This is a genomic window from Arthrobacter sp. 05N429 (assembly GCF_056397045.1).
In genome coordinates, this window is record NZ_JBFTMQ010000001.1 from 560,768 (window position 1) to 618,282 (window position 57,515).

Annotated in this window: 45 protein-coding genes, 2 tRNA genes and 1 pseudogene (2 of these 48 running past the window's edge); 31 read left to right on the top strand and 17 right to left on the bottom strand. The window is 68.2% G+C overall.

What is annotated here, in order from left to right:
* The 4 genes in view from AC1DF4_RS02735 to hemL are tightly spaced (at most 18 nt apart) and all read left to right on the top strand, a layout consistent with a single transcriptional unit that may run on beyond the window.
* Positions 1–197, top strand: partial view of a uroporphyrinogen-III synthase gene (locus AC1DF4_RS02735; RefSeq protein ID WP_476911621.1) — the end only. 718 nt of this gene lie to the left of the window's left edge; only the last 197 of its 915 coding nucleotides appear in the window; the start codon falls outside the window, past its left edge; its stop codon occupies positions 195–197.
* The gene (gene hemB / locus AC1DF4_RS02740; RefSeq protein WP_476911427.1) at positions 194–1,174 is read left to right on the top strand and encodes a porphobilinogen synthase; all 981 of its coding nucleotides are present in this window, start codon (positions 194–196) and stop codon (positions 1,172–1,174) included. Before AC1DF4_RS02735 ends, hemB begins: the two co-directional genes overlap by 4 nt.
* Positions 1,174–2,280: an LLM class flavin-dependent oxidoreductase gene (locus AC1DF4_RS02745; RefSeq protein WP_476911428.1), complete on the top strand. Its 1,107-nt coding sequence runs from the start codon at positions 1,174–1,176 to the stop codon at positions 2,278–2,280. Before hemB ends, AC1DF4_RS02745 begins: the two co-directional genes overlap by 1 nt.
* A gap of 18 nt (positions 2,281–2,298) precedes the next feature.
* On the top strand, positions 2,299–3,630 hold the full coding sequence (hemL, locus tag AC1DF4_RS02750; protein WP_476911429.1) for a glutamate-1-semialdehyde 2,1-aminomutase: 1,332 nt from the start codon (positions 2,299–2,301) through the stop codon (positions 3,628–3,630).
* Between the two features lie 109 nt (positions 3,631–3,739).
* Here the strand turns inward: hemL and AC1DF4_RS02755 are convergent, their stop codons facing one another.
* The 4 genes from AC1DF4_RS02755 to AC1DF4_RS02770 all read right to left on the bottom strand — a co-directional run bounded on the left by AC1DF4_RS02755 (position 3,740) and on the right by AC1DF4_RS02770 (position 7,535).
* A complete protein-coding gene (locus tag AC1DF4_RS02755) occupies positions 3,740–4,582 on the bottom strand; it encodes a MetQ/NlpA family ABC transporter substrate-binding protein (protein WP_224047095.1) in 843 nt (280 codons plus the stop codon).
* 164 nt (positions 4,583–4,746) lie between these two features.
* The gene (locus tag AC1DF4_RS02760; protein WP_476911430.1) at positions 4,747–5,418 is read right to left on the bottom strand and encodes a methionine ABC transporter permease; all 672 of its coding nucleotides are present in this window, start codon (positions 5,416–5,418) and stop codon (positions 4,747–4,749) included.
* On the bottom strand, positions 5,415–6,491 hold the full coding sequence (locus tag AC1DF4_RS02765) for a methionine ABC transporter ATP-binding protein (RefSeq protein WP_476911431.1): 1,077 nt from the start codon (positions 6,489–6,491) through the stop codon (positions 5,415–5,417). Before AC1DF4_RS02765 ends, AC1DF4_RS02760 begins: the two co-directional genes overlap by 4 nt.
* Positions 6,492–6,824: 333 nt before the next feature.
* Positions 6,825–7,535, bottom strand: a complete 711-nt coding sequence (locus tag AC1DF4_RS02770) for an exonuclease domain-containing protein (protein WP_476911432.1) — start codon at positions 7,533–7,535, stop codon at positions 6,825–6,827.
* A 151-nt stretch (positions 7,536–7,686) separates the two neighbouring features.
* On the opposite strand from AC1DF4_RS02770, the gene AC1DF4_RS02775 reads away from it, so the two are divergent.
* From AC1DF4_RS02775 to AC1DF4_RS02785, 3 genes are all read left to right on the top strand, one after another.
* Positions 7,687–8,103, top strand: a complete 417-nt coding sequence (locus AC1DF4_RS02775; protein WP_476911433.1) for an MGMT family protein — start codon at positions 7,687–7,689, stop codon at positions 8,101–8,103.
* 134 nt (positions 8,104–8,237) lie between these two features.
* Positions 8,238–11,498: an ATP-dependent helicase gene (locus AC1DF4_RS02780; RefSeq protein ID WP_476911622.1), complete on the top strand. Its 3,261-nt coding sequence runs from the start codon at positions 8,238–8,240 to the stop codon at positions 11,496–11,498.
* Positions 11,495–15,040, top strand: coding sequence for an ATP-dependent helicase (locus AC1DF4_RS02785; protein ID WP_476911434.1), 3,546 nt, complete (start codon positions 11,495–11,497; stop codon positions 15,038–15,040). The genes AC1DF4_RS02780 and AC1DF4_RS02785 overlap by 4 nt, the downstream gene beginning before the upstream one ends.
* Positions 15,041–15,339: 299 nt before the next feature.
* On the opposite strand, the pseudogene AC1DF4_RS02790 reads toward AC1DF4_RS02785, so the two are convergent.
* A pseudogene (locus AC1DF4_RS02790) lies at positions 15,340–16,533 on the bottom strand (macrolide 2'-phosphotransferase); the annotation flags it as partial.
* Positions 16,534–16,723: 190 nt separating this feature from the next.
* Here AC1DF4_RS02790 and nudC point away from each other — a divergent pair.
* From nudC to AC1DF4_RS02805, 3 genes are all read left to right on the top strand, one after another.
* Positions 16,724–17,791: an NAD(+) diphosphatase gene (nudC, locus tag AC1DF4_RS02795; RefSeq protein ID WP_476911435.1), complete on the top strand. Its 1,068-nt coding sequence runs from the start codon at positions 16,724–16,726 to the stop codon at positions 17,789–17,791.
* Positions 17,792–17,932: 141 nt separating this feature from the next.
* The gene (locus AC1DF4_RS02800; protein WP_476911623.1) at positions 17,933–20,074 is read left to right on the top strand and encodes an ATP-dependent DNA helicase UvrD2; all 2,142 of its coding nucleotides are present in this window, start codon (positions 17,933–17,935) and stop codon (positions 20,072–20,074) included.
* Positions 20,074–20,754, top strand: a complete 681-nt coding sequence (locus AC1DF4_RS02805; protein WP_476911436.1) for a M48 metallopeptidase family protein — start codon at positions 20,074–20,076, stop codon at positions 20,752–20,754. Before AC1DF4_RS02800 ends, AC1DF4_RS02805 begins: the two co-directional genes overlap by 1 nt.
* A gap of 69 nt (positions 20,755–20,823) precedes the next feature.
* Here AC1DF4_RS02805 and AC1DF4_RS02810 read toward each other — a convergent pair whose 3' ends face one another.
* Positions 20,824–22,305, bottom strand: coding sequence for a zinc-dependent metalloprotease (locus tag AC1DF4_RS02810; RefSeq protein WP_476911437.1), 1,482 nt, complete (start codon positions 22,303–22,305; stop codon positions 20,824–20,826).
* 236 nt (positions 22,306–22,541) lie between these two features.
* On the opposite strand from AC1DF4_RS02810, the gene AC1DF4_RS02815 reads away from it, so the two are divergent.
* From AC1DF4_RS02815 to AC1DF4_RS02830, 4 genes are all read left to right on the top strand, one after another.
* Complete coding sequence (locus AC1DF4_RS02815; protein ID WP_476911438.1) at positions 22,542–23,690, top strand: YlbL family protein; 1,149 nt, start codon at positions 22,542–22,544, stop codon at positions 23,688–23,690.
* 171 nt (positions 23,691–23,861) lie between these two features.
* The gene (locus tag AC1DF4_RS02820) at positions 23,862–26,879 is read left to right on the top strand and encodes a UPF0182 family membrane protein (RefSeq protein ID WP_476911439.1); all 3,018 of its coding nucleotides are present in this window, start codon (positions 23,862–23,864) and stop codon (positions 26,877–26,879) included.
* Between the two features lie 184 nt (positions 26,880–27,063).
* Positions 27,064–27,137 (top strand) — tRNA-Met (locus AC1DF4_RS02825).
* A gap of 144 nt (positions 27,138–27,281) precedes the next feature.
* Positions 27,282–27,355 (top strand) — tRNA-Met (locus AC1DF4_RS02830).
* A 247-nt stretch (positions 27,356–27,602) separates the two neighbouring features.
* Here the strand turns inward: AC1DF4_RS02830 and AC1DF4_RS02835 are convergent.
* The 3 genes from AC1DF4_RS02835 to AC1DF4_RS02845 all read right to left on the bottom strand — a co-directional run bounded on the left by AC1DF4_RS02835 (position 27,603) and on the right by AC1DF4_RS02845 (position 32,158).
* Positions 27,603–29,042, bottom strand: coding sequence for a cryptochrome/photolyase family protein (locus tag AC1DF4_RS02835; RefSeq protein WP_476911440.1), 1,440 nt, complete (start codon positions 29,040–29,042; stop codon positions 27,603–27,605).
* 157 nt (positions 29,043–29,199) lie between these two features.
* Positions 29,200–29,985, bottom strand: a complete 786-nt coding sequence (locus AC1DF4_RS02840) for a PspA/IM30 family protein (protein ID WP_476911441.1) — start codon at positions 29,983–29,985, stop codon at positions 29,200–29,202.
* A gap of 136 nt (positions 29,986–30,121) precedes the next feature.
* Positions 30,122–32,158, bottom strand: a complete 2,037-nt coding sequence (locus AC1DF4_RS02845; RefSeq protein WP_476911442.1) for a TPM domain-containing protein — start codon at positions 32,156–32,158, stop codon at positions 30,122–30,124.
* Positions 32,159–32,466: 308 nt separating this feature from the next.
* Here AC1DF4_RS02845 and AC1DF4_RS02850 point away from each other — a divergent pair, with 308 nt between their 5' ends.
* The 5 genes from AC1DF4_RS02850 (at position 32,467) to AC1DF4_RS02870 (ending at position 37,532) form a co-directional block, all read left to right on the top strand.
* Positions 32,467–34,131 (top strand): S1C family serine protease, encoded by a 1,665-nt coding sequence (locus AC1DF4_RS02850; RefSeq protein WP_476911443.1) that lies wholly within the window; start codon positions 32,467–32,469, stop codon positions 34,129–34,131.
* Between the two features lie 249 nt (positions 34,132–34,380).
* Positions 34,381–35,181: an electron transfer flavoprotein subunit beta/FixA family protein gene (locus tag AC1DF4_RS02855; RefSeq protein ID WP_476911624.1), complete on the top strand. Its 801-nt coding sequence runs from the start codon at positions 34,381–34,383 to the stop codon at positions 35,179–35,181.
* Between the two features lie 14 nt (positions 35,182–35,195).
* The gene (locus AC1DF4_RS02860; RefSeq protein ID WP_476911444.1) at positions 35,196–36,149 is read left to right on the top strand and encodes an electron transfer flavoprotein subunit alpha/FixB family protein; all 954 of its coding nucleotides are present in this window, start codon (positions 35,196–35,198) and stop codon (positions 36,147–36,149) included.
* A 4-nt stretch (positions 36,150–36,153) separates the two neighbouring features.
* The gene (locus AC1DF4_RS02865) at positions 36,154–36,933 is read left to right on the top strand and encodes a PIG-L deacetylase family protein (RefSeq protein WP_476911445.1); all 780 of its coding nucleotides are present in this window, start codon (positions 36,154–36,156) and stop codon (positions 36,931–36,933) included.
* A 74-nt stretch (positions 36,934–37,007) separates the two neighbouring features.
* Positions 37,008–37,532, top strand: coding sequence for a gluconokinase (locus AC1DF4_RS02870; RefSeq protein ID WP_476911446.1), 525 nt, complete (start codon positions 37,008–37,010; stop codon positions 37,530–37,532).
* A gap of 119 nt (positions 37,533–37,651) precedes the next feature.
* Here AC1DF4_RS02870 and AC1DF4_RS02875 read toward each other — a convergent pair whose 3' ends face one another.
* The 4 genes from AC1DF4_RS02875 to AC1DF4_RS02890 all read right to left on the bottom strand — a co-directional run bounded on the left by AC1DF4_RS02875 (position 37,652) and on the right by AC1DF4_RS02890 (position 40,826).
* Positions 37,652–38,533 (bottom strand): anti-sigma factor, encoded by an 882-nt coding sequence (locus AC1DF4_RS02875; RefSeq protein ID WP_476911625.1) that lies wholly within the window; start codon positions 38,531–38,533, stop codon positions 37,652–37,654.
* 10 nt (positions 38,534–38,543) lie between these two features.
* Positions 38,544–39,149 carry an ECF RNA polymerase sigma factor SigK gene (gene sigK, locus AC1DF4_RS02880; RefSeq protein ID WP_441404539.1) on the bottom strand — a complete coding sequence of 202 codons (606 nt, stop codon included), beginning with the start codon at positions 39,147–39,149 and terminating at the stop codon, positions 38,544–38,546.
* Between the two features lie 231 nt (positions 39,150–39,380).
* On the bottom strand, positions 39,381–39,848 hold the full coding sequence (locus tag AC1DF4_RS02885; RefSeq protein WP_476911447.1) for a tRNA (cytidine(34)-2'-O)-methyltransferase: 468 nt from the start codon (positions 39,846–39,848) through the stop codon (positions 39,381–39,383).
* A 21-nt stretch (positions 39,849–39,869) separates the two neighbouring features.
* On the bottom strand, positions 39,870–40,826 hold the full coding sequence (locus tag AC1DF4_RS02890) for a J domain-containing protein (protein WP_476911448.1): 957 nt from the start codon (positions 40,824–40,826) through the stop codon (positions 39,870–39,872).
* 125 nt (positions 40,827–40,951) lie between these two features.
* On the opposite strand from AC1DF4_RS02890, the gene AC1DF4_RS02895 reads away from it, so the two are divergent.
* Entirely contained in the window at positions 40,952–41,854 is a 903-nt protein-coding gene (locus AC1DF4_RS02895; RefSeq protein ID WP_476911449.1) for a diacylglycerol/lipid kinase family protein, read from the top strand.
* A 108-nt stretch (positions 41,855–41,962) separates the two neighbouring features.
* Positions 41,963–42,694 (top strand): hypothetical protein, encoded by a 732-nt coding sequence (locus AC1DF4_RS02900; protein ID WP_476911450.1) that lies wholly within the window; start codon positions 41,963–41,965, stop codon positions 42,692–42,694.
* A 33-nt stretch (positions 42,695–42,727) separates the two neighbouring features.
* Here AC1DF4_RS02900 and AC1DF4_RS02905 read toward each other — a convergent pair whose 3' ends face one another.
* On the bottom strand, positions 42,728–43,141 hold the full coding sequence (locus AC1DF4_RS02905; RefSeq protein ID WP_476911626.1) for a hypothetical protein: 414 nt from the start codon (positions 43,139–43,141) through the stop codon (positions 42,728–42,730).
* 89 nt (positions 43,142–43,230) lie between these two features.
* Here AC1DF4_RS02905 and AC1DF4_RS02910 point away from each other — a divergent pair, with 89 nt between their 5' ends.
* Positions 43,231–43,965 (top strand): helix-turn-helix domain-containing protein, encoded by a 735-nt coding sequence (locus AC1DF4_RS02910; RefSeq protein ID WP_476911451.1) that lies wholly within the window; start codon positions 43,231–43,233, stop codon positions 43,963–43,965.
* On the opposite strand, the gene AC1DF4_RS02915 is transcribed toward AC1DF4_RS02910, so the two are convergent.
* Positions 43,955–44,884: a DMT family transporter gene (locus tag AC1DF4_RS02915; protein ID WP_476911452.1), complete on the bottom strand. Its 930-nt coding sequence runs from the start codon at positions 44,882–44,884 to the stop codon at positions 43,955–43,957. The two genes, AC1DF4_RS02910 and AC1DF4_RS02915, sit on opposite strands and share 11 nt — an antisense overlap.
* Before the next feature lie 50 nt (positions 44,885–44,934).
* Here AC1DF4_RS02915 and AC1DF4_RS02920 point away from each other — a divergent pair, with 50 nt between their 5' ends.
* Positions 44,935–46,164 (top strand): cysteine desulfurase family protein, encoded by a 1,230-nt coding sequence (locus AC1DF4_RS02920; protein ID WP_476911453.1) that lies wholly within the window; start codon positions 44,935–44,937, stop codon positions 46,162–46,164.
* On the opposite strand, the gene AC1DF4_RS02925 is transcribed toward AC1DF4_RS02920, so the two are convergent.
* Positions 46,161–47,405 carry an NAD(P)/FAD-dependent oxidoreductase gene (locus AC1DF4_RS02925; RefSeq protein WP_476911627.1) on the bottom strand — a complete coding sequence of 415 codons (1,245 nt, stop codon included), beginning with the start codon at positions 47,403–47,405 and terminating at the stop codon, positions 46,161–46,163. The two genes, AC1DF4_RS02920 and AC1DF4_RS02925, sit on opposite strands and share 4 nt — an antisense overlap.
* A 224-nt stretch (positions 47,406–47,629) precedes the next feature.
* Here AC1DF4_RS02925 and mnmA point away from each other — a divergent pair, with 224 nt between their 5' ends.
* The 7 genes from mnmA to AC1DF4_RS02960 all read left to right on the top strand — a co-directional run bounded on the left by mnmA (position 47,630) and on the right by AC1DF4_RS02960 (position 56,344).
* Positions 47,630–48,754 carry a tRNA 2-thiouridine(34) synthase MnmA gene (gene mnmA, locus AC1DF4_RS02930; protein WP_476911454.1) on the top strand — a complete coding sequence of 375 codons (1,125 nt, stop codon included), beginning with the start codon at positions 47,630–47,632 and terminating at the stop codon, positions 48,752–48,754.
* 312 nt (positions 48,755–49,066) lie between these two features.
* Positions 49,067–50,695 (top strand): ABC transporter substrate-binding protein, encoded by a 1,629-nt coding sequence (locus AC1DF4_RS02935; protein WP_476911455.1) that lies wholly within the window; start codon positions 49,067–49,069, stop codon positions 50,693–50,695.
* Positions 50,696–50,830: 135 nt separating this feature from the next.
* Positions 50,831–51,922: an ABC transporter permease gene (locus AC1DF4_RS02940; protein ID WP_476911456.1), complete on the top strand. Its 1,092-nt coding sequence runs from the start codon at positions 50,831–50,833 to the stop codon at positions 51,920–51,922.
* A gap of 2 nt (positions 51,923–51,924) precedes the next feature.
* A complete protein-coding gene (locus AC1DF4_RS02945; protein WP_476911457.1) occupies positions 51,925–52,944 on the top strand; it encodes an ABC transporter permease in 1,020 nt (339 codons plus the stop codon).
* Positions 52,941–54,644 carry an ABC transporter ATP-binding protein gene (locus AC1DF4_RS02950; RefSeq protein WP_476911458.1) on the top strand — a complete coding sequence of 568 codons (1,704 nt, stop codon included), beginning with the start codon at positions 52,941–52,943 and terminating at the stop codon, positions 54,642–54,644. The genes AC1DF4_RS02945 and AC1DF4_RS02950 overlap by 4 nt, the downstream gene beginning before the upstream one ends.
* A 171-nt stretch (positions 54,645–54,815) precedes the next feature.
* Positions 54,816–55,298 (top strand): chorismate mutase, encoded by a 483-nt coding sequence (locus AC1DF4_RS02955; protein ID WP_476911459.1) that lies wholly within the window; start codon positions 54,816–54,818, stop codon positions 55,296–55,298.
* Positions 55,299–55,300: 2 nt separating this feature from the next.
* Positions 55,301–56,344, top strand: a complete 1,044-nt coding sequence (locus tag AC1DF4_RS02960) for a uroporphyrinogen decarboxylase/cobalamine-independent methonine synthase family protein (RefSeq protein ID WP_476911460.1) — start codon at positions 55,301–55,303, stop codon at positions 56,342–56,344.
* Here the strand turns inward: AC1DF4_RS02960 and AC1DF4_RS02965 are convergent.
* The gene (locus AC1DF4_RS02965) at positions 56,341–57,054 is read right to left on the bottom strand and encodes a DUF4166 domain-containing protein (protein WP_476911461.1); all 714 of its coding nucleotides are present in this window, start codon (positions 57,052–57,054) and stop codon (positions 56,341–56,343) included. The two genes, AC1DF4_RS02960 and AC1DF4_RS02965, sit on opposite strands and share 4 nt — an antisense overlap.
* A 174-nt stretch (positions 57,055–57,228) precedes the next feature.
* On the opposite strand from AC1DF4_RS02965, the gene mtrA reads away from it, so the two are divergent.
* Positions 57,229–57,515 carry the 5' end (the start) of an MtrAB system response regulator MtrA gene (gene mtrA / locus AC1DF4_RS02970; protein ID WP_441404556.1) on the top strand. Its footprint extends 388 nt past the window's final position, so 287 of the gene's 675 nt are visible here — the first part of the coding sequence; the start codon lies at positions 57,229–57,231; the stop codon falls past the right edge of the window.

Genomic DNA, 57,515 nt, shown 5'->3' on the forward strand with positions numbered 1-57,515 from the left:
CGCTGGGCACCTGCCGCTTCGTGGCGATCGGACGTTCGACCGCCGCCGAGGCAGAGTCGCTTGGCCTCAGCGTCGCCTCCACCGCCGAGGAACCCACCGCCTCCGGCCTGGTTGCCGCCGTCATCCGGGCCCTGGCCAGTCAACCGTCCACACCTCATCAGCCCGTCGCCGAGCCCCCAGCAAAGGACACCATATGAGCTTCCCGACCCACCGCCCCCGCCGGCTGCGCACCACCCCCGCCATGCGCCGGCTGACCGCCGAACACCGCCTCTCGGCCTCGGAACTCATCCTGCCCGCCTTCATCCGTGAAGGCCTGAGCGAGCCAAACCCCATTGCGTCGATGCCCGGCGTGCAGCAGCACACCACGGACACCTTGAAGCGCGCCGCTGCCGAAGCCGTGGAGCTCGGCGTCGGCGGCATCATGCTCTTCGGCATCCCCGCCGTCCGCGACGCCGCGGGCACAGCCTCGCTGGACCCCGACGGCGTCCTGAACAAGGCCATCCGGGACGTCCGCGCCGAGGTCGGGGACGAACTCGTCATCATGAGCGACGTCTGCCTGGACGAATTCACCGACCACGGGCACTGCGGTGTCCTCGACGCCAACGGCTATGTGGACAACGACGCCACGCTGGAGATTTACGGCCAGATGGCTGTGGCCCAGGCGGAGGCGGGCGCGCACGTGCTCGGCCCCTCCGGGATGATGGACGGCCAGATCGGCGTGATCCGGCAGGCCCTGGAGGATGCCGGCCACGCCAACACCGCGGTCATCGCCTACGCCGCGAAATACGCCTCGGCGTTCTACGGACCTTTCCGCGAGGCCGTCGATTCGCAGCTCAAGGGCGACCGCCGCACCTACCAGATGGACGCGGCGAACCGCCGCGAAGCGATCCTCGAAGTGGAGCTGGACCTCGAGGAAGGCGCCGACATGGTCATGGTGAAGCCCGCCATGAGCTACCTCGACGTCCTCGCCGACGTCGCCGCCATGAGCCCCGTTCCGGTGGCCGCGTACCAGATCTCCGGTGAGTACTCGATGATCGAGGCGGCCGCCGCCCACGGCTGGATCGACCGCCGGGCCGCGATCACCGAATCCGTGCTGGGCATCAAGCGCGCCGGCGCCAACATGGTCCTGACGTACTGGGCGAGCGAGCTTGCCGGCTGGCTGAAGGAGTCCTGATGAACAACACGACAGCCCCCGGCCCGGCGTCAGGGGCGAACCCGACTGCCCCCGTGGGCCCCGGCCGCATCCTGCTGGGACTGAACACTTTCGGCGACGTGGGGGTCTTCCCAGACGGGCACCCCGTCCCGCACGCCCAGGTGCTGCGGCAGCTGCTGGAGCAGGCAGAGCTGGCGGATGAGGTGGGGCTCCATGCCTTCGGTGTCGGGGAGCACCACCGCCGCGACTTCGCAGTCTCCGCCCCTGAGGTGTTCCTCGCCGCGGCGGCGGCCCGGACCAAGCACATCCGGCTCGGCTCGGCCGTCACCGTCCTCAGCTCCGATGACCCCATCAGGGTCTTCCAGCGCTTCTCTACCGTGGACGCCATCTCCAACGGCCGGGCCGAGGTCATGCTGGGCCGCGGCTCCTTCGTTGAGTCCTTCCCGCTCTTCGGCCTCGACCTGGCCGACTACGAGGTCCTGTTCGAGGAGAAGCTCGAGCTCTTCGACAAGGCCCGGGCCCAGAAACCCATCCGCTGGGAAGGCCGCACGCGCCCCGCAATCAACGGGCTCAGCGCCTACCCGCCGCTGGAGCACCACCTCCTGCCGGCCTGGATCGGAGTCGGCGGGACCCCCGAGTCCGTACTGCGCTGCGCCGAGTACGGCTACCCGATCATCTTCGCGATCATCGGCGGGCAGCCGCGGTCCTTCGGCCCCCTGGCGAACCTGTACCGCGACGCGATGGCCAAGTATGGGCATCCGATGCAGCAGATGGCCACACATTCACCCGGACACGTTGCCGAGACCGACGAGGCGGCGCGGGAGGAGTTCTTCCCGCACTGGCTCGGGCAGCGCAACCTGATCGGCGCCGAGCGCGGCTGGGGGCCGGGCAACCGGGCCGAGTTTGACGCCATGTGCACGCCCGAGGGCGCCCTCTACGTCGGCTCCCCGGATACCGTCGCCGCGAAGATCGCACTGCTGAAAAAGAACCTCGGAGTGGACCGCTTCGACCTCAAATACAGCAACGGAACGCTGCCGCACAAGGCGATGATGCGCTCCATCGAGCTGTTTGGCACGGAGGTGGCCCCCCGGGTGGCCGCCCTGCTGGCGTCTGCGCCCCCGAACTGAACTGAAAGAATAGGAACCATGACTTCCAGCCATCCTCGCAACGAGGAACTCTTCGACCGCGCCCGCCAGCTGATGCCGGGCGGCGTCAACTCCCCGGTCCGTGCGTTCGGCTCCGTCGGCGGGACCCCGCGTTTTATGGTCTCCGCGAAGGGTCCGTACCTGACCGACGCCGACGGCGCCGAGTACGTCGACCTGGTCTGCTCCTGGGGCCCGGCGCTGCTGGGGCACGCCCACCCGGCCGTCCTCGCCGCCGTGCACGCCGCCGTCGACCGCGGGCTGTCCTTCGGTGCGTCGACCCCGGATGAGGCCAACCTCGCCGCGATCGTCCAGGAGCGCGTCCCGGCCGCCGAGCGGGTCCGGATGGTCTCCACCGGCACCGAGGCGACCATGACCGCCGTCCGGCTGGCCCGCGGCTTCACCGGCCGGAACCTCATCATCAAGTTCGCCGGCTGCTACCACGGGCACCTCGACGGCCTCCTCGCCGCCGCTGGTTCCGGCCTCGCGACCCTCGCGCTGCCCGGCTCGGCCGGCGTCACCGCCGCCACGGCTGCCGAGACCCTCGTGCTGCCCTACAACGACCTCGACGCCGTCGAAGCCGCCTTCGCCAAGCACGGCGACAGCATTGCCGCCGTCATCACCGAAGCCGCCCCCGCCAACATGGGCGTGGTCACCCCGGGCGAGGGCTTCAACGCCGGCCTGTCGCGGATCACCCGCGACCACGGCGCCCTGCTGATCCTCGACGAGGTCCTCACCGGCTTCCGCACCGGCTACTCCGGCTACTGGGGCCTGACCGGCGGGGCGGCCGGCGCCGCCGAGCCGTGGGCACCGGACCTGCTGACCTTCGGAAAAGTGATTGGCGGCGGGATGCCGACGGCGGCCCTCGCCGGCCGCGCGGAGGTCATGTACTACCTCGCCCCGCTGGGACCGGTCTACCAGGCCGGCACGCTCTCCGGTAACCCGGTGGCGATGGCCGCCGGCGTCGCGACCCTCACCCACGCCACCGAAGAGGTGTACTCCTTCATCGACGCCCGGTCGCTGGAACTCTCCGCCGCCCTGTCCTCGGCGCTGGACTCGGCGGGCGTGGACCACTCCATCCAGCGCGCCGGGAACCTGTTCTCCGTGGCCTTCGGGACGTCGGCCCGCGGCGTGCACAACTACGACGACGCCCAGGCCCAGGAAGTCTTCCGGTACGCGCCGTTCTTCCACTCCATGCTGGACTCCGGGGTCTACCTGCCCCCGTCGGTCTTCGAAGCCTGGTTCCTGTCCGCCGCGCACGACGACGCCGCGATGAACCGGATCTTCGACGCCCTGCCCGCCGCCGCCAAGGCCGCGGCCGCAGCGAAGGCCTAGGCCCGGAGGCTGCAGAAGCTACGGACGCCGTTACGGCGTCGTCGTTAACTACTTTGGGCACCCGCCGCGGCGGGTGCCCAAAGTAGTTAAGCGGATATTGAACCTGGGACTAGAAAGCCACGGTCACGTCACCGTTGGGCCATTCCTTCTCGATGAAGGCCTTGACCTCGGGGGAGTGCAGGAGCTCGTCGAGCTTCTTGATGCGCACATCGTCCTTGGAGTCTTCGCGCCAGGCCAGGAAGTTCGCGTAGGGGTTGTTCTCCACGGATTCCACCGCGAGGGCGTCCTTGGTGCTCAGGCCGGCCTTGAGGATGAAGTTGCCGTTGATCAGGGCCAGGTCAACTGACGGGTCCTTGAGGTCGTTGATCAGCAGTTCCGGCTGGTTCTCCGAGAACTTGAGCTTCTTCGGGTTCTGCTCGTCAGTCAGCGTGATCACCGAGGAGTCATCTTTGATGTCCTTGACCAGGCCGGCGACCTGGAGGACCTTGAGGGCGCGGACCTGGTTGGACGGGTCATTCGTGATGGCCACCTTGGCGCCGTCCTGGATGTCCTTGATGTCCTTGACCTTCTCGGAGAACGCGGCGTAGGGCTCGATGTGGATTCCTTCGCCGTGCCCGAACTTGTAGCCCTTGGTCTTGACCTGATCTTCGTACCAGGGAAGGTGCTGGTAGTAGTTGGCGTCCAGGGAGCCGTCGCTGAGTGCGGTGTTGGGCGTCTGGTAATCCTCGATTTCCTTGATGTCCAGCTTCAGGCCGGCCTTGGGGGCGAGGTCCTGGTTGATGAACTCGAGGATCTTCGCCTGCGGCACGGGGCTGGCGCCGACCGAGAGCGTGGAAGGCTTGGCCGGATCCAGGGCAGTGACCTGGGCGCTGGGGGTGGACGAACCACCGCAAGCCGTCAGCGCCAGGGCAGTGACAATGCCGGTGGCCAGGAGGGTGAGTGACTTACGCATTGGATGCGTTCCTTTCGAAATAGCTGGATTCACGACGTCGGCGCCGTGGTCCGCGCAGATGCAGAGGGCGGCTACCCGCTGCAGGAGTGGTGGTGCAAGGAGCGGCAGGCCAGCCGGGGTTGGGCCGGGCTGCCGGTGTCAGTGGCCGCTGGAACCAGGAGGCGTCAGCGGTGGTCGAGGCCGCGGGAAATGCGCTCGCCCACCAGCTGGATGACCTGGACCAGGACAATGATCAGCACGATGGTGACGAGCATGACCGTGACATCGAAGCGCTGGAAGCCGTAGTTATAGGCGAGCTTGCCGAGGCCGCCGCCGCCGACCAGGCCTGCCATCGCGGAGAACCCCACGAGGGTGACCACCGTGGTGGTGACGGCCGCGACGAGGGCGGGGAGGGATTCGCGCAGCATCACCTTGTTGATGACCTGCATCTTGGTGGACCCCATCACCTGGGCGGCGTCGATCTTGCCGTGGTGCACGTCGCGCAGGCAGTTTTCCACCAGCCGTGCGAAGAACGGGATGGTGCCGATCGACAGTGACACCGAGGCGGCCACCGGGCCGAGGCTGGTGCCGGTCAGGGCGCGGGCCAGCGGAATGAGCGCCACCATCAGGATGGCGAACGGGATGGAACGGGTGATGTTGACGATCACGTCGCTGAGGATCCGGTTGGTGACCGGCATCGGGCGGAGTCCCCCCGGGGCGGAGACGTGCAGGAACACGCCCAGCGGCAGTCCGATCAGCACGGTGAAGAAGGACGATATCCCCACCATCTGGAGGGTTTCGATGATGGCCTCGGGCAGGGCCTTGGCCAGGACGGGATTGCTGAAGATGTCGTTCATGAGTTACCTCCCTGTTCCCCGTTGGCGAGGACAGCGGCCGGAACGGCAGAGCCGGCGGTGTTGGGATCCTGGGCTGCGGCGGAGGCCGAACGCTTCGCGCCGATGCCGCGCTCGTGCAGGTAGGCCAGCACGGCGTCAGCGTCCGCGGTTTCGGCCAGCTGAACACGCAGGTGGCCGAACTGCTGGCCGCCGAGGGTCTCCACGCTGCCGGCCAGGACGTTGATGTCAATGTCGAAATGCCGGGCGACGCCGGTAAGGACGGGTTCCTTGGCGCTGTCGCCGGAGAACAGGATCTCCAGAACCGGTCCGCGCTGCAGGGCACCGGGCAGCGGCTCGGACGGCGGCAGCGGCAGCAGCGCCTTGGCGAGCTTGCTGTCCAGGTCGCCGGCGACGTCCCGCAGCGCACCATGTTCGACGATGCGGCCGCGGGAGAGCAGCGACACGGATTCGCAGACGCGCTTCACGACGTTCATCTCGTGCGTGATGATCAGCACGGTGAGCTGCAGGCGCTTGGTGAGATCCTGGATCAGGTCCAGGATTTCTTCCGTGGTGGCCGGGTCCAGGGCCGAGGTGGGCTCATCGCACAGGAGCACGTCCGGATCGGAGGCCAGGGCCCGGGCGATGCCGACACGCTGGCGCTGGCCGCCTGAGAGCTGCGCAGGGTAGGCGTCCTCGAACCCTTCGAGTCCGACGAGCTTCAGGAGCTCGGCAACGCGGGTCCGGATCTTGTCCTTCGGAGTTTTCACGAGTTCAAGGGGATGCGCCACGTTGCCGGCCGCGGTTCGGGAGTCCATCAGGTTCGCGTGCTGGAAGACCATGCCGATGCGCCGCCGCGCGGCCCGGATTTCCGAGTCCTTCACGGAACTGAGCTCGGTGCCGTCAATGCTGACGGAGCCCGACGTCGGACGGTCCAGCAGGGTCAGGCAGCGCACAAGGGTCGACTTGCCGGCACCCGAATGGCCGATGATGCCGTGAATGGAGCCCTTGGGCACCGAGAGGGTGACGCCGTCGAGGGCTACCACCTCTTTTTTGCCCTGCTGGTAGACCTTGCGGAGGTCGGTAACTGTGATCATCTATCCCTTGGCGGTTTGGGGTTTGGCGCGTCATAACACATGCCGGGTTCTGAACTAAATTATGTCAGGGGCGCCATTTGGCATCCACTTGCGCATTTAGTTCGTCACAAAGGGTAGATCGGTGCAAGAAATTCAGAAGATCGTCCGGTTGTCCGGGCGGCGCGGCTGTGCGTCCCCGGTTCCCGGAATCCCTGACAGCGGTTTCGGGGCACGGCGGGGCTGGGGCGGGCTGTGATTTCCGTCCCAACGCCTTGCGCGGCGGCGGCCGGGCGCCCCACCCGGGCGCCCACCCGGGCGGGCGCCGGGCGGTGCGTAGGACAAAAAACCGCCGGGCTAGAAGTCCCCGCGGCTCGCGTCCTCGGGCGGAAGGACCGGCCAGTCGCCCTCGATGACGGCGGCGGGCTTGGTCTTGCGCAGGTAGCTCTGGAAATCCGAAGCCTGCGCGGAGGCCCATTCGACCTGGAGCTGGTGCAGGTGGCTGGCCGGCATCCGCAGCTTGGGGAACTTCCCGGCCATGGCGTCGAGCATACGCAGGGTGGCCAGGGCGTCAGCCGCCGAGGTGTGGGCGTTGTCCAGGTTCACCCCGTACTCCTCGCACAGGGCAGTGAGGGTGCGCTTGCCCTTGCGGTAGCGGTCCACCTGCTTGTTCATGATGTACGGATCCAGCACGGGGAAACGGCTCAGCTGCGGCACGCCGTAGCGGGCCGATTCCGCGGCGAGCACGGTGAAGTCGTAGCTGGCGTTGAACGCGATGACCGGCACCCCGGTGTCGAAGAGCTCCTGGAGCACCGCGGCGACTTCCCGCGTCACTTCTGCGGCGGGGCGGCCTTCGCTGCGGGCACGCTCGGTCGTGACGCCATGGATGTCACTGGCCTCCGTCGGGATTTCGACCCCCGGATCGGCGAGCCACTCGTGCTCCTGGATGATCCCGCCCGCGGCGTCAACAACGGTGATGGACGCCGTGACGATCCGGGCGGCACGGGAGTTCCGTCCGGTGGTTTCAAGGTCGAAGGCTGCGCGGGGGAGGGTGTTCCAGGTGCTCATGCTTCAACGCTACCTGCTGCCACCGACGGTAATGCGCCGCCACCCCGTGCCCCGCACGGCACCACCTGACTTGCGGCCGCAGCGGCTGAACCGGGCCGAAGCAGACCTGCGCGGTGGGAGGTCGGCGTCCTCCGGACGCTAGGCTTGTGTCATGCGGATGGAGTATGTGGAAGCGGTGCTGGAAGTGGTGGCATTGATCCCCGCAGGCACCGCGGTGGCGTATGGCGACGTCGCCGAACTCCTCGGTTCCGGCGGTGCCCGGCAGATCGGTTCCGTCATGAGCCACCACGGCAGCTCCGTGCCCTGGTGGCGGGTCCTCAAGGCCAGCGGAGACGCGCCTCCGGGGCACGAGCGCGAGGCCCTTGCCCTGTACCTCCGGGAAGGCACCCCGCTGCTGGGAAGCTATGCCGAGTACCTCCGGGCCGGTGAGGGACGCTGGCGCGTGGACCTGATGGCCGCCCGCTGGGCACCGGGCGATGGCGAGTTCGACAGGATCGACGCGGTTGCCGAACGGCTGGAGCGCTCCTTGCATAAACTGTCGGCCCCCGATGATGAAATGACTGTGTGAGCATCCCCAGCCAGAATCCTGAGTCCGCCCCGCCCACAACACAGCCCACAGCAACACAGCCGACGTCGGGCGCGCCTTCGAAGGGCCGGCCGCGTCCTGCCCGGTCCGGCACCTCGGGCAACTCCGGTTCCGCGCTGCGCCTGCTGCCGCCGCGCAAGCTGCACAGCGCGGTGCCCGTGCTGTCCGCTGACCAGCTCGCCGCCGTCGACGTCCCCCACGGCTCCGGTCCCGTCCTGATCCCCGGCGCGCCGGGGACCGGCAAATCGACGGTGCTCGTGGAAGCCGCCGTCCGGCGCGCACAGCGGGACGGCCTCGACCCCGAACGGATGCTCATCCTCGCCCCCGGGCGCCTCGCCGCCGATTCGCTCCGGGACCGCTTCACCGCGCGGCTGGACCGCAGTCTAAGTACGACGCCGGCCCGCACGTGGGCGTCGTACGCCTTCGACCTGATCCGGCGCGCCAAAGCCGAAGGCATCCTGCCGCTGCCGCGCCCGCCGAAACTCCTGTCCGGCCCGGAGCAGGACCTGATCATCAAGGAGCTGCTCGAAGGGCACGCGCAGCCCGGGCTTGAACTGCCGTGGCCGGAGGACCTGGGCGCGGCCCTGCAGACCCGCGGCTTCCGGCAGGAGGTCCGGCAGCTCTTTGACCGGATCATCGAATCCGGACGGACCGCCGGGGACCTCGTGGTCCTCGCCAGGCGCTGCAACCGGCCGGACTGGGTGGCCGCGGCGGCCCTGTACGCCGAGTACCGCGACGTGCTGGACCTGCGCATGCCGGAATCCTTTGACCCGGCCGGCATTATCACCGCCGCACGCCAGATCTTCCAGGACGAACCTGATTTCCTGGCCGCCGAACGCGACAGGCTCCAGCTGGTCCTCGTGGACGACATGCAGGAGGCCAACCCTGCCGTGTTCGAGCTGCTCGCGGATATCGCCGCGGGCAAGGACGTACTTATCACGTCATCGCCGGACACGGTGGTCCAGGGCTTCCGCGGCGCCCGCCCGGATCTCGTGGCGGAGCTTCCCCGGGTGCTCGCCCCCGCCGGCGGCACCGTCCTCGAACGGCCGCTCTGGACCGCTCACCGCCACACTCCGGCCGTCGCGGACGCCTGGCTCTCCGTAGCCGGGCGGATCTCCCGCCGAGCAGGCGGGCAGTCCGCGCGTCGGCTCGAACAGCCCCGGGATTCCGGCCCCGCCGGCGGCACGGTGGAGGCGCACCTGCTGCCGTCACCGGTGCACGAACTGCGGTACGTGGCGCAGCGGATCTTGGAAGCCCAGCTCAACGACGACCGCGAGCTCGGTGACATCGCCGTGATCGTGCGCAACGGCGGCCAGCTCAGCCAGCTGCAGCGCTACCTCGCCGGCCAGGGCATCCCGGTCCGGATCCCGGTGGCCGAATCCGCGGTCCGGGACGAGGTCGCCGTCCGGCCCCTGCTCGACGCCTATGCCGTGGCCCTGGACCCGGCAGTGCTGACCCCCGAGGCGGCCGTGGCGCTGCTGACCTCGCGGATCGGCGGGGCCACCGCGATCGAGCTGCGGCGTCTGCGCCAGTCGCTGCGCCGGGAGGAGCTCCTGGGCGGCGGCGGCCGCACCAGCGATGTGCTCCTCGTCGAAGCGCTGCTCGAACCTGGCGCGCTGGCCACCCTCGGCATCGAGGGGCACTCCGCGCGCCGGATTGCCCGGATGATCCAGGCCGGCCGGGACGCGGCCCACGCTCCCGGCGGCAACGCAGAAACGGTGCTGTGGGCGCTCTGGAGCTCTACCGGCCTCGCCTCCCGCTGGACCGAGGCGGCGCTGGCCGGGGGAGCGGCCGGGGCCCGGGCGGACCGGGACCTCGATGCCATGATGGCTCTCTTCCACACCGCCGAGCGCTTCGTGGACCAGCTGCCCGGATCCGGACCGGAACAGTTCCTCGAGTACCTGCTCAGCCAGGAACTCCCGATGGACACCCTCGCCGCACGGGCCCAGTTGGAGGACGCCGTGGAACTCATGACACCGGCCAGCGCCGCCGGACGGGAATGGCCCGTGGTCATCGTCCCCGGCCTGCAGGAGGGCGTGTGGCCCAACACCCGGCTCCGCGGCGAACTGCTCGGCAGCACGCTGTTCGCCGACGCCGTCGAGCACGGCGTGGACTATGCCCTGCAGCTGGACCCCCTCAGCCGGCTGCGCGAAATCCGCTATGACGAACTGCGCAGCTTCTCCACCGCCGTGTCACGGGCGCAGGAGGTGCTGATCTGCACCGCCGTGTCCTCGGAGGACGAACAGCCCTCCTCGTTCCTGGATTACGTGGCGCCGCTGGACCCGGACCAGGACCGGCGCGGTTTCACCCCGGTGGAGCGTCCGCTCACCCTGCGCGCCCTCGTCGCCGAACTGCGCCAGTACGCCCAGCTCGACGCCGACGTCCCCGAAGCGCTGGAAGCCGGCGCCGTGCTCGGTGCCCTGGCCGCCGCCGAGCCGCCCGTCCCGGGCGCGCACCCCGCGAGCTGGTGGGGCCTTGCGCCGCTGTCCACCGAGGAGCCCGTCGTTCCCCCGGGCGGCACCGTCTATGTGTCGCCGTCGAAAGTGGAAACCGTGCAGAAGTCGCCGCTGGACTGGTTTGTCCAGGCGGCCGGCGGCGAGGCCGCCACCGACTTTGCCCGCAGCCTGGGCACCCTGGTCCACGCCATCGCGCAGGACCTGCCGGATGCCTCCGGCAGCGAATACGTGGCCGAGCTGGTCCGCCGCTGGCCGGCGCTCGGGATGAAGGACAACTGGGAAGGCAAGCTGGACTTCCAGCGCGCCGAAACCATGGTCCGGAAGCTCGCCCAGTACGTGCTGGTGATGCGCAGCGAGGGCCGGTCCCTGGTGGGCGTCGAGCAGGACTTCGAAGTGAAACTGCCGGACGTTGCGGCCCCTGCCCGCAGCGCCGCCGGCGATGGCGACACCGCCGCCGACACCGAGGGCGAATCGTGGCCGGCCCGCCCGGCCGTGCTCCGCGGCCAGGTCGACCGGCTGGAGATCGACGCGGAGGGCCGGCTCGTCGTCGTGGACCTCAAGACCGGCAAGCGGCAGCCGGGCAAAGCCGATCTCGAGCGGCATCCGCAGCTTGGCGCCTACCAGGCGGCCGTGCTGGCCGGGGGATTTGCCGGCCCCGACGACGGCCCGCCGCCGCTGCCCGGCGGGGCCGTCCTGGCCCAGCTCGGCACCACCACCAAGAGCCCGGGCGTCCAGGCCCAGGCGCCGCTGGATCCGGCCGAGAACTGGGCCCTCGACATGGTGGGCGATGCCGCCCGGGTCATGTCCGGAAGCACTTTCGAGGCCCGCCACGATCCGTCCAAGGGCGGCCACGGCGGCCACGGCTGCCGCCTTCCCGAAGTCTGCCCGCTGTGCGTGCGGGGAAAGCAGGTCACCGAATGAGCGCCGAGACAACGGTTCCCGGCGGCGTGCCCGCCCCTGCCTCCGCCCTTCCCGCTCCTAGGTTCACCCCCGAGCAGCTCTCCACCATGCTGGGCGAGAAGAACAGCCCCACCGCCGAGCAGTCGCTCATCATTTCCTCGCCGCTGTCGCCCCGGCTCGTCATTGCCGGCGCCGGCTCGGGCAAGACCGCCACCATGGCCGACCGCGTTGTGTGGCTCGTCGCCAACGGCTGGGTCCGGCCGGAAGAGGTGCTCGGCGTGACCTTCACCAGGAAAGCCGCCGGGGAGCTGGCCACCCGCATCCGCGCCAAGTTGGCCGCGCTGCAGCGCATCGCCGCGGCCGACACCCAGAACCACGTTTTCCCCGCCGGGCTGCTCAGCACCGACGCCCTGGAACCCAAGGTCTCCACGTACCACTCCTACGCCAGCGGGATCGTGTCCGACTACGGTCTCCGGCTCGGAGTGGAACGGGACGTCGTGCTGCTCGGCGGCGCCCAGTCCTTCCAGCTCGCGAGCGAGGTCGTGGAGGCGTTCGACGGTGAGTACGAACACTTCCGCGCCGCCAAGTCCACGCTGGTCAAGGCCGTCATCCAGCTCGCCGGCGAGTGCGCCGAACATCTCCAGGACCCGGCCGGGGTCCGCGGCTGGCTGCTGGACCGGGTGGCCGAATTCGAGACGCTGCCCTATCTCGCCACGGCCAAGAAGAACCCCAGCCAGGCCGCGGGCGAGCTCAGCGGGCTTTTGCGCACTCGGGCCAGCGTCGCGGACATGGTCGGCCGCTACACGGATGCGAAGCGGGCACGCGGCGCCCTGGACTTCGGCGACCTCGTGGCATTCGCCGCCCGTGTCGCCAACGAGATCCCGGTCGCCGCGGAAACCGAACGCCAGAAGTACAAAGTAGTGCTCCTGGACGAGTTCCAGGACACGTCACACGCCCAGCTGGTCCTCTTCTCCCGGCTGTTCGGCGACGGCCACGCGGTCACGGCGGTGGGGGACCCGAACCAGTCCATCTACGGGTTCCGCGGCGCCTCCGCCGGCCAGCTCTTCCACTTCGTCCGCGAATTCCCGGTACGCCTTGCCATAGGCGAATCTGCAGACGAATCTGCCGACGGCGGCGTTGCCGCGTCCGGCGCGTCCGGCGCGGACAACACCGCGCGCTTTGCCGTGGCGCCGACGTCGTACCTCACCACCGCGTGGCGCAACGGCCGGAACATCCTCGCCGCCGCCAACGTCATCTCGGCACCGCTCAGCCAGGCCGCAGCCCGGACCGGCCCGGCCGGCGAACGCGACACCGCCGGCGGCGTCGAGGTGCCACCGCTGCAGCCCAGCCCGGCCGCGGTCCAGGGCCGCGTGCTGATGGGCCGCTTTGGCACCGACGAGGACGAGGCCGCAGCCATCGCGGACGACGTGCTGAAGTTCCGGGTGACCGACTTCGACGGCCCGGCAGCGGAGCCCGAGCCTCCGGCCATGGCCGTGCTGTGCCGCCGGCGCGCCCAGATGGAATGCATCCGCCGCGAGTTCGAGGTGCGCGGGATCCCGTATGAGATCGTTGGCCTTGGCGGGCTCCTGGACACTCCCGAGATTGTCGACCTGGTCGCGACCCTCCGGGTGCTGGCCGATCCGGGCCGCTCGGACTCGCTCATGCGCCTGCTCGCCGGGGCGCGCTGGCGGATCGGCGCCGCAGACCTGATGGCCCTGCGGGACTGGTCCAGCTTCCTTGCCCGGCGCCGCGGCCGGCCCGGCAGCCCGGACGACGCCGCCGCCGACGACGACGGTGCGGAGGCTGCGGTAATCGAGGGTGACCTCACCGACGCCGCCAGCCTGGTCGAGGCCCTTGACTGGCTGCCGCGCGAAGACTGGACCTCCGCGCACGGCCGCCGGCTGAGCCCCGAGGCGCTGGAACGCCTGCACCGGCTCTCGGCCGAGCTGCGGCAACTGCGCGGCTACATGGGCGATGACCTCACGACCCTCCTCGGCGAGGTGGAGCGGGCCATGCTCCTGGACATCGAAGTGGCCGCACGGCCCGGAATCAGCATCCACCAGGCCCGCCGCAACCTGGACGCCTTCCAGGACGCCGCAGCCGGGTTCCTGTACACGTCGCAGCGGGTCGATGTGCTCGCCTTCCTGGCCTGGCTGGAGGCAGCAGCCGCCGAAGAGAACGGCCTTGACGCCGCCGCGCCGGAAGTGAACCACGAAGCGGTGCAGCTTCTGACAGTCCATGCCTCCAAGGGCCTGGAATGGGACGTGGTGTTCGTGCCGGGGCTTAACGCCGGAGCCTTCCCCAGCAGCCGGGATTCGCGCTGGAGCAGCGGCAGCGCCGCGCTGCCGTGGCCGTTGCGCGGGGACCGCGCGGACCTGCCGCAATGGGACCTCGACCACCCGGACCAAAAAGGCTGGCTCGACGCCGAGAAGGAGTTCAAGTCCGCGGTGCAGGTGCACGGCGAGGCCGAGGAACGGCGGCTCGCCTACGTGGCCTACACCCGGGCCAAACACGTGCTCTGGGTTTCCAGCGCCGCCTGGGTCGGCTCCCGCGCCGGCATGGCCGACATGTCGCCCTTCCTGGCCGAGCTCGAGGTTCTTATTCCCGACGGCGCCGCCGGGATCCACCCCCAGTCCGTCAGTGAGGAATCGCTGCCGGAAGAGAGCCCGCTGACCTCGGAACTGGAAGTGGCCGGGTGGCCGTATGACCCGCTCGAGGGGCCAACCGATCCGCGCACGGGAGCCCGGCTGCGGCTGGTTCCGGGCAGGCGTGCGGCCATGCAGTCCGCGGCGGCGCGCGTGCTGGACTCACTCGACTCCGGAGTGCTCCTGGCCGCCGCGTCAGAGGCAAGCGTCACTGATCCGGGACGGCGCCGGCCCTTGCGCGGCCCGGCCGGCGGCTGGGCGCTCGAGGCCGCGACCTTGCTGGAACGCCGCTCCCGCCGCACCCTGGTCCAGGATGTGCACCTGCCGGGCCACATCTCCGCGTCCACCCTGGTGGATCTGGAGGACGACGCCGGCTCCGTCGTCGCCCGGCTGCGTCGCCCGGTCCCGCGGGAACCGGGGATGTCCGCCCGCAAGGGCACCGCTTTCCACGCCTGGGTGGAGGAGTACTTCGGCACCGCCGGCATGCTGGACCTCGGCGAGGCGGCAGGCTCCGATGACCATATCGACGAGGCCTACGGACTGGACACCATGGTGGAGACCTTCCGCCAGTCCGAGTGGGCCAACCGGGCCCCGGCCCACGTCGAGGTGCCGGTGGAGACCCGGATCGGTGACGTCGTGGTCCGCGGCCGGATCGACGCCGTCTTCCGGGATGCCGACGGCGGCTGGGACCTGGTGGACTGGAAGACGGGCCGCCGTCCGTCCGCCGCCCAGCTCAAGACCAAAGCCGTGCAGTTGGCTGTGTACCGGCTGGCCTGGGCCCGGCTCAAGGACGTTCCCCTGGACCAGGTCCGGGCAGCGTTCTACTACGTGGCGGACAACCAGGTGGTCCGCCCGCACGATCTGGGCTCAGCGGAACGGCTCGAACAGATCGTGGCCACGGCCCTGGGAGCAGGCTAGCGGGACTTCGCCTCGACCACCGTGAGAGCGGTGGTCGACGTGTCGTCGGCAGCGCGCGCCTGGTCTGCAGGGGCCACCGCGGCTGCATCATCGGCCTGAACCGGGCCGTCTGCCTGAACTGCACCGTCTGCTTGATCGGCGCTGTCTGGCTGAACTTGACCGTCTGCCTGAACTCCACCGTCTGCCTGAACTGCGGCGATCGACTGCGTCGAGGTGTCTTCGTCGGACTTCTTGTCGGCGGCCGGTTCGTCGACGGGGATTGCCGTCACTGAGACGCTGGAGACCTTGTGGGCCGCGTGCCCGGCCTGCCCGGTGCCGTCGGAGGTGCCGGCAAGCTCGTCTTCCACGACGCTGTCGGCCGCGCCGTCGGTGTCAGGGGCGTCGACGGGGATCGGCGTCACCTGGACGGCAGGCATCGCGCTGCCGGTCGGAACGGCGGCAAGCCCGGAGACCGAATCCGGGGCCAGCAGCGTGACCTTGCTGACGGCCGGGAGCGGCACGTCGTCCGGTCCCGGTGCCTGGCCAAGATCGGGCGCGGGCGCCGCCTGGGGGAGCGGTTCAACGCTGATCGGCTGCCCGCCGTGTTCCGCGACGTCATCGGCGAGCACGGTCAGCATGGACTCGGCCTCGTCGATCATGTCCTGGTTCCCGGCGGCGAGGCCCTTGACGAGGTACTGCGCCAAGGCGAATTCCGCGGAGAGCGCTGCACGGCGCAGCAGGTGTGCGTCGGGCACGTCGCGCCGGGAGGAGGTGTAGTGCTCCAGCACGGAGTCCACGAAGTCCTGGTCGTTGGATGCGACGAGCCAGGCCATGTCGTCGGCCGGGTCACCGATGCGCAGATCGGTCCAGCCGGTCACGGCGGTGACGCGGTCGCCGTCGACCATCAGGTTGTCCTCGTGGAGGTCCCCGTGGACCACGCAGGGGTTGAAGCGCCAAAGCGAGACGTCTTCGAGGGCATGTTCCCAGCGGCGGAGCAGCAGCGGCGGAATCTTGCCGGTTGTCGCGGCCTGGTCCAGTTCGTTGAGCCGGCGCTGGCGGAACTCGTTCGGCGTGTAGCTGGGCAGATCGGCGTTGCTGACCAGCGAGTGGGGCAAGTCATGGATGGCGGCGAGGGCAGCGCCGATTTCATGGGCAACCGCGGGGGACGCGGCGCCGAGTTCTTCAACCGACTGCGTGGAGCCGGCCAGATGGGAGTACACGAAAGTGCTCAGCGGTCCCTGCCGCACCGTGCCGGCAACGGTGGGCATCAGGAAGGGGAGTTCGGCCCGGATGCCCGGGACGAAAGCGCGCAGCACCAGGAATTCCGTTTCCAGCCGGGCACTGGCCTCGGCGTGGCGCGGCGAGCGGACGCGCCAGCGCTTGCCTTCGGAATCCACGAGGAAAGCCGAATCGAAGTCTGCCGGATCGTCGGGCGCAGAGCTAACGGCGGTCGGGGTCAGTCCGGGGACCGCCGCGGTTGCCACAGCTGCCAGTTCGATTGGTTTTCTTCTCACTCTTCCACGGTAGATTGACCGGCGCCCAAGACTGCGATGCACCACGGCGAGTCTGAAAGATCAGGAATAAATTGCGCCCCGGGATTCCGTTGCCAAACCGCCCCGGGCAGCCGCCCGCCGGGCACGTGCGGATGCCCACATACGCCGGAGAAAAATGTCATTTGTCAGCGCGAGTCAGTACGGTGGGTACATGAGTCTTGCGGAGTCACCGGCGCCCAATCACCAAGCCCGGACGGGCACGTTAACCTCTGCGCACCCCGGCCCGGCAGCCAACCTGCTCGAAGACCACGCCCTTCCCGTGCGGCCGGCGCTGATCGACCGCGGATCCGCGGCCCGGCTGAAGCCCGGAATGCTTGAGGCGCTCATGGCCGCCGGTGGCGCACGGGCCATGGTGTTGTCCGGCCGGCAGGCCCTCATCGACGGCAACAGCCTGGTGCTGCTGGATGCGGCCGAACTGGCCCGGCACCTGCAGGACACCCCCTACGCCCCCGAACAGTTGATCTACCTGGGTTCTGCCCTGCCCGGCCCGGATCTCGCGGCGGGCACCGAACTGGTCCTGTTTATCCTGCCGCAGCAGTTCGAGGTCCAGGCTGAGGAATTCGAGGCCCACATTGCCGGCATCCCAGAGGGCGCGCAGTGGGCCGGGTTCCGTGACGTCGCGGCGGGGCTGAACCCCACAGACACCGCCATCTTCGTCGAAGCCAGCGCCATCGCGAACTGGCACGCCACCCACACCCACTGCCCGCGCTGCGGGACCCCAACCGCACCGGAAGCCGGAGGCTGGGTGCGCCGATGCCCCTCGGACGGCTCAGAACATTACCCGCGCACCGATCCGGCCATCATTGTCACGGTCGTCGGCCCGGACGGCCGGCTGCTGCTCGGCGGCGGCGGTCCGCTCGATGCCCGGAACTACTCCACCCTGGCCGGCTTCGTCGAGCCGGGGGAGTCGCTGGAACAGGCCGTTGTCCGGGAGATCGGCGAGGAAGTCGGTGTGCGGGTCACCGCTTGCCAGTACCTCGGATCCCAGTCGTGGCCCTTCCCCGCCTCGCTTATGCTCGGTTTCACGGCCACTACCGAGGACACCGAAGCCACGCCCGACGGCGTCGAAGTCACCCGGGCGCGCTGGTTCAGCCGGAGCGAACTGCAGGAAGCAGTGCTCAGCGGCGACATCGTCATCTCCAGCAGGCTGTCCATTGCCCGGTCCCTGATCGAGCACTGGTACGGCGGTGTCATCCAGGACCGCGCGGACACCGCATGAGGCCCTCGTGACAACACCCAGCGGCACCGACCCGCGGCAGGTCCTCCGCCGCGGCGCATCCACAGGACATCCTCGAACGGCTGAGCAGCAAAAGTGAACACAGATATCTTCCAGTCCAGCCCCTTCCCGTCCGGCGACGGCATGCCCGAAGCGGAACCCCTGGCGCCGGACAACCGCTCCCTCGAGGAGCGCATCCTCGGCGGCCTCGACGCCGAACAACGCGACGTCGCCAGCACCCTGCAGGGACCCATGTGCGTCCTCGCGGGCGCCGGTACCGGAAAGACCCGCGCCATCACCCACCGGATCGCCTACGGCGTGCACTCCGGGGTGTACAGCCCCCAGCGGCTGCTGGCCGTCACCTTCACCGCCCGGGCGGCGGCCGAAATGCGCAGCCGCCTCCGCGACCTCGGCGTCGGCAACGTCCAGGCCCGGACATTCCACGCAGCAGCGCTGCGCCAGCTCCAGTTCTTCTGGCCCCAGGCCGTCGGCGGAGTCCTGCCCAACCTGCTGGACCACAAGGCCCAGATGATCGCCGAGGCCGCCCGGCGGCTGCGCCTCAGCACCGACCGCGCCTCGATCCGGGACCTGGCCTCCGAAATCGAATGGGCCAAAGTGTCCATGCTGACGCCCGCCAACTACCTGGAAAAAGCCCAGGGCCGCGGCACCCCGGGCGGCTTTGACCTGACCGCCGTCGCCCGTGTCTTCCAGTCCTACGAGGACGTCAAGACCGACCGGAACGTCATCGACTTTGAAGACGTCCTGCTGATCACCGTGGGCATCCTCCAGGAGGATCCGAAGGTCGCCGCCACCGTCCGCGAGCAGTACCGGCATTTCGTCGTCGACGAGTACCAGGACGTTTCGCCGCTGCAGCAGCGGCTGCTGGAACTGTGGCTGGGCGGCCGTGACGAGCTGTGCGTCGTCGGCGACGCCAGCCAGACCATCTACTCGTTCACGGGCGCCTCGCCGAAGCACCTGCTCGGCTTCAAGGCGCAGTACCCCGAGGCCACCGTGGTCAAGCTGATCCGCGACTACCGCTCCACCCCGCAGGTGGTGAAACTGGCCAACGAGCTGCTTGGCGGCCGGCGCAGCGGCGGCCCGGCTGCCGACGCCGCCTGGGCCACGCCCCTGCAGCTCGTAGCGCAGCGCCCGCCCGGCCCGGTCCCGCAATTCACGGAATGCTCCGACGACGAGGCGGAGGCCGCCACGGTGGCGGTCAAGGTGCGCGGACTCCTCGACGCCGGCACCCCGGCCAGCCAGATCGCCGTGCTGTTCCGCACTAACGGCCAGTCCGAGGCCTACGAACAGGCGCTGGCCTCCGCTGGGATCGGCTACCAGCTGCGCGGCGGCGAACGGTTCTTCGCGCGCAAGGAAGTCCGCGACGCCATCCTGCAACTGCGGGCAGCCACCCGGGCCGTCGCGGAAACCGCCAGCCCCGAGCCGCTGGGCCAGCTCGTCCGCGACATCGTCGCCTCGCTGGGATACACCGATGCCGCCCCGCACAGCGGCGGTGCCCTCCGGGAACGCTGGGAATCCCTCGCGGCGCTCGTGGCGCTGGCCGACGAGCTCGTGGTCAGCCGGGGTGCCCAGTTCACCCTTTCGGACTTCGTCAACGAACTCCAGGAACGCTCCCTCGCCCAGCACGCCCCGACCGTGCAGGGCGTCACCCTCGCCTCGCTGCACGCCGCCAAGGGCCTCGAATGGGACGCCGTGTTCCTCGTCGGGCTCAGCGAGGGCCTCATGCCGATCTCCTTCGCCGACAGCCCCGAGTCAGTCGATGAGGAACGCCGACTGCTGTACGTCGGGATCACCCGCGCCAGGGAACACCTGTTCCTGTCCTGGTCCACGGCGCGCACCCCGGGCGGACGCGCCAACCGCAAGCCCTCGCGGTTCCTGGACGGGCTGCGTCCCGACTCGGTGGCCAGTTCCTCGGCCCGCGGCAAGGGACCCGCGCCGCGCCGCAAGGCCGCCGTGCCGGCCACCTGCCGGGTCTGCGGGACGATGCTCTCCTCCGGCGCCGAACGCAAGGTGGGCCGCTGCAACCAGTGCCCGCCCAGCTACGAGGAGCAGACCTTCGACGCGCTCCGGCAGTGGCGCAAGGACATCGCGCTCGAGGCCGACGTCCCCGCCTTCGTGGTCTTCACCGACGCAACCCTGACCGCCATCGCCGAAGCCCGGCCCGAATCCCTCGAACAACTCGCCAAATTGCCAGGCGTGGGCCCGTCCAAGCTGGAGAAATACGGTGAGGCAGTACTGGCAGTGCTGGTGGAAAGCGCCACCGTCTGATGGCCGGCCGCAGCACCCCACGTTCCGGCAAACAGGCAGGCAGCCCGGCAACTGCCGCAGCCACGCCGCTGACCACCGCCGACGGCGCCCCGGTGGAAGTGCGGCGCTCCGCCCGCCGCCGCCGGACCGTCGCGGCATTCTGGGAAAACGGCACCGCCGTGGTCGCCATTCCGGCCTCTTTCAGCCGCGCCCAGGAGCGCGAATGGGTGCACCGGATGCTGGAGAAGCTGCGGCTCCAGGGGGAACGGGGGACCCGCGGCGCCGGACGGCGGCGTCCGCGCAGTGACGCCGCCCTGGCGGCGCACGCCGCGGAGCTCTCTGCCAAGTACTTCGGCGGCCGGGCGGTGCCGTCCTCGGTCCGCTGGGTGGGCAACCAGAACTCTCGCTGGGGGTCCGCGACGCCGTCGGACGGGACCATCCGGCTCTCCGACAAGCTTCAGCCCATGCCGCAGTGGGTCATCGACTATGTGCTCCTCCACGAACTGGCGCACCTGCTGGTGGCCAGCCATAACGCCGCGTTCTGGCGGCTGCTTGAGGCCTACCCAGACACCGCCCGGGCCAAGGCATTCCTCGAGGGCGTCTCCTTCGCCACGTCCCGCGGCCTCGCGCCGGCCGGTGGCGAGGACGACGTGGACGGCGCCTGCGAGGACAACGAGGACGCGGACACTATAACCGTCTGAATTCCCGGCGGCGCCACGGAAAAGCCCCGGCAGGAACCGAAGTTCCGGCCGGGGCCAGCGGGTATTCAGCTAGGACTTGGGGTTCTCGCCGTTGCCGGCAGTGTCGCCGGTTCCGGCCTCGCCGGACTCTTCACCGGCGTCACCGGGTTTCCCTGATTCCCCTGCACCATCGGTGTCTTCCCCGGCCGTCCCCGCGTCCTCGGGCTCATCGAATCCGCCGCTCAGCAGCTTCTGCAGCGCGTCGTCAACCTCGGAGTCGCTGGCCTCGGCAAGCTTCCGGCGTTCGCTGAAACCCTTCGGGTCTTCCAGGTCTTCGGCGGTGGGCAACAGGTCCGGGTGGTGCCAGATTGCGTCGCGGCCGTCGACACCGCGTTCGTCCTTGAGCGAGGCCCACAGCGCGGCGGCCTCCCGGAGCCGGCGCGGCCGCAGCTCCAGTCCCACGAGGGAGGAGAAGGCGTGTTCGGCCGGTCCTCCGGTGGCGCGGCGGCGCCGCACCGTCTCGCGCAGCGCGGCAGCCGAGGGCAGCATCTTTTCGGTGGCGGCCCAGCTCAGTTCATCAACCCAGCCCTCCACCAGGGCAAGGGCGGTCTCAAGCTTCTCGAGGGCCTGCTCCTGCGCGGGGGTGCGCTGCGGCATAAAGACGCCCTGCGACAGGGCCTCCTGGATGCCCTCCGGGTTGCCAGGATCCAGTTCGCGGGCGAGCTCCTCGATCTTGGACGTATCGATGTGGATGCCGCGGGCGTATGCTTCGATCGCGCCGAGGAGGTGCCCCCGCAACCAGGGAACCTGGACGAAGAGCCGGGCGTGGGCTGCTTCACGGACTGCCAGGAACAACCGGATGTCGTTCTCCGGCAGGCTGAGGCCCTCGCCAAACTTGGCCACGTTGGAGGGCAGCAATGCCATTTCAAGGTCGGCGAGCGGGACCCCGATATCCGTGGAGCTGACAACCTCTGCCGACAAGGCGCCGATGGCCTGGCCCAGCTGCATGCCGAAGATCGCCCCGCCCATGTTCTGCAGCATTGAAGAGGCGCCGCCCATCATGGACTTCATTTCCTCCGGCATCTGCTCGGTCATGGCGGCGGACAGGGCATTCGCGATGCTGTTGGCTACCGGCTCGGTCAGGCGTTTCCAGGTGCCGAGAGTTTCTTCAACCCACTCGGCCCGGGACCAGGCGCGGCCGATCAGCCCGGTGGCCGGCAGTCCGGTGACCTGGTCAAGCCACAGTTCGGCGAGCCTCAAGGCCTCGTCGACTTCCCGCGACTGCTGCGCCGTGACGGACGGGTCGGAGCCGCTGGCGGCAACGCGCCGGGCGTTCTCGTGCGCCAGTTGCCAGTTGACGGGGCCATCCGACGGGGCGCTCATCATGGCCTGGACCTGGGAGAACATCTGGGCGAGGAGGTTCGGGTCGTCCGGAAGCCCCGCGGCCTTGGCCAGTTCCGCAGGGTCAATGTTCCCCATGCCCTGGCCGCCCATCAGGTTCTTCAACATTTCTGCCAGCGGATCCTGGGGTTCCTCGTCGCCATTGGACGGATTAAGTGGGTTGGAGGTCATGATCCCGCCGATCGTCGGTGTGGCTGCTTCTCACGTTCACGGTACCCCGCTGCCAGCGGGCTGTCTGCTGAAACCCCGCCACGTTCGCTGTCGGCAAAGAGCCCGGCAGGCAGCCGAGCGCGTAGTGTTAGACACTGGAATATTTGCAGGCGGCAGCCGCGGCACAGGCTGCGGACGCGGTGCGCTGACCAGGGGATCCGCAGGTTCCCCGGGCGCCGGCACGGAGAGGTCCTTCATTGACAATTACGCAGGGTGAGCAGCCGGCCAGTGAGCCGGCCGCCGGCCAGTCCCGGGGTAGACGATCGCTCCTCTCCGGACCGCGTTCCGCGGGGAAGCCGGACAAGCGCTCATCAGCCATGCTGGTGTCGGGGCTGCTCACATTGGCCCTGGGCATCACGGCCTTGAGCCTGCCCGTCCCCTATGTCGTGGAATCACCCGGCCCGACGTTCAACACGCTCGGCAGTGACAACGGCAAACCGGTCATCAATGTCACCGGCCATGAGACGTTCCCGGCGCAAGGCAACCTGGACCTCACCACCGTCTACGTCGACGGCGGCCCCAACGGGCCGGTGACTGTCGTTGAGGCGCTCTCGGCCTGGCTTAACGGCGCCAAGGCCGTCTACCCGGAGGAACTCGTTTTCCCCACCGGTGTCACGAAGGAACAGTCCCAGCAGGAGAGCGCTGTGGCGATGACCACCTCGCAGGAGAACGCCGTGGCCTCCGCCCTCAAGGAACTGGGCATTCCGTTCGAGCAGAAAATGCAGGTCGCAGGTATCCCGGAGGGCTCCGCCTCCGCGGGCAAACTCCAGGAAAACGACGTGCTGGTCTCCGTCAACGGCAAGCCGGCCACCGCGCTGAGCGTCGTCCAGGCCGAACTGGCCGCCGGAAACGGCGCCCCGGTGGACGTCGTCGTCGACCGGGGCGGCAGCAATGTGACGGCAAACATCACGCCGTCGAAGACCCCGGCCGGGCGGTTCATCCTCGGCGTCATGCTGCAGTACCAGTTCAAGTTCCCCTTCGACGTCAAGATCTCCCTCGAGAAGGTCGGCGGTCCCAGCGCCGGGATGATGTTCGCCCTGGGCATTGTGGACACCGTTACTCCCGGCGATATGACCGGCGGCAAGCACATCGCGGGAACCGGAACCATTACCCCCGACGGAGCCGTTGGCCCGATCGGCGGCATCAGCCAAAAAATGCACGGCGCACGGTCCGGCGGCGCCACCCTGTTCCTCGCCCCGGCCGCAAACTGCGACGACGTCGTCGGCCATATCCCGGACGGACTGCAGGTGGTTCGGGTCGAGACTCTGGCCGAAGCGCGGAAAGCGGTCGAACTGGCCGCGTCAGGGGCCGACACATCTGGTCTTCCGGTTTGCTCCACCAACTAGACTGGCCGCGGAACTAAGATCCGCTGCCACTCGTGGCACATATGACGGCTCCGCCGCCCCCTCCGGGCGTTGCCGGCGGCAGGCACGGCGCGGCAACCTGGGTTGCCGCATCGAAGCACCGCACTGATAACTAAAAACCAGTAACTGACGACCAGCTATGAGGTACCGAGTTTGTCCCGTCCCGCCAGCACTGTCCCGCCCGGAAGACCCCAGCAACGACGAGGCGCACTGACGCCGACGTTGATTGTGGTGGCCTTGATCGTGGTCGGCTTCATCTTCTTCGCCAATGTCTGGACGGACGTCCTCTGGTACCAGCAGTTGGGCTTCTTCGAAGTCTTCCTGACCGAGAACCTGGCACGCATCGTCATCTTCCTGACCGGCTTCGCCGTCATGTTCGCCGCCGTCTTCTTCGCCATCCGCATCGCCTACCATGCGCGTCCGGTGTACGCACCGGACTCGGACATCCGCGACAACCTGAACCGCTACCAGGTGCAGCTTGAACCGGTCCGCCGCGTCGTCATGATCGGCCTGCCCATCCTCTTCGGACTGTTCGCCGGAAGCGCCGCCGCCAGCCAATGGCAGAGGGTGCTGTTGTTCCTGAACCAGGAACCTTTCAACCAGAACGATCCGCAGTTCGGGCTCGACATCAGCTTCTACCTGATGACCCTGCCGTTCCTGGGCTTCGTCACCGGTTTCCTGATCAGCGTCACGATCGTCGCCGGCGTCGCCGGCATCCTGACGCACTACCTCTACGGCAGCATCCGGATCATGGAACGCGGCATCTTCACCAGCCGTGCGGCGCAGATCCATCTCGCCGTCACCGGTGCCGCCTTCCTGCTCCTGCTGGGCGCCAACTTCTGGCTGGACCGCTACGCGTCCGTCCAGAACAGCGGCGGCCGCTGGGCCGGTGCGCTGTACACGGACGTGAACGCCGTCATTCCCACCAAATCCATCCTGGCCGTGGCCGCGATCCTCGTCGCCGTGTTGTTCGTCGTCGCCGCAGTGATCGGCAAATGGCGGCTCCCCGTCATCGGCACCGCCATGCTGGTCATCACCTCCATCCTGGCCGGCGGCGTCTACCCCTGGGTGATCCAGCAGTTCCAGGTCCGCCCCTCGGAGCAGACGCTCGAGAAGCAGTACATCGAGCGGAACATCAACATGACCCGCTCCGCCTACGGCCTGGATAAGATCCAGGAGACGGTGTACAACGCCACCACCGACGCCACCACGGGCGCTCTGGCTCCCGACGCGCAGACTACGGCCAACATCCGGCTGCTGGACCCCAACCTGATCTCGGATGCGTTCTCCCAGCTCGAGCAGTACCGCCCCTACTACCAGTTCCCCAGCGCACTGAACGTGGACCGGTACGAGATTGACGGGAAGATCCAGGACACTGTCATTGCGGTCCGCGAGCTCAACCCGGACGGGCTGAGCGCCAACCAGCAGTCCTGGCTGAACCGCCACGTCGTCTACACCCACGGCTACGGCGTCGTCGCCGCGAAGGGCAACAAATTTACCGTCGACGGCAAGCCCGAATTCCTGCAGGCCGGAATCCCGTCCACCGGCGTTCTCGGCGATGACTCGACCTACCAGCCGCGGGTCTACTTCGGCGAAAACTCGCCCGACTACTCAATCGTCGGAGCCCCCGACGGCGCCCCGAACCGCGAGCAGGACCGTCCTGCCGCCAAGGAAGGCGGCGGCGAAACGCAGTACACCTTCACCGGCGACGGCGGCCCGAACGTGGGCAGCTTCTTCAACAAGGTCCTCTACTCGATCAAGTTCCAGTCCTCGGACCTGCTGCTCTCCGACGGTGTGAACGCCGAGTCGCAGATCCTTTACGACCGCAACCCCCGGGAGCGCGTCGAAAAGGTTGCCCCGTACCTCACCGTGGACGGCAACGCCTACCCCGCCGTCGTCGACGGCAGGGTGAAGTGGATCGTGGACGGCTACACCACCAGCCAGTACTACCCGTACTCCCAGCAGGAGCAGCTGTCCGAGGCCACGGCTGACTCGCAGACGACGGCGGGGCGGACTGCCTCCCTGCCGAACACCTCCGTCAACTACATCCGCAACTCGGTGAAGGCCACTGTGGACGCCTACGACGGAAAGGTGACCCTGTATGCCTGGGACGATCAGGACCCGGTGCTGAAGGCATGGCAGAACATCTTCCCGACCTCGCTCAAGCCGTTCTCGGAAATGTCCGGGGCGCTCATGAGCCACGTCCGCTACCCGGAGGACCTGTTCAAGGTCCAGCGGGAACTTCTGGGCCGCTACCACGTGACCCAGGCGGACAACTTCTACACGAACAACGACGCCTGGAGCGTGCCGAACGATCCGACCGTCCAGAGCGACGTCAAGCAGCCCCCGTACTACATGTCCTTGAAAATGCCTGACCAGGACAAGCCGGCCTTCCAGCTGACCTCCTCCTTCATTCCGCAGGTGGTCAACGGAAACGCCCGCAACGTGCTCTACGGCTTCCTGGCCGCAGACTCCGATGCCGGCAAGGAGAAGGGCGTAAAGGCAGAGAGCTACGGCCAGCTCAGGCTCCTGCAGATCCCGCCGGAGACCAACGTCCCCGGCCCCGGCCAGGCGCAGAACAAGTTCAACTCCGACCCCACGGTCTCGCAGGCGCTGAACCTGCTGCGCCAGGGTGCGTCGGCAGTGCTCAACGGCAACCTGCTGACACTGCCGGTTGGCGGCGGCATGGCCTACGTCCAGCCGGTCTACCTGCGGTCCACGGGTGAAACCTCGTACCCCACGCTGCAGCGCGTCCTGGTGGCATTTGGTGACAAGATCGGTTTCGCGCCCACGCTGGATGAGGCCCTGAACCAGTTGTTCGGCGGTGCGTCGGGGGCGAGCGCCGGCGACTCGGCCAACAACGGGCGCACGCCCGCCGCGCCAGCGCCGGGCGGCACCCCGTCTGCACCGGGCAGCACCGACGCCAAGGCGGAGCTCAAGGCAGCCCTGGACGAGGCGAACGCCGCCATCAAGGCCGGCCAGGAGGCCCTCGCGAGGGGCGACTTCGCCGCCTACGGCGAGGAGCAGCGGAAGCTCTCGGCGGCCCTGCAGCGGGCCATTGACGCCGAAGCCAAGATCGCGGCGGCAACACCGGCTACCGCACCGGCGGCCACTCCGGCACCGGATGCCACGACGCCGGCGCCCACCCCGGCCCCGACGCCCAGCAGCTGATGCACGGCTAAGGAGACATGGTTGAAGGCCGGGTCCGCGCTCCTCTGGGGCGGGAACCCGGCCTTCGGCTTTCCCGGACCGCCCTGTGTCGCGGCCGACGGCGCCAAGGTGCGCGCCGGGAGACGCACATCACGCCACCTCGATTTGGCCTCATGTTCACCGGCAGGTAGAGTTGATCTTGCGACGCGGGGTGGAGCAGTTCGGTAGCTCGCTGGGCTCATAACCCAGAGGTCACAGGTTCAAATCCTGTCCCCGCAACTGAAGAGAAGGTCCGGAACACTGGAAACAGTGTCCCGGACCTTCTGCTTTAAGCCGGCACCGGGTGCCGCGGGCCGCCGGCAGATTGGTGGTCCGGCCCGTGGCTCGGATGGCGCCAAAAGTAGGGTAGTGTTGATCAAGCGACGCGGGGTGGAGCAGTTCGGTAGCTCGCTGGGCTCATAACCCAGAGGTCACAGGTTCAAATCCTGTCCCCGCAACTGAAGAAGAAAAGAAAGGCCCGGATCTGGTGATCCGGGCCTTTCTTGTTGCCCCGGATTCCCTGGGTCCTGCAGGGACCCTGAGCCACCGGACCCGGGCGCCGCTGGTCTCGCCCCGCTGCGGACCGGGGGCACCTTGACACGGACACGCCGCGGAGGTCGATCCCACGAGCCGGAATCGCTTCCAAGGTGCTCCGGACGGCGAGCGGTCGTGTCCGCAGCTGCGGCCGGGCAGGCGGAGAGCGCCTCAGGCGTCCTTGAGCCGCTGGTACGTCTCCAACGCCCGGGCCCGGGACTCCGGGAGCCCGACCATCGGGTCCGGGTAGTCCGCAGCCGCACCGTTGGCCTTCCACGGTTCGTGGATCGTCTTGTCGTCCAGCCCGGACAGCTCCGGGAGGTACTCGCGCAGGTAGCGGGCACCGGCGTCGAACTTCTTGCTCTGGGTGACCGGATTGAAGATCCGGAAGTAGGGCGAGGCGTCGGCGCCTGACCCGGCCACCCACTGCCAGTTCGCGGGGTTGCTCGCGGCGTCGGCGTCCACGAGCGTGTCCCAGAACCAGGCCTCGCCGAGCCGCCAGTCGGCCAGGAGGTTCTTGACCAGGAAACTCGCGGCGGCCATCCGGACCCGGTTGTGCATCCAGCCGGTCTGCCAGAGCTGTCGCATGCCGGCGTCGACCAGGGGATAGCCGGTGCGGCCCTGCTGCCAGGCCCCGAGGTCGGCGTCCGACGGCGTCTGCCAGGCGAAGCGGTCAAACTCGGGCCGGTAGTTGCGCGTGGCCAGCTCCGGGTTCTCGTACAGCAGCTGCCAGCAGAATTCCCGCCAGCCGAGTTCGGACCGGAAGATCCCGACGTCGGACGGCGCCGCGGGCCCGAAGCGTTCGCGCAGTGTGTGCCAGATCCGGAACGGGCTGATTTCGCCGAACCGCAGATGGGGGGAGAGCCGGCTGGTCCCTTCGACGCCCGGGGTGTCCCGGCCGGTGCCGTAGTCCTCCGCTGGGCCGTCGAGGAAGTCCTCAAGCCGCTCGTGAGCCCCGGCTTCCCCGGGCTGCCAGGTGTCCGCGAGGCCGGCACTCCAGTCCGGCGTGCGGGGGAGCAGCCCCCAGCTGTCGAGGTCGTCGCCGGAGGGGAGGCTTCCCTCCGCGCCCACAGCCGGCGCCGGGAGGCGCTCCGGGGCGTCCAGGGGGAGACGGGGCTCCGGAGCATCCAGGCAGGCCCGCCAGAAGGGCGTGAAGACCTTGTACGGCCCGCCCGCCCCGGTCCGCACCGTCCACGGCTCAAACATCAGGTTCGCCTGGAAGCTGGAAGCAGTGAGGCCCTGTTCAGCGGCCCAGGCTTTGACGCCGGCGTCCACCTCGCGTTCCGGGCCCCCGTAACGGCGGTTCCACAGCAGCGTCGAGGCCCCCGTTTCTACGGCGAGTTCACGGATGATGCCCGCGGCCTCGCCGCGGCGCAGCAGCAGGCGTGATCCTGCGGCCTCCAGGCCGGCGGCGAGGTCCGCCAGGGAGTGGTGCAGCCACCATTTCGTGGCGCCGCCGAGGGGACGTACACCGGGGGAGGATTCGTCGAGGATGTACACCACGGTCAGCGGCTGTCCCAGTGAAGCCGCCTCGCTCAGGGCGGGGTTGTCGTCCAGCCGGAGGTCGTCGCGGAGCCAGACAAGGGTCGAAGACAAGGATCCCGAAGACATGGATCAACGGTACACGCGCAACCGAGGTGCAAGGCACGGGGCCGGCGCGGCAGGACACAGCAGAGGCCGGGCCCGGTGACCGTCCACCGACGGTACGGGTCCGGCCTCTGCAGATATCCGGTGCCAACAGTCCGGCGGAAGCCCGCCGGGGAAGTGCTTAGAGCTTGTCGAAGTCGGCTTCGTCGACCGTCGAGCCGGCTGCCCGGCCCTCGCCGGCGCCGATGGCCGCGGGGGAGCTGCCGGACTTCAGCGCGGCAAGCCGCGCCTCGATCTCGGTCTGCTCGCCGAGGTCCTCCAGCGAGTTGAACTGTGCGTCCAGGCTGGACGCGGCAAGTTCCTGCTGGCCGCGGACCTTGGCCTCCTCGCGGCGGATCTTCTCTTCGAAGCGGCCCACCTCGGACGTGGGATCCATGAAGTCGATGCTCTTGAGGGCATCGTGCACCTGGGACTGGGCAGCCGCGGTCTTGGACCGCGCCACCAGCTCGTTGCGCTTGCTGGTGAGCTCGTTGAGCTTGCCCTTCATCTGGTCCAGGCCGTGCTTGAGCTTGTCCACGACCTCGGACTGCGAGGCGATGCTCGGCTCGGCGGACTTCGCCTCATTCTCCGCGGACATCTGGCGCTGCAGCGCCACCTTGGCCAGGTTGTCGAACTTCTCGGCGTCGGTGACGTCGCCCTTGGCGCGGTACTCGTCGGCCTTGCGGGAGGCTGCGAGGGCCTTGTTGCCCCAGTCCTTGGCGTTCCGGATGTCTTCGTTGTAATCATCCTGGAGCATGCGCAGGTTGCCGATGGTCTGGGCCACCGCGGCCTCGGCTTCGGCGATGTTGTTGGTGTAGTCCCGGACCATCTGGTCCAGCATTTTCTGCGGGTCCTCGGCCTGATCCAGCAGGGAGTTGATGTTGGCCTTCGCCAGCTGCGCCATGCGGCCGAAAATGGACTGCTTCATGGTGATACCTTTCGTCCTGCTCAGTGGTTCCCACTGAATTCGGTGAACTATGTACGTACTGCTTCTATCCGCCGTTCGGAGCGTTCCCCCTGGCGCCTAGTCTGTGTCTGCCGCATGTGCGGCCGGTGGCGGCTTGCTAGAAGTCGCCGCCGCCGCCGAAGTCCCCGCCCCAGCCGCCGCCGGCGTCACCGCCGCCGCCCCAGCCGCCGCCGGAATCGCCGCCGCCGCCCCAGCCGCCGCCACCACCGCCGCCATGCAGGATGGAGTTGATCAGGATGCCGCCCAGGATGGCGCCACCCAGGCCGCCGCCACCGCCGCCGCCGAACATCCCGCCACGGCCGTAGCCCTGGTTGGCGTAGCCGCCGAAGTGGTCGACGTCGGATTGGGCCAGCTGCGCTGCCTGCGCCGCCAGTGCGTGCGCCTGCTGGGCGTACTGCAGGGCGGTGACAGGGTCGGTGCGCGAGATCGACAGCGCGTAGTCAAGGTTCCGCTGGGCCTCGGCGAGACGGGTCCGGGCTTCGGTGCCCACGCCGCCGCGGCGGGCGGTGATGTAGTCCGAGGTCGCGCTGATCTGCGCCTGCGCAGACATGATGCTCTGCTGCAGCGAGGCCTGCGCGCGGCGGGCCTGGTCCTGCTGGTCGCGGATGCCGGACAGGGCCTCATCCAGGGACTGGTGCGCCGTCGCGACCCGCTCCAAAGTAGCGATCGGATCGATCTTGCCGGCCTGGATGTCGGCCTTGACCCGTGCCAGCGAGGCTTCCACCGCGGCGACCGGGCCGGCAAGTTCCGGGTGCGCTCCGGACTGGATGAGGGCCTTGGCCTGGGCCAGATCCTGGGACGTGTCGACGACGGCGGACTCAAGGCCGTTGCGGGCCTCATCGAGGTTGCCTGCGACCTTGGTGATTGCGCCGATCAGCACGTTCGTCTGGTGCAGGCTCTCTTCGGCCGCCCGTACGGCGACGGCGGCGAGGCTGCCTTCACCGGCGCTGAGCTTCTCCTGGGCCGTGACGGAGGCGTTCTGCACGAAGGCCAGCCGTTCCTTGGCCTGGTTGATGTTGTCGCCGACCTGCACAAGCGCGCTCTCGGCGTACTTGGCGCGCAGCTCGGCGAGCGACTGCTCTGCGCTGGCGATCTTGGCTTCCGCCTCGCTTGCACCGGCGCTGACCGCGGCAAGAGCCTGAGGGGCGTTCTTCTCGAGCTCGCGGAGTGAATCGAAGTCCGCCTTCTGCTCCTGCAGGGAGCCGAGCGCTGCCTCGGATCGGCGGATGATCTCGCCGAGCCAGGTCCGCTGCTGCTCCTCGGTATCGGGGATGTGGTCATCCAGCTGCTGCTGCAGTTTGAAGGACTCGGACATGTGGCCCTTGGCGTCCTCCAAAGCCTTCGTGAAGTTCCCGACGGCGGCGTCGCCGTACTGTGCCTGCGCGAAGCCGAGCTCCTGCTCGCTGGATTTGATGGCGTCGTCAGCCTCGATCAGCAGTGAGCCGCTCTTGCGGCGCAATTCCTCAACGGTGAGTCCGGCGAGCGGATCCAGCTCGGCGCCCTGCGCTCCGGCGCCGGCTCCCGACCCGGCTGCGGCTTTCTTCCGCCGGTTGCGGAGATAGAGGTAGGCGCCTGCGCCGCCCGCTGCAACGACGCCCACGCCGACCAGCACGGCGCTGCCCGCGCCGCCCTCGGACGGGACGGTGCCCTTGCCGCCGCCGGCGGCGTCGCCGATGGCCGCGGCGCTGTCGATGGCGGCCTGTGCGTAGTTCCCTTCGCGCAGGTTCGGATCAACCGCACTTTCCACGATGGTGGCGCGCTGGGCCTCCGTGATCTTGCTGTTGGACGGCTTGCTCAACTGGTACTGGCGGGTGTCTGTGGCAACCGTCAGCAGCATGGCGTTGGCGCCGAGGCTTGCTTTCTTCGCCACCTCAGTAGCCCAGGCAACGCGGTCGGTGGGGTTCTCGAACTTCTTCACGTAGACGACGTGGTAGGTCATCGCGTGGTCGGTGCCGAGCTGCTTGATGGCCTGTTCGACTTCGCCCCTCCGGTCGCCCAGGACTCCGGCGGAGTCCACGACCTTCGTGACGGGGTCGAGCGTCACCGGATCTTCGGCGAGGGCCGGAGCGGCGGGAAGCGCCAGCAGTCCGACGACGCCAAGAACGGCGAGGAGACGTTTATAGGTAGACCGCATGTGCAACCCTTCAGCACTTCTGCGACCAGTTCGGGCCGAACCGGTCGTCACAGAATGCAGCAGCGCCCCCACGCAGATGTAAAGCCGCAGGTCGCTGTGGCGATTCCATTTGATTCTATGGTGCACCCAATAGGCCGTCCACCGGCGGGAATATGCCACCAGCGAAAAGCGCTGAACGGGTGACGGCCCCGTCGGGAAGGCCCGGGAAGTGGCCCCGTCCGGATGCACAGCAACCTCCCAGCAAACGTGTGCCCTAGTCTCAGTGAAATCGTCCATAGTTAATGAAGACGAGGATGAAAGGAAGTCTTATGACTGAGAACCCAGCGCAGGGCGCTTCACCAGAGAACCGGGAGCCGGCCACGCCGAACGAGGGCCCTTCAGGGCACCCGCAGGCTGCCCCCGCGCCGGACTCAGCGCACGAGAATCCGACCCTTCGGATGGACCGGGCCGCGGACAACCCCCCGCAGCCGGTTTACCCGCAGCACCAGCCGTCTTACGGCCGCCCCCCGGCACCGGAAACCCAGCAGTTCGGGGCACCGCAGGGATACGCCCAGCAGGGCCCTGCGACGGACCAGCCGAACCCTCAGCACACCCCCGGCTACGGCCAGGCAGCCGGGAGCTCCGCCTTCGGACAGTCCCAGCAGCCGCACAGCCAGTACGCGAACGCCCAGCACAACCAGGCTTCCTTCGGCCAGCCGCAGCACGGCGGCTTTGACGGCAACCAGCCCGGTTCCCCCTACGCCTCCAACCCGGCCCACGCCCCGAAGCGCAAGGCCGCGTTCGGTGTTCCCACCCTCGTGGCCAGCATTCTTGCCGCCGGCCTCGTCGGCGGCGGAGTCGTCGCCGGGACCACGCAACTGCTGGGGGACCAGGCTGTCACGTCCACGGGTTCCAGCAACAGCAGCCAGGCCGGCCCCGTCATCGTGAACAACAGGGAAGACGTGAACGCCATCACCGCGGCCGCAGTGAAGGCCACGCCCAGCGTCGTGACCATCAAGGCAACGAACGGCAGCGAGGGCGGCACCGGCTCCGGCATCATCCTTGATGGTGAAGGCCACGTCCTTACCAACACCCACGTCGTCACCCTCGACGGCACGGCGGCCAACGCCGCGATCGAAGTCCGCATGAGTGACGGCAAGGTCTACAGCGCCGAGATCGTCGGCACGGATCCGCTGTCCGACCTCGCGGTAGTCAAGATCCAGAACGGCTCCGGGCTCGTCCCGGCAGTCCTGGGCGATTCCGGCAAGCTGAACGTCGGCGACACCGCCGTCGCGATCGGCTCACCCCTCGGCCTCACCGGGACCGTCACCGACGGCATCGTGTCGACCCTGAACCGCACCATCAGCGTTGCCTCCTCGGCCGCTCCCAAGCAAGGCGCCGACAACTCCCAGGGCGGCGGCCAGGGCTTCCAGTTCGCACCGCCGGACGGCGGGCAGGGCCAGAGCACCGCCAACCAGGGAAGCATCTCCATCAACGTGATCCAGACGGACGCCGCCATCAACCCCGGCAACTCCGGCGGCGCCCTCGTCAACACCAAGGGTGAGATCATCGGCGTGAACGTCGCCATCGCCTCGGCCGGCGGCGACTCTTCAAGCAGCGGAAACATCGGCGTCGGCTTCAGCATCCCGATCAACCACGCCAAACGCGTCGCCCAGGAGATCATCAGCACCGGCAAGGCCACCCACGGCCAGTTCGGCGTGAGCGTGAAGCAGAAGACCGCGAGTTCCTCGGGTTCCGGGTTCTCCGTCGGGGCAGAGGTCGCCACGGTCGAGCCCGGCTCCGCCGCAGAGAAGGCAGGCGTCAAGGTCGGAGATGTCGTGACGAAGTTCCAGGACCTCGCCATCAGCGACCCGAACCAGCTGACGGCCGCGGTGCGGGAGCAGCCCGCCGGAGCGACGGTAAAGGTCACCGTCCTCCGCGACGGCAAGGAGCAGCAGCTTAATGTGACCCTCGGCACGGCCGCCGAACAGTAACGGGCAGCAGCGCACAGCGTTCAAATCCGAAGGCCGGGCCGCTCCAAAAGGAGCGGTCCGGCCTTCGGCGTACTGCGTTCTGCTGTGCCCCGTTGTGCCCTGACACAGGCGTTAACCCAAGCCGCGCCAGCCGCCCCCGATATGGTTAGCTAGGAGAAACCCCGCACACCGGGAGTTCCGTGGCCACGACCCCTCCCGGCTGGCTGTCCACCCGCATGGAAGGCTGCTGTAAACACAGTGGAAGAGACCTTGAAGATCATCGTGCTGGTCAAGCACGTCCCTGACACTCAGTTCGACCGGCACCTCACCGGCGAGGGCAACACGACGGACCGCTCCGAAAGCATCCTCTCCGAACTGGACGAATACGCCCTCGAGGCCGCGCTGCAGCTGATCGAGGCCCGCGGCGGGGAGGCCGCCGGCAACAAGGTAATCGCCCTGAGCATGGGCCCCGCCGGCGCGGTCAACGCCGTGAAGAAGTCCCTGCAGATTGGCGCCAGCGAAGGCGTCCACCTCACCGACGACGCGCTGGCCGGATCCGACGCCGCCGCCACGTCCCTGGCCCTGGCCGCAGCCATCCGCCACCTCGGCGCGGACACCCCCGCCGACCTCATCCTCACCGGCATGGCCTCCACCGACGGCGAGACCTCCCTGGTGCCGGCCCAGCTCGCCGAGCGCCTGGACCTGCCGCAGGTCACGTTCGCGTCTTCGCTGGAACTCGACGGCGCCCGGCTCACCGCCCGCCGCGACGGCGACACCCACGCCGATACCGTCGAGGCGACGCTGCCTGCCCTCGTCTCGGTCACAGACCAGATCAATGACCCCCGGTACCCGAACTTCAAGGGCATCATGGCGGCGAAGAAGAAAACCATCACCACGCTGGCCCTGGCCGACATCGGCGTCGACCCCGCGCAGGTCGGACGGGCCGGCTCCTGGACCGCCGTCGACTCCGCAGAGGCGCGCCCGGCGCGCACCGCGGGCACCATCATCACCGACGAGGGCGACGCCGGCATCAAGCTGGTTGACTTCCTGGCCGCCCAGAAGCTGCTCTAAGGGGATTCTCAGATATGGCAAAAGTACTGGTATTCATTGACACCCCCGGGCAGGCCCTGAAGAAGGCCAGCCTGGAGCTGCTCACCATTGCCCGTTCCCTGGGTGAGCCTGCGGTCGCGCTCAACGGCGACCTGCACGAGGACGTCGCGGCCACCCTGGCCGCGTACGGCGTCCAAACGCTGTACCGGCCCTCCTCGGCGGACCTCGACGACTACCTTGTCGGTCCCAAGGCCTCCTACCTTTCCGCCGCGGTGCTGACCGCGGATGCCACCGTCGTCCTGACCGAGAACTCGGCGGAGGCCAAGGAAATCGCGGCGCGGCTGGGCATCAAGCTCGGCGCCGGCGTCATCACCGACGTCGTTGCCGTGGACACGGACGGAACGGCGCACAAGTCCGTGCTGGCCGGTTCCTACACCACCACGGCGAAGGCCACGACTCCGGTCGCCGTCCTGACCGTCAAATCCAACAGCGTCACTCCGGAGCCCGCCGTCACCGGCACGGCGCCGGCAACCGTCACCGTCGAGGTGCCGGAGACTGCCGCCGCGGCTTCGGCACGGATCACCTCCCGCACCGAGAAGGCCGCCAGCGGCCGCCCCGACCTCTCCGAGGCCCGGATCGTGGTGGCCGGCGGCCGCGGCGTGGACGGCAACTTCGGGCCCGTCGAGGACCTGGCAGACGCCCTGGGCGCGGCCATCGGCGCCTCCCGCGCGGCAACGGACGCCGGCTGGATCGGCCACGACGCCCAGATCGGCCAGACCGGGAAAACCGTGTCGCCCCAGCTGTACATCTCCGCAGGCATCTCGGGGGCCATCCAGCAGAAAGCCGGCATGCAGACCGCCAAGGTGATCGTTGCCGTCAACAAGGATGCCGAGTCACCGGTCTTTGAGATCGCCGACTTCGGCATCGTGGGGGACCTCTTCCAGGTCCTGCCGCAGGCCACCGAAGAAATCAAGAAGCGCAGGGGCTGAATCCTTGAACACCTCCGCCACACAGGCGCAAAGCCCGTTCGATCCGGAGCACCACCGGATCGGGCGGGTGGTTTGTTTCACCGCCCACCCGGACGACGTCGACTTCGGCGCCGCCGGCACGATCGCCGCCTGGACCGCCGCCGGCGTCGAGGTCAGCTACTGCATCATGACCGACGGCGACGCCGGAGGCTTCGACCCGGCGCAGCGGGACGAGATCGTCCGGCTGCGGAACGAGGAGCAGCGCCGCGCCGCGGCCCTCGTCGGGGTGACCGACATCCACTACCTGCATGAGCGCGACGGCTACCTCGAACCCTCGCACGAAGTGATCCGCGAAGTGGTGCGCCTGATCCGGCAGCTCCGGCCCGACGTCGTGCTCTCGATGCACCCCGAACGGAACTGGAACCGGCTCCAGAAGAGCCATCCTGATCACCTCGCCGTGGGCGAGGCGGTGACCCGGGCCGTGTATCCGGCCCTGGAGAACCCGTTTGCGTACCCGGAGCTGGCCGAGGCCGGGCTGGACGCCTACAAGCTGCCGTGGCTGTGGCTCTTCGCCGGACCGGAGGAACGCGAAAACCACGTCGTCGACGTCACGGACCACGTCGAGGCCAAACTCGCCGCGATCCACATCCATGTCAGCCAGCACCCCGACATCGAGGCCATGGACCGCACCGTCCGCGGGTTGATGGTCCGTACCGCAGAGCGCGGCGGGCTCCCAGCCGGCCGCAGTGCCGAGGCGTTCCACGTGGTAGCAGTCAACGGCGCGGGGACAATCGCCGGCTTCTAGTGTTGCCCCCTGCGGCCCCTCTCCCATAAGCTGGAAGCTGTTTAAATCATATTTATTGAGGAAGGCAGACTTTAATGGCGAAGACTGCGCAGCACCCCGTACTCGTCATCATGGGCGTCTCGGGATCGGGAAAGTCAACCGTGGCCGGCCTGCTGGCCGGCCGGCTGGGCTGGGACTTTGCGGAGGGCGATGATCTGCACCCCGCATCGAATGTGGCGAAGATGCACGCCGGCCAGCCCCTGACCGACGAGGACCGCTGGCCCTGGCTGGAAAGCATCGCCGGATGGATCCAGCAGCACACCGCGACCGGCACCCCCGGCATCGTCACCTGCTCGGCGCTCAAGAAGCGCTACCGGGATGTGCTGCGCGGCGAAGGCGTGGTGTTCGTCTTCCTCGACGGCAGCAGGGACCGGATCTCGGACCGGCTGGCGACCCGGCACGGGCACTTTATGCCCGCGGCCCTGCTTGAATCGCAGTTCGAGGCGCTCGAAGCCCCCACGCCTGAGGAAAACTCCATCACGCTGAGCGTCAGCTCGGCACCCTCGGAGGAAGCGCAGGAGATCATCGACCGGCTCCACCTCGACACCGTCCGGCCGTAGCCCGCGACAAACGACAAAAGCCGCGCAGGCCTTGAACCTTTGGAGGGTTCAGGGCCTGCGCGGCTTTGTTTGTGCGGGGCTGTTTTCGGGCCCGGCTGTGTTCGAGCGGAGTCCGGACGCTACGCGCCCAGGGTGGCGGCCGCCACGGTGGGCATGGTCGGCGAGGCCGAGCCACCCGTCGGTTCCACCGTGATGCCGAGGGCTGCCGCGGAGCTGATGCCCTTGACGACGGCCGGCTTGGACAGCGCTTCCGCATCCATGAGCCCCTGGGACACCGGAGCCGAGCCGTCCTTGGGGATCAGCCACATCTGGTAGACCTTGCCGGGCGGAGGTGCCGGGACGTCGTTCATCTTGACGACGATTGCGTCCTTCGACGGCGAGACGGACACGGTGGCCGTGCCGCCGCCGGTGACGTTGACCGTCGCCTGCCGCACGTCGCCGGCCTGCAGCACCTGGTTCAGCGGATCGTTCTGGTTCGCAACGTAGGCGCCGACGCCGACTCCGCCCAAGGCGATGATGGCTGCGGCAGCGATGCCGACGAGCCAGTTGCGCATGCCCTGCGGCCGGCGTCGTTCGTCCCGGCGCTTGCGGGCGGCGCCGAGTTCGTCGGTGACGGAGAGCTCCGTCGTCTCCCGGACGGGCCGGGCCACGACCGGCGGGACCGCCGTCGGCTCCTGTCCCGAGTGCGTGCCTGCCACGGCTGCCGTGTCCTGGGCGGGCAGGGAAGCCATGATCCGGTCCAGCAGGCCCGAGGGCGGCTCTTCCTCGGCCGTGAAGGTGGTGGCAAGCGTCTCGCGGGCCTGCCGGACGCGCTCGTCGAAGGCTGCGCGCTCGGCCGCCGGGGCCGAGGCGAGGTACTCCTCGATAGCGGCACGCTCGGCGCCGTCCACGGCGTTCAGGGCGTACAGCTCGGCGAGGTCCGCCGCGCGGCCTGAGGAAAGGTCGGTGGCGATCTCGGCTGCAAAGCCAGCGGGGACGCGGCCGTTGTTGTGTGCGTTCATGTCAGTCATCTCAACTCACCCCCAGACAGGTCTTCAGCCGGATTAGTCCGTCGCGGATGCGGGACTTGATGGTGGGCACCGCAGCATTGAGCTTCTCTGCGACTTCCCGGTAGGTGAGGCCGCCGTAGTAGGCAAGCCGCACGGACTCCTGTTGTGTATCGGTGAGCGTCTCCAGGCAACGGACCACAGCCTCGGCCTCAAGCCGGCTGCCGACCTCATCGGAGACGGAATCGTGGTCGATGTCCTGGCTGCTGGCGCCGTATTTCGCTTCCCGGTCGGTGGACGACTGGGAGGAACGGACCTTGTCCACGGCCCTGCGGTGCGAGATGGTCATCAGCCAGGCGAGCGGGCTCCCCGCCTCGGGATTGAACTTGGCGGCGTTCTGCCAGACCTGGAGGAAGACCTCCTGGGTGGTGTCCTCGCTGAGTTCCACGTCGATCAGGACCCGCCGGGCCATGCCGAACACGCGCCGGGACGTGAGCTCATAGAACTCTGCGAAGGCTGCCTGGTCACCGCGGGCAATCTGTTCCAGCAATGCGCCGAGCCTCCGGTTCACATCGGCTGAAGTGCCCGGGGGAGCGGTGGCCTCGGGGTTCGGGGCGTTGGGAGTTTCCATCACCTTCAAGCATAAGGTGCCTGCCGGCGATCGCGGGCCAGGATGTTCTCTTCGGGGGGCGTGGCCGCCCGCAAACCGACGGTCGGTACACCTGTCTACCTGCACTGTTGTCACCTGCCGCTCCTCGCTCCTTTCCCCGCCCCCGGCTCCCGTTGGTTTAACTGGGCTTCACAGGTGATTCGGGGCAGCGCGGGACCCGGATGGGCGGAGCGCGGGACGAATTTGCAGGTGCTAGAGCTTGGCGCCGTCGAATCCGTTCTGGCGCCAGGCCTCGTAGACGGCGATCGAGGCTGCGTTCGCGAGGTTCAGCGAACGTAAGGAGGGCAGCATCGGCAAACGGACACGGGACGTGACATGGGGATCGTGTTTGAGGTCTTCGGGCAGACCCACGGATTCCCGGCCGAACATGAGCACGTCACCGGGACGGTAACTAATGTCCGTGTAGGACGCCTCGCCGTCGGAAGTGAAGGCGAAGACGCGCTCCGGTGCGAGGGCCGCCCAGGCCGCGTCGATGTCCCGGTGGACGCTCACGACGGCGAGGTCGTGGTAGTCGAGGCCGGCCCGCCGCAGCTTCGCGTCGGAGAAATCGAAGCCCAGGGGCTCGACCAGGTGCAACTCGGCGCCGGTGATAGCGGCCAGCCGGATCGCGTTGCCCGTATTGCCGGGAATTTCTGGGGTATGGAAGAGGATGCGGAACACCGTCCCATCCTAGCGAGCCTGCTAGTGCATCCCGCGCAGCAGCCGGGCAAGCACGGGAACGATGACGGTGTTGGGGGCCGGGCCGGAGCCCAGGAACTGCTTGAGACCGCGCGCCAGCCCGGCGGCATTGACCACCTGGACGGTCTCGTGGGTGCCGGAACGGCGGTGCCGGTCGATCACCGGTTCGTGCAGGTTTCCGTCGGTGCTGTGGACCACGGTCCAGCCGGTGACGTTGAGTTCCGGAAAGATGTCCTGCATCCGGCGCACCACGTGGGCCAGCTGGGGCGGGGCGATGGACCGGCCGCCGTGTGTCAGGGCGGTGCCGTTCCAGGCGTAGGCGCCGGGCGGCAGCAGCATGGAGCCGATGACCGCCATGCGGTAGCCGGAGAGCACCACGTGGTCGATGTGGCTGTTGTCCGCCGGCGACTGCAGCCCGTTGATGAGCCGGGCGGCCGGGATGGCGGGGAGGACCTGCCGGCTGATGAGCTGCACCGTCCGCATTTCCCGCTGGATCCTTGCCTCAGCGCCGAAGATGCCCCGCTTGCGGGGCAGCCCGTGGACCTGCTGTACGGCCAGGTCCTCCGGGATCAACGGCACCTCACCGGTCCCGGCGTACTGCTCGAAGGGCGGGACGTAGACCGGCGCGTCGGAGGCCGTGTTCCGGGGGGTGTTGGGACGCCGGACATTCGCCGACGCGCGGCTGCCGGCAGCCGGGGCGTCAAAGTGGGCCCCTTCGTCGGCAGGCGGGCCGGTGTAGGCGCCGCGGCTGCTGCCGTAGGAGCGGTCGTAGTCGGCCCGGCTCTTGGCATCGATCAACGTCTCGTAGGCGAGGGTGACGCGCCGGAAGGCAGCCGGGTCGCCGCCATGATCCGGGTGCGCGGTGCGGGCGGCCTTGCGGTAGGCCACCTTGATTTCCTTGTCCGTCGCCGTCACGGGGATCCGGAGGACCTGGTAATGCGAGCTGTTGCCCTGCGTCAAGCAAGAATCCTTTGCCTCGATGGTGCCAGCACAGCCTGGACGTCCGGCCTGGCCAGTTTAACCGGCTAGGGGAAGAACGCGCATACCGGCACGGAAGGTTCCCGGCGGCTGGCATAATTCAGCGCATGCTTATCGCCGTTGCCGTCAACCCGCGGGCATCCTTTGGCCGCGGGCTGCATGCCGGCAGCGAGGCGGCTGCGCTCTTCGAGGCGGCCGGGGCCGACGTTCTGCTCCTTTTCGAGGACAGCTACGCCGCGCTGGCAGCGTCCGTGGACAAGGCGCTGGCCACAGGCGTGGACGCCCTGGTTGTGGTGGGCGGTGACGGAATGGTCCACCTCGGCGTCAATGCGCTCGCCGGATCGGGCATGCCCTTCGGGACGGTCCCGCTCGGGATAGTCCCGACCGGGACCGGGAACGATATGGCGCGGGCGCTCGGCGTGCCGGCCCACGACATCCCCGCCGCCTGCGCGACGGTGCTCGCGGCCCTGGACTCCGGCGGGCGGCTGATCGACGCCGGACGTGCCTCCTCCGGAGGGGCGTCCCGCTGGTTCGCCGGTGTGGTGTCCGCCGGGTTCGACGCGGCCGTCAATGAACGGGCCAACGCCTGGCGGTGGCCCCGCGGCAAGGCGCGCTACCACCTGGCCATGCTCCGCGAGCTCGCCTCGTTTCAGGCCATCGACTACACCGTGACGGCCGACGGCGCGACCTGGCAGCAGGACGCGATGCTGATTTCCGTTGCCAACGGCCAGTCGATCGGCGGCGGTATGAAGGTCACTCCCGACGCTGTGCTCGACGATGGCTTCCTGGACCTCTTCATTGTCAGCAGGCTCTCCCGGACAGGCCTGCTGAAGGTCTTTCCGAAGGTGTTTTCCGGCGGCCACCTCGGCCATCCGGCAGTGCACATCCGACGGGTCCACAAAGTCGAGCTGTCGGCGGACAACGTGGTGGCGTACGCCGACGGGGAACGGATCGGTCCCTTGCCCCTCACCATCGAGGTGGTTCCCGGGGCGGTACGTGTCCTGGCGTAGCCCGTAACCGCAGGGCGCAGGGGAAGGGCCTCGTCGTGGCGGGAGTCTAGAATCGTGCGGAGGCCCGGCCGGAAAAGCGAACGGGCATGGCGACATTGGGGCGGGGGCATGGACAACAGGCTGGAATCCGGGGCCGCGGCAACGGCCGTCACTGGCACTGGCGGCGGTTCCCGCATGGCCCTCCGGGGGAGCCTTGCCTTCCTGGCGGGTGCCGTGGCTGCGGCGCTTGCGGGCTGCAGCGTCGGCATCCCGGACCCCTCCGCCCCCAAGGCGGCGCCGGCGGCCCCGACCCTCGCCACCCCCACGATCACGCCCGGCCACGACGCGGCCGCCGTCGCTGCGAAGGACATGCCGTTCACCGCCGGCGGGAACCTGGCCGCCGGGGTGCCCATCCAGCTGTCCGACGGGCTGCGTGACGCGCCGGGATGGAAGCCCGTCAAGGTGAACCTGGCCGGCGCGAGCGAATATGTGAAGGACGACGGCTGTGTGGTCTCCGCGAAGGTGCGGACCAACCAATCAGCCCTTGCCGTCTCCGGGGACGACAGGGCATCCACGGAGGCCCTCTTCCAGTACTTGGACGCCAGCATCCTTCCGGCCTACCTGGAACCGGCGGCCCTGCGCTGGGGCGGAGAACCCGGCGGGCCCGCCCCGGCGGTCGAGGTGCTCGTGTTCAAGGGCGGCGAACGGTCCGGCGGCAGGGCCACCGCGATCTACGCCCGGCTGTTCAGCAAGCCGGACTCCTCGGTGTACCTCTCCGTTTCCTGTCCCGACGCCGGAACCCTTGCTGCGGCACGGTCCGAGGCCGAGGCGCGGATCGCCGTCGTCCCTCCGTCCGACTGAGACCGCCGTCGGCGCAAGGCCGCCCGGAACCGTTCACCCCTGCTTGGGCTGCGAGAGCCGGTTCAGGGCCAGAGCCCCGACCAGCAGGCCGAAGTCGCGCAGGGCCACGTCGTAAAAATTGCCCAGGATGATGAGGTTGACGATGATTCCGAGGAGCCAGACCGCCACGAGCAGCGAACCGAACCGCGGCTTCAGTGCCACCGCCAGGCCGGCGGCGATCTCCACCACGCCAACGACGTACATGATGGTCTGCGCCGGCAGCGGCACAACATCTGTAACCACAGGCGCCAAATAGATGGTCCAGTCGGTGAGCAGGTTGGTGAATTTGTCCAGCCCGAACAGCACCGGGGCGACCGTAAAGACCGTCCGCAGCAGCAGGAAGGCCTGGCGCTCGGGAGCCGAGGCAAGGGCCCTGGCGGGCGAGGTAAGGGATGCAGAGGATTTCATCATGACTCCTTCTAAAAATGGATAGTTTGATTTTAGAATGGAACAGGTAGTTAAGCAATGAATGTTGTTTTTAGAGTTAGGCTGATTTCATGATCCGAGCCCCGTGGAACCGCAGGATTGCGGCCGTCGCCTCCCTGGGCGACGAGAGCCGCCGGAAGCTGTTCGATTACGTCGCCTCGGCCGGGCGTGCCGTCAGCCGCGACGACGCCGCCGGAGCCCTCGGTCTGCCCCGGAGCACGGCGTCCTTCCAGCTGGACCGGCTGGTGCAGGACGGGCTCCTGACTGTGGAATTCCGGAAGCTGGGCGGCAGGGGCGGGCCGGGGTCCGGCCGCCCGGCCAAGCTCTACCTGGCCGCCGTCCGGGAGGTCGCCGCGTCCGTGCCGGACCGGAACTATGACCTGGCCGCGGAGCTGCTGGTCTCGGCCATTGAGGAGTCGACCGCCCGTGGCGGTTCCGCCCGTGAGGCGCTGGTGCGCACCGCCAACGCGCGGGGGCTGGCGGCAGCCCGGGCCAAGGTTTCCTCGGCCGGGCAAACGGATGACCGGGCGGGAGCCGGGGGAGCCGACTTTGCCGGGTTCCTCGCCGCGGAGGGCTACCGCCCCGAGGACGACGGCGAAGGCGGCCTTGTTCTGCTCAACTGTCCCTTCCACCGGATCGCTGAAGGACACACCGAGGTGGTCTGCGCCATGAACGGCGCGTTCCTGGGCGGCGCCGCAGCCGGCTGCGGCATCGACCCGGACCGCGTCCAGGCCCTCGCCATCGACGAGCTTCGCGCGCAGGGCGCCGCGCTGCCGGCGCAGTGCTGCGCCCGGATCAGGCCTTAGGGGCCCGTGCCTTCGAAGCGGTACAGGAAGCCGGGCCTGGCGCGGCAATCGCCGGAGGTTTGGTCTGCCCCTTCAGCCCGGTCAGCAGCACCCCGGCGATCACCAGCACGCCACCCGCGATTTGGACCAGGGTGAGCGGCGTCCCCAACGCCACGGTGATGACCGCAGTGAAGACCACGATGAGGTTGAGATAGTTCCCGGCGGTGCCGGACGGGGTGGTCTTCAGGGCAAGGTTCCACAGGAGGTAGGCGCCCAGGGACGGGAAGACCACGATGTACGCCAGGGACCAGGCCTCGGCCGGAGTTTCCGGGAGCCTCACATTCATGGCCAGGGCAAAAGGTGCCAGCGTCACAGCCGCAATCGCCACCTGAACGGCGGTGGCCGCGATGGCGGGAACTTGCAGCCTGCGCGCGATGATCGTGTAGCAGCCCCAAACGAAGATCGCGCCGATCATCAGGAGTTCACCGATGTTCAGGGACAGGCTGATCACGCGCTGCAGCTCGCCCCGGGTCAGCACGAGCAGGACGCCCAGCAGGCCAAGGCAGATGCCCAGCCAGCCCAGGCGGGTGGTCCTCTCACCGGTCAGGACCATCGCCAGTACAACGATCAGGGCCGGGTTGGCCGCGGTGATCAGCGAAGCGTTCATCGCGGACGTGTGGCCGAGGGCCCCGTAGAGCAGGAGCGTGTAGCCGCTCATGCCCAGCACACTCAGAAGCAGCAGCACCGGCCAGCGGCGCAACACTGCGCGCCAGTCCGGCTTCTCCACGAAGTGGGCCAGCAGCAACAGCGGGATGGCGGCCAGCGCCCAGCGCCAGAACGTCAGGTCCATGGGCGTCATTGAGGCGACGGCGGCCTGGGCGACAACAAAATTCCCGGACCAGAAGAGGGTGGCCAGGACGAGGTACAGGGACGCTTTCACCGCTCGAATGTACACCAGGGCAGCAGCGGGCCCGCAGGTAGAATTGCCCTGTGCCCGTATACCTTGATCATGCAGCTACCACGTCCCTGGCCCCGGAGGCCCTGGCGGCGCTGACCCGTGAACTGGCCCGGACCGGCAACCCCTCTTCCCTGCACGGATCGGGCCGCCGCGCCCGCCGCGCCGTCGAGGACGCCCGCGAGGTGCTGGCGGCCGCGGCCGGGGCGCACCCCTCCGAGGTCATCTTCACCTCGGGCGGAACCGAGGCCGACAACCTTGCCGTGAAGGGCCTGTACTGGGCCCGGCATGCCGAGAATCCCGCCCGTACGCGCATCCTGTGCTCCGCCGTCGAACACCACGCCGTGCTGGACACTGTCGAATGGCTCGAGCGGCATGAGGGCGCCGAGGTGTCGTGGCTGCCGGTGGATGTGGACGGCGTCGTGGACGTTGCCGTGCTGGCCGCCGAGCTCGCGCGGGACCCGGGCTCGATCGCCCTGGTCACGGTGATGTGGGCCAACAACGAAGTCGGCAGCATCCAGCCCATCGCGGAGATCGTCGAACTGGCCCACCGGGCCGGCGTTCCGGTCCACTCCGATGCGGTCCAGGCCTTCGGCTCGGTGCCCGTGGATTTCCGCGCCAGCGGGCTCGACGCCATGTCCATCTCCGGGCACAAGATCGGCGGCCCGGTCGGCGTCGGCGCGCTGATGCTCGGCCGCGCCGTGAAGCTGACCCCCGTCCAGCACGGCGGGGGACAGGAACGCGACGTCCGCTCCGGAACCCTGGACACCGCGTCCATTGCAGCCTTTGCCGCGGCGGCCGAGGCGGTCACCACCAATCTTCCGGAGGAAGCGTCGCGCATCGCCACGCTCCGGGACCAGCTGATCGACGGCGTCCTGGCGGCGGTGCCGGACGCCGTGCTGCGCGGCGCCCCCGGTGCAGGACGGCTGCCGGGCAACGCCCACTTCACCTTCCCCGGCTGCGAAGGCGACTCACTGCTGTTCCTGCTCGATCTGGCAGGGGTCGAATCCTCCACCGGTTCGGCCTGCACGGCGGGAGTACCCCGGCCGTCCCACGTGCTGCTGGCCATGGGGTTGGACGAGGACACGGCCCGGGGCGCCCAGCGGTTCAGTCTGGGGCATTCCTCCACCGCAGCCGACGTCGATGCGCTGCTGGCTGCCCTGCCCGGGGCCTACACCCGCGCACGCCAGGCCGGCATGGCCGGTCACGAGTCCAGCATCCAGACCGCCGGAACCGTCGCCCGCCACACTGCCGCGAAAGGTTAGGCTTCCGGCAGCAGGCTGTCGAGCGGGACACCCGGATCGGCAAGGGCGGCCGGGTCCACTGCGGTCTTCGCCGAGACAAGCTGCTTGATCTTCTTTTGCGGCTTGGCGGAGCGCGGCCAGTTCACGCTCATTCCCGCGACCACCCGGCCGTCCCGCTGCCAGAAGGCGAGGAACTCCTTGCCCTCGAGGGAGCCGCGGATCGTGGGCGGCCCCGAGACGAGTGCCGGGAAGCCGGAGTACTCCATGCTGACGTCGAACTGGTCGGTGTAGAAGTAGGGCACCGTATCCAGCACAGCGTCCTGGCCGAGCATTGCCCGGGCCGCCACCTTGCCGCCGTTGAGGGCATTGGACCAGTGCTCGCTGCGGTGGTGCTCGCCGGTGAAGGGATGCAGGGCGTTGGCGACGTCCCCGGCGGCAAAGATTCCGGGCGCAGACGTCCGCAGCGAGGCATCCGTGAGGATGCCGTTCTGCAGGGCGACGCCCGCCGCTTCGGCCAGCGAGACCTCTGGGACGACTCCGACGGCGATGATCACGAGATCCGCGGGCAGGACCTCCCCGGCATCCGTGACCACGCCGGTGACCCGGCCCGACTGCTCCCTGATTTCCGCAGCCGAGGCAGGGAGCCGGAATCGGACGCCGTTCGCCTCGTGCAGCCCACGGAAGAACCCGCCCAACTCCCGCCCGATCGCCGCCTCCAGGGGCACCTCTTCGAGCCCCAGGAGGGTGACGGAGTTTCCATAGGCGCTCGCCGCCGCGGCGAGCTCCATCCCGATCCAGCCCGAACCGATCATCACGACGTTCCGGCCGCCGTCGGCCAGTGCGGCGCGCAGGCGGCGGCTGTCGTCCACGGTGCGGAAGGTGCTGACCCCCTCCGCGTCGCTTCCGGGCAGCGGAATCCGCCGCGGGCGGGCGCCGGTGGCCAGCAGCAGGGAGGCGTAGCCCAGGGTCCGGCCGTCCTGGAGGTTCACGCTGCGGGCGGCCGGATCTATCCCCGTGACGGTGGCACCCAGCCGCAGTTCGACTCCGTTCTCTTCGTACCAGCCGCCCGGAGCCACGGGCAGGGCATCGTCTTCGGCCTTGCCCAGGAGGTATTCCTTGGACAGCGGCGGGCGCAGGTAGGGAGGGTGCCGCTCCTCCGCCAGCAGGATCACCGGTCCGCCGTATCCTTCCGCGCGGAGGGTCTTGGCAGCGGTGGCGCCGGCGAGTCCGCCGCCCACGATCACAATGTTTTCGGAGGCCATCATGTGCTCGATTCCTGCGGCCGCCGGCGTAACCGGGGCCGCATGTCGCGGGAGGTGCATCTAAAACCGATATTTTTGACTTTAGAATCGCCACCGACTGTCGTCAAGGTCTTTTGGGTGAGGATTCGGCGTGGCGATAGACTGGGGCGGCAGGCATTGTGCTATTTCTGCGTCCAGCAGCCGCCGGTGCCGGCAACAACCCCTGAACCCCAAAGAAAGTCAGTATGCGAGTTCTTGCAGCCATGAGCGGCGGCGTCGATTCCGCCGTTGCCGCAGCCCGCGCCGTCGAGGCGGGACACGACGTCGTCGGCGTCCACCTTGCGCTGTCCAGGATGCCCGGTACCCTGCGCACCGGCAGCCGCGGCTGCTGCACCATCGAGGACTCCCGCGACGCCTGGCGTGCCTGCGACGTGCTCGGAATCCCGTACTACGTATGGGACTTCTCGGAGCGCTTCAAGGAAGACGTGGTCCAGGACTTCATCGACGAATACGCCGCCGGCCGCACGCCGAACCCCTGTATGCGCTGCAACGAACGGATCAAGTTCGCCGCGCTGCTGGAAAAGGCCATCGCCCTGGGATTCGACGCCGTCTGCACCGGCCACTATGCCAAGGTGATCAACGACGCCGACGGCAACCCGGAACTGCACCGTGCCGCGGACTGGGCCAAGGACCAGAGCTACGTCCTGGGCGTGCTCACGCACGAACAGCTCAAGCACTCCATGTTCCCGCTCGCGGACACGCCGTCGAAGGCCGAGGTCCGCGCCGAGGCGGAGCGCCGCGGCCTGTCTGTGGCGAACAAGCCGGACAGCCACGACATCTGCTTCATCCCCGACGGCGACACCGCCGGCTGGCTGGCCGAGAAGATCGAGATGACCACCGGCGACATCGTCGACGAGTCCGGCGCCAAGGTTGGCGAGCACCCCGGCGCCAATGCGTTCACGGTCGGGCAGCGCCGCGGCCTGAAGCTCGGCACCCCGGCAGCCGACGGCAAACCGCGCTTCGTGCTGGAGATCCGGCCGAAGGAAAACAAAGTCGTCGTGGGGCCTGAGGCACTCCTGGCCATCGACGAGATCCGCGGCATCAAGGTCTCCTGGGCCGGCCTGCCGATCGCGGAGATCGCCACTGGGGATGAGTTCGACTGCTACGCCCAGGTCCGCGCCCACGGGGACCCGGTGCCCGCCACTGCTCGCATGGAAAGCGCGGCAGGTGCCGGTGACCTCGTGGTCACGCTGACAGAGCCGCTGCGCGGCGTGGCGCCCGGCCAGACCGTTGTGCTCTATCAGGGCAGTCGGGTGCTGGGTCAGGCCACGATCGATGCGGCGCGTTCGCTGCAGCGGGCCGCACTGTAGGGACGGCCGTCCTGCCTCGGACGACCGGCAGGGGCGCCGCACAGATTCGCTGTGCGGTGCCCCTGCCGCTTTAACGGCCTGACCGGTCCCTCGGATACGCGACGGCCTGCCGAAAATCCGGGGTAAATCCTGAAGATAGTGATGAGTTCTGCCGTTTCGTGTAAATTTTGTGTCTCATCTCACAAGATGTAACGATTCACCGAGTGCCCTTCTGGTTGAATCAAGGGATCAGGACAGTGTGCTGCCAGCCGAGCCATGACCAAAATCATGTCCGGGCGGCGCCCTAGTACTCATCGAACAGAAAGTTCACAGATGGCAATGAACAAAAAGGCCCTCCAGAGTGCCCTCGCGCTCGTCGGGGTATCCGCCTTTGCGCTGACCGCGTGCACCGGCCCCTCCGGTGGCGGTGGCGGGTCAACGGCTGCAGCCGCCGGCCCGATCGCTTACGGCACCACGGACAAGGTCACGGCCCTGGATCCCGCGGGCGCGTACGACAACGGTTCCTTCATGGTGATGAACCAGATCTACTCCTTCCTGCTCAACTCGAAGCCGGGCAGCGCCGAACCCGTGCCGGACCTCGCCGAGTCCAGCTCCTTCACGACGCCCACCGAATACACGGTCAAGCTCAAGTCCGGACTGAAGTGGGCCAACGGCCACACCCTGGACTCCAAGGACGTCAAATTCTCCTTTGACCGGCAGACGAAGATCAACGATCCCGCCGGCCCCGCCAGCCTGCTGGCCAACGTGGACAGCATTACCACCCCGGATGCGAACACCGTGGTGTTCAAGCTGAAGCTGGCCAATGACCAGACCTTCGCCCAGATCCTTAGCAGCCCTGCCGCGCCGATCGTGGACGACGAAGTCTTCCCGGCCGACAAACTGCTCGACGACGACTCGATCGCCAAGGAGAGGGCCTTCTACGGCCAGTACACGATCGAAACGTACAAGAAGAACGAGCTGATCAGCTTCAAGGCGTGGCCCGACTACAAGGGCGTGCTGGGCAAGCCGGCAAACGATGGCGCCACGATCAAGTACTACGCGGATCCCACCAATATGAAGCTGGACATCCAGCAGGGCAACATCGACGTGGCCAACCGCAGCTTGAGCGCCACCGACATCGATGACCTGAAGAAGGACTCCAAGGTCAAGGTGAACGTCGGCCCCGGCGGCGAAATCCGCTACATCACGTTCAACTTTGACACCATGCCGTTCGGCGCGAAGGCTGCGGACGCGGATCCGGCCAAGGCTCTGGCCGTCCGCCAGGCCATCGCCAACCTCGTGGACCGCCAGGCGATCGCGGACCAGGTCTACAAGGGCACCTACCTGCCCCTGTACTCCAACGTCCCCAGCGGCTTCCTCGGCGCCAACGAATCGTTCAAGGACGCTTACGGCGACGCCGGCAAGCCCAGCCTGGACAAGGCCAAGAAGGTCCTGGCCGATGCCGGCGTGACCAGCGCCGTGTCGCTGAACCTGCAGTACAACCCGGACCACTACGGCAAGTCCTCGGGCGACGAATACGCCATGGTGAAGGACCAGCTGGAGAAGTCCGGTCTGTTCAAGGTCAACCTGCAGTCCACGGAATGGGTAACCTACAGCAAGGCAAGCCGTGCCGACGAGTACCCGCTGTTCCAGTTTGGCTGGTTCCCGGACTTCAGCGACGCCGACAACTACCTGACCCCGTTCTTCCCGGACGGCGGCTTCCTGAAGAACCACTACAACAACCCCGCGGTCACTGATCTGATCAACAAGCAGCTCACCACCGTGGACAAGAGCGCACGCGAGTCCGCGATCAAGGATGCCCAAAATGCCCTGGCCAAGGACATCTCGACGCTTCCGCTGCTCCAGGGCGCACAGGTTGCCGTTTCCGGCAGCGGCGTCAAGGGTGTCGACACGACCCTCGACGCCTCCTTCAAGTTCCGTTTGGGAACTGTTTCCAAGTAAGGCTGCAATCCTGCGGTCCTGACCAGCCTGTGAGGCGGGGCGCCCTCGAGGCGCCCCGCCTTTGCTGGTCATTACCGCACCTGGCAGATCACGTCGGCCGGCCCATGGCCGCGAAAAGCACAATTTTAGGTACCAATGACAACATTGATAGAGGCGCCGCCAAGCGACGCCGACGGACTCCTTCCGTCCAAGAAAAAATCCTCGGGTGGGGGCCTGGGGACCTACATCCTGGTCCGGTTCTTCCTCATCATTCCGACCGTCATCATTCTGGTGACACTGGTCTTCTTCCTGATGCGGGTCATCGGCGACCCCATCACCGCAGCCCAGGGCGGCCGGCTCCCGCCCGAGGTGCTGGCACAGCGCATCCACGAGGCCGGCTATGACCGTCCGATCCTCGTGCAGTATTTTGAATACGTTGGCCAGCTGGCGACCGGAAACTTTGGCACCACCATCACCGACCGGCGACCTGTTGTCCAAATGGTCATGACCTTTGGTGTGGCAACGCTGGAACTGGCCATCAATGCCCTCATCGTGGCACTGTTGGTCGGCATCCCGCTTGGGCTCATCTCCGCCTACAAGCGCGACAAAGCGCCCGACGCCGTCCTGCGTTTCTTTGCCATTCTCTGCTACGCCACCCCGGTGTTCTTCGCGGGCCTACTGATGAAACTGACGTTCTCCGTATGGCTCGGCTGGCTACCTGTCGCAGGCCGGGCTTCCACCAGGACCGAGCTCTCCATGGGAGCCCTGGCCGCACCGACCGGGATCTACTGGCTGGATGCGCTGCGCAGCGGCGACATGGCGGCATTCGGCGACGTCGCAGCCCATTCAGTCCTCCCCGCATTGACGCTGGGGCTGCTAACGGCAGGGGTTTTTCTGCGGCTTGTCCGGACCAACGTCATCGGCACGCTGGGCAAGGACTATGTTGAGGCCGGGAGGTCCCGCGGCGTCAGCAATTTCCGGCTTGTGACCAAGCACGCCTACAAGCCTGCCCTGATTCCGATCATCACCGTCATGGGGCTCCAGATTGCCCTCCTGCTGGGCGGCGCGGTCCTCACTGAGTCCACGTTCGAATGGAAGGGCCTCGGCTACCAGTTGGTGCAATACCTGAACGCCCGCGACTTCGTCGCCGTCCAGGGCATTGTTGTGCTTCTGGCGGTCATCGTTGCCGTCACGAACTTCATCGTGGACGTCGCCGCAGCACTGATCGACCCGCGAGTGAGGTACTAGCCATGAATGCAACCACAGTAAGCGGGCGCAAACAGCCCCTCATCTACCGGCTGCCGGTGATCTCGCATTTCCGGACGAGCGTCGGGCTGCAGCGCGGCATGCTCGTCACCGGCCTTGTGCTGACCGTCTGCTTTCTGCTGACGGCAGTATTTGCGCCATTTATCGCTCCGTATGGATTCGCCCAAATCAGCGACGCGGCGGGCACGTTCCCGGCCCAGCAGCCCCCCAGCGCTGCCCACATCTGGGGCACCACGGTGAGTGGCTACGACGTCTTTTCCCGCGTGATCTGGGGTGCCCAGACGGCCGCAGTCATCATCATCGTCGCCGTGGCCATGTCGATCTTCCTCGGCGTAGCCCTCGGCCTCGTCAGCGGCTACTTCGGCGGCTGGCTGGACCGCGTGCTGGTGGTGATCGCCGATGCAATCTACGCTTTCCCGTCGCTCCTCCTGGCCATCGTAATGTCAATCGTCATTAGCCAAGGCCAGTCCAGCTTCTGGGGAGGCATTGTTGCCTGCTCCATCGCCATATCGGTCGTGTTCGTCCCCCAGTACTTCCGGGTGATCCGTGCCGAGACGATTCGACTCAAGGCCGAGCCTTACGTCGAATCAGCCAAAGTGGTGGGCGCCTCAAGCTTCCGCATCATGGGCCGCCATATCTTCAAGAATGCAACCCGCACGCTGCCGCTGATTTTCACGCTGAACGCCTCCGAGGCGATCCTGACCCTGGCGGGCCTCGGCTTCCTGGGGTTCGGCATCGAACCGACCTCCGCCGCCGAGTGGGGCTTCGACCTGAACAAGGCCATTAATGATGCCTCCTCGGGCATCTGGTGGACCGGAATCTACCCCGGTATGGCCATCGTCCTGACCGTGCTTGGACTGACCCTCGTGGGTGAGAGCATCAACGATCTCAACGATCCACGGCTCAGGGGCCGCAGGAAGTCCGGCGGCAAGACGCCGGCCGGAGGCCCGGACTCCACCGCCGGCGCGCAGGCCGCCCTTGAAGCAGAATCGAGAGTGCTATGACCACGAACATCGACCGGCCGGGCCCCCGCTCCGGCCCCGTCCTGGACATCGAAAACCTCAAAGTTACGTTCGCGACCGATGCCGGCGATGTCTATGCCGTTAAGGACGTCAGCCTTGAAGTCAATCCCGGCGAGGTAGTCGCCATCGTAGGTGAATCCGGATCCGGCAAGACCGTGACGGCCAAGACCATCTTGGGGCTGCTGCCGGAAACGGCAACCAGCCAAGGCGCCGTCCTGATCAACGGCAACAACGTCATCAGCGTCAGCGCGGCCAAGCTGCGGCAGATCCGCGGCCGCGACGTGGCCATGGTGTTCCAGGAACCGTCCACGGCACTCAACCCCGTCTACACCGTAGGCTGGCAGATAGCCGAGGGCATCCGGGCGCATGCGGACACTGGCAGCGGCAAGAAGATCTCGGCGAAGGAAGCCAAGACGCGGGCCATCGAAGCCCTTCGGAAAGTGGGCATCCCGGACCCGGATACCCGGGTCAACTATTACCCGCACCAGTTCTCGGGCGGCCAGAAGCAACGCGTCGTCATTGCCGCCGCACTGGCCCTGAACCCGGGTCTGATCGTGGCCGACGAGCCGACCACCGCCCTGGATGTCACCGTCCAGGCGGAAATCCTGGAGCTGCTGCGGGACCTGCGGGACAAGTTCGGTACGTCCATCGTGCTGATCACGCACAACATGGGTGTTGTCGCCGACCTCGCCGACCGCGTCGTGGTCATGTACCAGGGCGACGTCGTGGAGGAGGCTCCGTCACGGGTCCTGTTCGCCCAGCCCCGTGAGGAGTACACCAAGAAGCTCCTCGCCGCCGTGCCGCACCTGGGCCGCAACTCTGCGTCCGAAGGCATGACGGAGCGCGCGCATCAGGGTGGGAAAGTACTGGTCGAGGCCAAGAACCTGACCATTGAGTATCCGGGACGGATGGGCACTCCGGCCTTCAAGGCGGTGGACGGCGTCAGTTTTACGGTTTCCGAAGGCGAAGTCTTCGGACTCGTGGGGGAGTCGGGTTCCGGCAAGACCACCATCGGCCGGGCCATCGCCGGCCTCAACCGGACCACGGGCGGCAGCCTCAAGGTGCTGGGCTACGAAATGCTGAACTTCAAGGAGCGGACCTTCAAACCGCTCCGCAAGGAGATCGGCTTCGTGTTCCAGGACCCGGCGGCATCCTTCAACCCGCAACTGACCATCGGCGACTGCGTCGCCGAACCGCTCATCATCCACGGCAACCCGACCCCGGCGGAGGCACGCAAGCGTGTTGGCGAGCTGCTTGAGTCAGTACAGCTGCCGGCGTCGTACGCCGACAGGTTCCCGCATGAGCTCTCCGGCGGGCAGCGGCAGCGCGCCTCGCTGGCACGTGCGCTCATCCTGAACCCGAAGCTGCTCATCGCCGACGAGCCGACGTCGGCGCTGGATGTGTCCGTGCAGGCCGTGGTGCTGGAGCTCTTCAAGGAGATCCAGCGCGAGTTCGGGTTCGCGGCCCTGTTCATTAGCCATGATCTCGCCGTGGTGGACATCCTCTCGCCCTGGGTCGGCGTGCTCTACAAGGGCAAGATGGTCGAACAGGGATTGGGCAACCAGGTGATGGGCAACCCGCAGCACGCCTATACGAAGAAGCTGATTGCTTCGCTTCCCGTTCCGGATCCGGACGAGCAGGCCCGGCGCCGCGAGGCCTTCCGCGAGGTGCTCCACAGCTAGACCGAATCCGGTGCGCACCGGAAGGACATGCCCACCGTTCAGCCGGAACGGTGGGCATGTCCTTTGGTGCGCGGGAACCGACACGAGCGGCGGCGCAGTCAGGCCGCCCAGGCCGCGCGGGCAGCGCTTAACAGCAGAAGTGATTAGCGCCCGTGCCCCTAGACTGGAGCAATGACCGAGCAGAACCAGACCCACCCCGACGCCGATTCCTATGACCCCGGGGCCAGCTCGCTGGCCGGTCACGTGGATCCCGCGGTGATGGCGGAGCTGTTGTCGATCCGCTCCAGCATCGACAACATCGATGCCACCCTCGTCTTCCTGCTCGCCGAGCGCTTCAAGGCGACCCAGAAGGTCGGATTCCTGAAGGCAACCCACAAACTTCCCGCCGGGGACCCGGGCCGGGAAACAGCCCAGATCGCGCGGCTGCGACGCCTTGCCGCGGAGGCCCATCTGGACCCGGCCTTCGCAGAGAAGTTCCTCAACTTCATCATCGGCGAGGTCATCCGGCACCACGAAGCCATTGCCGAGGACCATGAAGCGGCACTGGCCGCCGATCCCCGGGCCACCAACCCCCAGGCCACCAACGCCGTGCGCCATCCGACCGCCGGCGAAGTCCCCGGCGCCGCAGGCCCGACCGTCTCCGCCACCGCCTAGCCGTGGCCGGACTCCAAGCAGCGCAGCCGGAACAGGTCACCGCCACCGCCCTGGGCACCTGGCCCGGCGAGGACCCCCTCGAAGCCGCGCGCATCATCCGCGGCGAGCTGGGCAGCCCGCACCTGCCGTTCCTGGCCGAGTTGCCGGACCGGGGCGTCGGTTCCGACGCACTCGGCCGGACAGCCTCCCTGTTGGTGGACCTCTCCGTGGACGTCCAGCCCTACGGCTGGCGGATCGTGGACCGTCCCGGCAAGGATTTCAGGCGGGCGCATTCTGCCCTGTCCACCGACATCAACATCCTTGCCGACGTGATCGGCGCCGAGGACACCCCGGCAGCGGACATCAAGGTCCAGCTCCGCGGCCCGCTCAGCCTCGCCGCGGGCCTGCATTTGCACAACGGCGAGCGTGCCCTGATAGACCATGGCGCCCGGCGCGACCTCGCTGCTTCGCTGGCCGCCGGCGCCGGCGGCTACCTCAGCCGTGTGGCTGCCGCGGCCCCCGGGGCGCGAATCGTGGTCCAGATCGACGAGCCGGAGATCGCCTCGGTGCTGGCCGGCACCATTCCCACCTCCAGCGGCTACCGGACCCTGCGCTCGGTGCCGGGCCGGGAAGCCACGGACGCCTGGCAGCTGGTCATCGACGCCCTGCGGGCGGCCGGCGCCGTCGAGGTGGTTGTCGCCGTACCGGAAGTCGAGGCGCCGTTCGAACGGATTTTGGCGGCCGGCGCCGACGGGATCGCCGTGCCCCTGCGCGCGCTCACGTCCCGGCAGTGGGAACAGCTCGCCGGCGCCGTGGAGTCTGGTAAGCGGCTGTGGGCCGGGGCGCTCGACGTCGCCAACCCCGCCGCCGCGCTGCCCCGCGTCGCCGACGTCGTGGAAACCGTCTGGCGGCCGTGGCGCCAGCTGGGACTGCCGGCGTCGACCCTCGGCGCCCTGCGGGTCACGCCGTCGGACGGGCTGTCCGGTCATTCGCCGTCGTCCGCGACGGCGGTGCTGGGGCGGCTGACCCAGGTCGCCGACGGCCTCAACCAGCTCGCGCTCGGCTAGCTGCGGGCTTCCCAGCGCTCGGGCCGGGCCCGGTCCGGAAGGTACCCCGGGGCCGACACGCCTCCGGGATACGGTTCCAGCCGGTAGTCGAAGTGCCCGGCGTAGACGAGGACCAGCCCCAGCTGCGGCTGGATCACCTTCACCTGGATCCGGTGCTTCCCGGCGGCGCCCTCCTCCGGCGCCCACCACTGTTCGGCGTAGGCCTTGGCATCAAGGGCGGCCGGCAGGGGAATCCGGAGCGGTCCCAGGAACAGCCGCGAGGCCTCCGAAACCCCGCGCAGCCTGCCCCCGGCGGTGACGCCGAGGTTGAGGTCGGTCACGAGCCGCCTGTACCGCCCGACGTAATCCACCAGACCGTGCCGGCTGCCTGAATCCTCGAAGCTCGTGGTGTCGTGGAACAACCGGGTGGTGCCCGGGAAGAAGATTTCGCGCCGTGCGGTGAGGCTGGACCGCCCGAACGGGTCCAGGTGGGCATGGTTCTCGATCCGGAAGCGGATGCCCTCACCATATTCCGGGAAGAACGACTCCTCGCCGGCGGCGAGGCGCAGCAGCGGGCGCAGCCATTTCTGCCGGCAGCCGACCACCTCGAACATGCCCTCGCCGACGCCGTAGCGGCCGGATCCGGGAGCGAGTGAGAAGTAGTCCTGCAGCTCCGGCTGCAGGAGCGCAAAGTCCGCGCCGAGCGCACGCTCGTAGATCGGGGTGCTCACAGAATCCTCCTGGGTTCCTGGCCTGTTGCTGGGTTCCTGCCTACAGCCTGCGGCACGGACGGGGGTTTGTCACAACCCCTACTGCGGCGTTGAAGTACGGTCCGGGCGCCGGCGGCGCCATGCCCGGGCGCCGCCGAATACGACAAAGCCATTTCAATAGGGGAATATATACATATGAAGGCACGCATTCTGGTAGTGGACGATGACGAGGCGCTGGCCGAGATGATCGGTATTGTGCTGCGCAATGACGGGTTCGAGCCTGTCTTCTGCGCTGACGGCGGGAAGGCCCTGGAAGTTTTCCGCGCCGCCAAGCCGGACCTCGTGCTGCTGGACCTCATGCTCCCGGGCATAGACGGCATTGAAGTCTGCCGCCAGATCCGCGCCGAATCCGACGTGCCGATCGTGATGCTCACCGCCAAGGCAGACACCTCCGACGTCGTCCGTGGCCTCGAGTCCGGCGC

Bases quoted from the DNA above. Each gene is read 5' to 3' on its own strand.
- hemB (WP_476911427.1), top strand. From the start codon at position 194: ATGAGCTTCCCGACCCACCGCCCCCGCCGGCTGCGCACCACCCCCGCC.
- AC1DF4_RS02745 (WP_476911428.1), top strand. From the start codon at position 1,174: ATGAACAACACGACAGCCCCCGGCCCGGCGTCAGGGGCGAACCCGACT.
- hemL (WP_476911429.1), top strand. From the start codon at position 2,299: ATGACTTCCAGCCATCCTCGCAACGAGGAACTCTTCGACCGCGCCCGC.
- AC1DF4_RS02755 (WP_224047095.1), bottom strand. From the start codon at position 4,582: ATGCGTAAGTCACTCACCCTCCTGGCCACCGGCATTGTCACTGCCCTG.
- AC1DF4_RS02760 (WP_476911430.1), bottom strand. From the start codon at position 5,418: ATGAACGACATCTTCAGCAATCCCGTCCTGGCCAAGGCCCTGCCCGAG.
- AC1DF4_RS02765 (WP_476911431.1), bottom strand. From the start codon at position 6,491: ATGATCACAGTTACCGACCTCCGCAAGGTCTACCAGCAGGGCAAAAAA.
- AC1DF4_RS02770 (WP_476911432.1), bottom strand. From the start codon at position 7,535: ATGAGCACCTGGAACACCCTCCCCCGCGCAGCCTTCGACCTTGAAACC.
- AC1DF4_RS02775 (WP_476911433.1), top strand. From the start codon at position 7,687: ATGCGGATGGAGTATGTGGAAGCGGTGCTGGAAGTGGTGGCATTGATC.
- AC1DF4_RS02785 (WP_476911434.1), top strand. From the start codon at position 11,495: ATGAGCGCCGAGACAACGGTTCCCGGCGGCGTGCCCGCCCCTGCCTCC.
- nudC (WP_476911435.1), top strand. From the start codon at position 16,724: ATGAGTCTTGCGGAGTCACCGGCGCCCAATCACCAAGCCCGGACGGGC.
- AC1DF4_RS02800 (WP_476911623.1), top strand. From the start codon at position 17,933: ATGCCCGAAGCGGAACCCCTGGCGCCGGACAACCGCTCCCTCGAGGAG.
- AC1DF4_RS02805 (WP_476911436.1), top strand. From the start codon at position 20,074: ATGGCCGGCCGCAGCACCCCACGTTCCGGCAAACAGGCAGGCAGCCCG.
- AC1DF4_RS02810 (WP_476911437.1), bottom strand. From the start codon at position 22,305: ATGACCTCCAACCCACTTAATCCGTCCAATGGCGACGAGGAACCCCAG.
- AC1DF4_RS02835 (WP_476911440.1), bottom strand. From the start codon at position 29,042: ATGTCTTCGGGATCCTTGTCTTCGACCCTTGTCTGGCTCCGCGACGAC.
- AC1DF4_RS02840 (WP_476911441.1), bottom strand. From the start codon at position 29,985: ATGAAGCAGTCCATTTTCGGCCGCATGGCGCAGCTGGCGAAGGCCAAC.
- AC1DF4_RS02845 (WP_476911442.1), bottom strand. From the start codon at position 32,158: ATGCGGTCTACCTATAAACGTCTCCTCGCCGTTCTTGGCGTCGTCGGA.
- AC1DF4_RS02850 (WP_476911443.1), top strand. From the start codon at position 32,467: ATGACTGAGAACCCAGCGCAGGGCGCTTCACCAGAGAACCGGGAGCCG.
- AC1DF4_RS02860 (WP_476911444.1), top strand. From the start codon at position 35,196: ATGGCAAAAGTACTGGTATTCATTGACACCCCCGGGCAGGCCCTGAAG.
- AC1DF4_RS02870 (WP_476911446.1), top strand. From the start codon at position 37,008: ATGGCGAAGACTGCGCAGCACCCCGTACTCGTCATCATGGGCGTCTCG.
- AC1DF4_RS02875 (WP_476911625.1), bottom strand. From the start codon at position 38,533: ATGAACGCACACAACAACGGCCGCGTCCCCGCTGGCTTTGCAGCCGAG.
- sigK (WP_441404539.1), bottom strand. From the start codon at position 39,149: ATGGAAACTCCCAACGCCCCGAACCCCGAGGCCACCGCTCCCCCGGGC.
- AC1DF4_RS02895 (WP_476911449.1), top strand. From the start codon at position 40,952: ATGCTTATCGCCGTTGCCGTCAACCCGCGGGCATCCTTTGGCCGCGGG.
- AC1DF4_RS02900 (WP_476911450.1), top strand. From the start codon at position 41,963: ATGGACAACAGGCTGGAATCCGGGGCCGCGGCAACGGCCGTCACTGGC.
- AC1DF4_RS02905 (WP_476911626.1), bottom strand. From the start codon at position 43,141: ATGAAATCCTCTGCATCCCTTACCTCGCCCGCCAGGGCCCTTGCCTCG.
- AC1DF4_RS02910 (WP_476911451.1), top strand. From the start codon at position 43,231: ATGATCCGAGCCCCGTGGAACCGCAGGATTGCGGCCGTCGCCTCCCTG.
- AC1DF4_RS02925 (WP_476911627.1), bottom strand. From the start codon at position 47,405: ATGGCCTCCGAAAACATTGTGATCGTGGGCGGCGGACTCGCCGGCGCC.
- mnmA (WP_476911454.1), top strand. From the start codon at position 47,630: ATGCGAGTTCTTGCAGCCATGAGCGGCGGCGTCGATTCCGCCGTTGCC.
- AC1DF4_RS02935 (WP_476911455.1), top strand. From the start codon at position 49,067: ATGGCAATGAACAAAAAGGCCCTCCAGAGTGCCCTCGCGCTCGTCGGG.
- AC1DF4_RS02940 (WP_476911456.1), top strand. From the start codon at position 50,831: ATGACAACATTGATAGAGGCGCCGCCAAGCGACGCCGACGGACTCCTT.
- AC1DF4_RS02945 (WP_476911457.1), top strand. From the start codon at position 51,925: ATGAATGCAACCACAGTAAGCGGGCGCAAACAGCCCCTCATCTACCGG.
- AC1DF4_RS02950 (WP_476911458.1), top strand. From the start codon at position 52,941: ATGACCACGAACATCGACCGGCCGGGCCCCCGCTCCGGCCCCGTCCTG.
- AC1DF4_RS02955 (WP_476911459.1), top strand. From the start codon at position 54,816: ATGACCGAGCAGAACCAGACCCACCCCGACGCCGATTCCTATGACCCC.